The following is a 56631-nucleotide window of genomic DNA, read 5'->3' as shown; positions in this document are numbered from 1 at the left end:
ATGGTTGTAGCCATTTTAACGATTCTAGCATTTATCGGGATGGCTACTTTCTTCTTAATTAACATGCGAGTAAATGGTTAACCGACGATTCCGCAGATGTGTCTAAAGCTTGTCTCTTCCCAATCTCCCGCAACCTTTCCGGTCTCGGTTACGTTTAACGTGACAACAGCGGCTGGCAAAACAGCAGCAGCACGCATTTCGAATTACGCTGTCTGCAACTAAGAGAGAACAAAGGAGACGCAGCATGAAATCGTTGAAATGGATACTGATCTTATCGTTCCTGATATTCCCATTCTCCACCATTACTAGCGAAACGGCATCGGCTCAAGGTGCCTCAGATACGCTTATTTTGCAAATCGGAAGCAAGGTAATGAAGCATAATGGGAAGTCATACCAATCCTCACAGCCGGTTACAGCAATTAAAGATACCACATTTATTCCGTTTAGCTCCATTGCATCCCGTTACGGGTATACTATCTCGTATGATGCGAAGAAGAAGGAATCGATCGCAACCGGCGCTTCGAATGTCCTTCGTTTCAAGCTTGGAAGCTTGTATGCTTATCGCGGCGGAACGCCTGTTAAGCTGACAGGGAAGCCGTTTATTCTGAATGGTTCCCTCATGGTACCGCTTCGTTCATGGGGCGTGCTTACAGACAGCGCGATTGCAGTAGCAGGGAAGCAAATTTCGTTGTCATGGAATACCGTTGTCGTTCCGAAGAAACCTAAAGCGTTCTTCGAGGTACAGCCGACTGAAATTTATGCAGGCCAAACAACGGTAGCGTACATCGATCGTTCGATTAACTACACGGACGCACCCTTCGTCGACGAACGATATGAAGGTCGTATGGATGTGTTCCCGGAAGCGGGGATCTATACCATTACGAGACAGGTACAAGATATTAACGGTTTATGGAGCGATCCATTCTCTGTAACCGTCGAAGTTAAACCGCCGAATCAGGCGCCTGTTGCCGACTTTACGACAGAACGATCCAGCTACCGTATTGGTGAGAATATTACCTATATCGATCAAAGTACGGATGATGAGAACGATATTGTTCGTCGTACATGGACAGGCAATGATAAGGCATTCTTCGACGCCGGCGATAAGCAAGTTACGCTTGAGGTAGAGGATCGTCATGGCATGGTACATTCCGTTACGAAGACGGTTACGGTGACGCCGGAAGTGCTCTACACACGGGATGAATATAATAAGTTGTTTACCAAAATCGGTGATAAATTCAGCATCGACAGCAATTCCGTGCTGAATATTCCGGCATTGACGTATACTTTCCAATCGGAATCGGCTCAGATGGTGCGCAGCAACAGCCCGGAGACGCTGCTTCAAGAGGGGATTGCTTACGAGGCACAGCTAACAGGGCAAGTTCGATTCATGTTCCATAATGTGAACAACATCGGCTATCCGGTCAAGATGTACCTGCTTGCCACAAACAACAACGGGACACCGGTTAATGTAAGCACAAGCTCAATGGGAATCGGCGGACCGGATCCCTATGTAGTCAACACCGGTAAGCTTTCTACCGTGCGTTACTTGAAGTCAATTGGCGAGAATCCTTCTCCACGATGGTTAACGATCAGACCGCATGAAACGAAGGAGATTCTACCTGAGATTTCGAAAACGCCGATGAAAATCATGGAAGTTCTGTCGGCTTATGCAGATATCTATGCCGACCAAGAGCTGACCTTCCAAATCGTCGTCGTAGCTGCAGGCAAGAATCCGATTGCGGAGCTGCCGAATTTGACTATTATGCCACGGGACGGCAAGCATGTCAGAGGTACGTTCTACAATTCAGACCGTGATATTGATCTGAGTGACTCACTGGGTGAAACGCCGCAGCGTATCATGCTTGGCGATAAGAAGCTGGACACGTATTTAGACGGAATCGATGATACAAGCGGTCAATTAGAGTACAACATTGGCAATTTCGGCGTTCTTTATAAACTGCGATTGCCGCATGTAGCGCCTAATACACTGATTGCTCTTAATGCGAGAGGCGGATACTATACCGGAGCCTTTATGGTTAATGGTCAGGTCGTCACCGTCGCGAATGAAACGATTCTTAAAGATAATAAGGAAGCGGTCGTATTGTACCGCACAGGCAATTCGGAAGAATCCGTTGAAATGGTATTCACCTTAGCTGCGGGCAGCAACTTGCCTGTTGCGATGTTGTTCCTGCCGTTGCCGGGATTCCGCAAGTAAGACAAAAGCCTGCAAGCTGGATACACGCTCTGGAGAAGAGCGGGTACCTGGCTTGCAGGCTTTTTTGTCATGCGCAGGCAGCTTATCAGCTTACCAAGGCAATACGATTTCAACTTCGCGCCGCTGCTCTGCGGAACGAATAACACCGTCGATAATCGCTTGTTGAATCATAATTTGCTCGCCCGGGATCGGGGCAGGGCGGCCTTCGCGAATCGCATCCACGAAGTCGCGGACTTTCTCGAAGAACAGGTCTTTATTGTGCTCAATAGCAGGAACAGGAGTAGATGTCTGCTGGCCCATGAAATCATGGTACAGCGTCATGCTGCCGACTTTGCCATCCCAAACGCCGGACCAGTTGCCGGTGCCATGAGGAGTGACTTTGAGGCCGCCATCTGTGCCAAGGAACATCGTGGAGCCGAGTGAGTCCATATGCATCGCCCAAGAGATCTTGAACTGAAGCACGAGATCGTTCTCGAAACGGACCATCGCAACGCCGAAATCTTCCACTTCAAACTTGCTTGCTTCGGGATGATAGAGCGGGTTCGTGCCGAAATGATTGCTTGTAAAAGCCGAAACGGTAAGCGGGCGCGGGTAGCCAAGTGCGTTCAAGGCCATATCAAGCGAGTAGCAGCCGATATCCGCCATTGCGCCTGCACCAGCGAGTGCTTTGCTGATGAATGTGCCGCCAGGCATACCGCGTCTGCGTCCGCCGCCGGTTTCAACGTAATAGACATTGCCGAGCTTGCCGGACTGCACGATGTCCTGTACAAGCTTCATATTAGGGTCATAGCGCGGCTGAAAGCCGATTGTCAGCATGCGATCTGTTTCGCGAGCTGTTTGCACCATGTCAACAGCTTCTGCAAGTGTAACGGACATCGGCTTCTCAAGCAGGACTTGTTTGCCGGCACGAAGGGAATCGACCGTCGTGGCATGATGCGAAACGTTAGGCGTACAAATGCTTACTCCGTCCAGATCCAATTCCAGCATACTGCGGTGACTGTCAAAAGCTTGCGTATCTGTCAATGAGAGCGATTCCGTAAATTGTTTGGCTTTGCCCGGAATGACATCTGCGACGGCAACAATTTCAACGCCCGGTAACTGTTTATATTGCCGAACATGAGCATGTGCGATACCGCCGCTTCCGATAATCCCAATTCGAATAGGCTTCGTTGTGGTCAACTTCGATTCATCTCCTTTAACTTCTCGTCCATTCCGGACGACTTCACCGACGTATGCTGAATGCGGAACTGTCTCGGCGTCATGTTGAACCGCTTCTTGAAGACATAATACAAATAATTGCTGCTGGCAAAACCATGCTCAAGCGCAATATGCTCGATCGGATTCTGACCTTCGATAATCGCGGAGCATACTTGAGAGAGCCGGTAATTTTCTAAATACGCACTAAATGATTCCTCACCTTGCTCGCGGAAGATCCGCTGCAGCTGCCTTGCACTAATTGGAATACGTTCAGCAACTTCTTGAAGGGTTAATGGCTGCGCGTAGTTGTCATGAATAAACTGGGTGGCAATGCGGAACCGGTGTTCATTCATATTCCTTGACGGCGGCTTGAAGGTAGCGTTAGGCACCGACGACATTCGCGATGCGCGAAGCAAGATCTGGATGATCGATTGCTTGATCGAAGAGAAGGCACCAGGCTGTCCTTCTGTCCAAGCTCGGTAAGCCGACAGAAACCAAGACATTGCATTGTACTGGTCGACATGCGGACGCAGCGGCAAATTGTTGAGCGCCTGAATACAATTCTCCGCCTCATGGCGTTCCCAAGGATCTCCCCAGCTTTCCTCGTCATCACTTTCTTGGATCGGCACGATATCGATATGCAGACACAGTTCATCCATCGCTTCGCGGGCATCCGCTTCTTGTTGATGGAGTACATTGGGACCGGTTAAATAAAACAGCCCTTCATGCAGCTGGTGGACGGTGTCTTCCATAATAACTGTGCCTTTACCGCGAGGAATGAAATGAAACTCGTATTCCGAATGCTTATGAAAGCGAACGATTTTGCCCGGAGAGAAGGTAGCGAGATGGCAGCGAAGCACGCGAAAGCCATACCCTCCCCAGCGGAACTGAATGTCCAGCCGATCTATTTCATCACTGCGAGTTGCCATGATGGAGTACGTAAACGGTTTAGCCAAGGCGCTGCCACCTCCTTCTTCGGAATTTTGTTTAGTTTTTCAGCTCGGACAGGGATACCGAACGTTTCTCGTTCTCGGAAATCGTGGAAGCTTCCATGATTTTCGTCAGATCGATCGCAAGCGCGATGTTCTCATCGGCAGTTGTGTCATTCAAGATATGACCTACCCATTGATCGAAAGCAGGGATGCGGTTAGCCGGTTGCTCGATCGTAACCCACTCTTGCGGCGAATCCGATTTAGTGCTGCGTACGCGAACCGCTTCATCCGGGAAGCCGTATAGAAGCGATCCGTCTGTACCGTGGATTTCAAAGCAGAATGGGGAGCACGCGTTAACGAAGCCCGCTTCCGCGATACCGAATGCGCCGTTTGCATAACGCAATGTTGTAACGGTGTTGTCATCGACTTCTTTGCCTGTAACGTGACCGAAAGTCGCATTAACGCTCTCAGGCAAGCCGAGGAACAAACGAGTCAGGTAAACCGGGTGGCAGCCCAGGTCGATCAGAGCGCCGCCGCCGCATTGCTCCAAGTTGTAGAAATGCTCAGGCAGCCAGCCAGCTGTCGCACCGTTGTGGGACAAGCGAACGCGCACTTGAGTCAATTCGCCAAGCAGACCTTTGCTAAGCACTTCTTGTGCAGCAAGTGTGTAAGAATCATTGATGCGCGGAAGGGAAACCGTCAATTTCACGCCTGCTTCATTAACAGCAGCGATAATTTCGTTTACTTCGCTAAGCGTTGGAGCAATAACTTTCTCTGTGAAAATATGTTTGCCGGCGCGTGCAGCTTTCACCATTACGTCGCGGTGCATGTTAGTTGGTGTATCCACAACGACAGCGTCGATATCTGTGCGTGCAAGCAACTCATCCAGGTCAGCAATGAATTGCACGCCGAGTTTGTCCGCATTTTCTTGACCGCGGTTAGGCAGCTCATCCCATACAGCTACGATCTCTGTGTTTGGATTTCCTTGAACTTGTTTGGTGTAATCCCAGGCATGAACATGCCAATAGCTAAGCATTCCTACGCGAATCATTTAGAAATTCCTCCTGTTTATTGCTTGGATTTGGGTAATGATGTCGTGCGATCGCAGTTTTTCTTGCTCTGATTATGCGACATGGTTTAACCCTAACACAATTGAAACCGCTGTTAAATACGTTACTATGACATATTAACTATAAAATTACGACATTGCTAGTGTGGGGTGTGTTTAAGCGCATGTTAAATTGACGTTAAGATGAAATTAGGTCAAAATAGAACAAAAGGAGGCTGCGGCCATGCGAGCGATCATTAAAGCACCGATTCACGTATACCGCCGGTTTATTTCGCCGATCAAGCCGCCGACCTGCCGTTTCTATCCGAGCTGTTCTGCCTATGCGCTGGAAGCGATCGATAAGCATGGTCCGCTTCGCGGAAGCTGGCTGGCAGCCAAACGCATTTGCCGCTGTCACCCGTTTCATCCCGGAGGCATCGATTATGTGCCGCCGACCCGCGAAGAACGAGAGAGGCAGGCTTCTGCCGGCCTTGACAGTGATACGCAAGATTCGGTATAGTTTTCGCAAGAGAATCATTACCAATAGGATGTTCGATGAACGGATAAGTACAAGAGAGATGACCTAACCAGAGAGCCGGGACAGGTGGAAGCCGGCAAGGTGCAGCTTTTGGAAGATGGTCCCGGAGAACTCGTGCTCGAGCGCTCAGCCCCGGATTTAGTGGCTGAAGTAAGGGTGCGGCGACTGACCTCGTTATCGGTTTGAAGACCATCGCTTTGCATGTGCAGGCAGATGGTTCTAATGAAGCTTTCTCCGGAGCAGCATGTCGGGGAGAGAAAATTGGGTGGTACCGCGTTAGCGACAAGCTTTCGTCCCATAGTGGATGGAAGCTTTTTTTGCGTTTATGATTCAGACTAAACCCGAATAAGGAGCGAGAAACAATGAGTGAAACGACGAAACCAACCTTTTATATTACGACACCCATCTATTATCCGAGCGATAAGCTCCATATCGGTCATGCGTATACGACGGTGGCAGGCGATGCGATGGCCCGCTACAAGCGTCTGCGCGGTTATGACGTTTGGTATTTGACGGGTACTGACGAACACGGCCAGAAGATCGAACGCAAAGCGCAGGAGAAAGGGAAAACGCCTCAGCAGTTTGTCGACGATATTGTCGTGACGATTAAAGAGCTTTGGAAGAAGCTTGATATTTCCAACGATGATTTCATTCGTACAACCGAAGATCGCCATAAAACAGTCGTGGAGCAAATCTTCGATCAGCTGCTGCAGCAAGGCGATATCTATAAAGGCAACTACGAAGGCTTGTACTGTACCCCATGCGAATCGTTCTTCCTGGAGCGTCAGCTGGTGAACGGAAACTGTCCGGATTGCGGACGTCCGGTTGAGCTTGTGAAGGAAGAGAGCTATTTCTTCCGGATGAGCAAGTACGCCGATCGTTTGCTGCAGTTCTACGAAGAGAATCCGGAGTTTATTCAGCCGGAATCCCGCAAGAACGAAATGATCAACAACTTCATTAAGCCGGGTCTGGAAGACTTGGCGGTGTCCCGTACGACCTTCGATTGGGGCGTCAAAGTAAAAGGCGATCCGAAACATGTCGTGTATGTATGGATCGATGCGCTGTCGAACTACATTACGGCGATGGGTTATGGGTCAGACAATCAGTCCCGGTACGACAAGTTCTGGCCGGCTGACGTTCATCTGGTCGGCAAAGAAATCGTTCGTTTCCACACGATCTATTGGCCGATCATGCTGATGGCGCTTGATCTGCCGCTTCCGAAGAAAGTCTTCGCACACGGATGGCTTCTAATGAAGGATGGCAAAATGTCGAAGTCCAAAGGCAATGTCGTAGATCCGGTAACGTTGATTGACCGTTACGGTCTTGATGCGCTCCGTTACTACTTGCTGCGCGAAGTGCCGTTTGGTGCGGATGGTACGTTCACACCTGAGAACTTCGTGGAACGAATCAACTTTGACCTTGCGAATGATCTCGGCAACTTGCTAAACCGGACGATTGCGATGATAGACAAGTATTTCGGCGGCGAAGTTCCAGCGTATGACGGCAATGTAACAGCGTTCGATGAGACATTGTCTACTCTGGCGGTCGGTACAGCTGAGCAGGTTGAAGCGGCAATGGAGCGTATGGAGTTCTCCGTAGCCCTGACTGCGATTTGGCAGCTTGTCAGCCGCACGAACAAATATATCGATGAAACCCAGCCTTGGACGCTTGCTAAGAACGAAGAGAAGCGCGGCGAGCTCGCTTCCGTTATGCACCACTTGGCGGAAGCGCTCCGGATCATCTCGATTCTGCTGCAGCCGTTCCTGACGAATGCACCGCTGAAGATCCGCGCTCAGCTTGGACTTACTGAAGGCGCGTTAACGGATTGGAACAGCACGAAGCAATTCGGTCAATTCCCGGGCGGAACGAAAGTCGCGAAAGGCGATCCGATCTTCCCGCGCCTCGACGTAGCGGAGGAAACTTCGTTTATCGCGATATCGATGGGCGGCGGTACTGCGCCGGCGGAAGCCGAGCCGGCAGCTGCTGATACTGCAGCTGCACCAGCTGCTCAGGCCGCTCCATCTGCTTCAGCAGAGGCAGAAGCACCTGCAGCGAAAGAAGAGATCGCCATTGACGAGTTCGCCAAGGTTGAGCTGCGCGTTGCGCAAGTCATAGCTGCCGAGCCGATTCCAAAGGCAGATAAGCTGATGAAGCTGCAGCTGGACCTCGGTTACGAGCAACGCCAAGTTGTTTCCGGGATCGCCAAATTCTACACGCCGGAGCAGCTTGTAGGACGCAAAGTCATTTGCGTGACCAACCTGAAGCCGGTTAAGCTGCGCGGCGAAATGTCGCAAGGCATGATTCTCGCCGCTTCTCACGGAGATCAATTGACACTGGCAACTGTGCCTGAAGATATGCCTAATGGCGCAATTGTGAAATAAGCATGAACGATGAACCGCCGGAGCGCTATGCTCCGGCGGTTGCTTGTTGACAGGGCATATAGGCGTCTATATAATCAAATTGTAATGTTTACGATTATGAGAAGTAGAGGTGCAGTTCGCATGAATTCGAAATTATTCCGTTCCATGGCACTGTCAGCGATTATGCTGGCATTTCTTGCTTTTATACTCGCAGGTTGCGGCTCCGCGTCGAAAGGCAAGCTTGTAGAGGGGAAACTGAATGTGGTAACAAGCTTCTACCCGCTCTACTTCCTCGCTGAGCAAATCGGAGGCAGCGGCACGAATGTCATTAATATGATTCCGGCCGGCGTAGAGCCGCATGATTGGAGTCCGAAGAGCCGTGACTTGGATACGGCCTCGGAAGCCCAGCTGTTTCTGTATAACGGTGCAGGCTTAGAAGGCTGGGTCGATGACTTCTTGGAAGGCCTGCCGAGCGATACGAAGGTGATAACCCTAGAAGCAAGCAAGGATATTGTGAAGATTTCCGGTAATCCGGAGGAGGCAGAGGAAGAAGGTCACGATGACGATGAGCATAGCCATCATGTCGATCCTCATACGTGGGTGAGCCCGAAGTCCATGCTTATTATGGCGAAGACCGTACTGGATAGCTTCGTTGCGGCAGATCAGTCGCACAAGAGTGATTACGAATCCAACTATGCTAAGCTGCAAGCGAAGCTAACGGAGCTGGATAACTCGTATACGAAGGCGCTAAGCGCAGCACCGCATAAAGATATTGTTACGTCGCATCAGGCATTTGGATATTTGGCCCGTGATTATGGACTGAAACAAGTGGCTATAATGGGGTTGTCCCCTGATGCTGAGCCGAAGGCACAGGATTTGCTGCGCATCGCCAAGTATGTGAAGGACAACGGAATCAAGTATATCTTCTTCGAAGAGCTGGTATCCGATGAGTTAGCAAAGACGCTTGCCAGAGAAGCCGACGTCAGCACGATGGTGCTTAACCCGCTTGAAGGGCTTACGCCGGAGCAGGAAGCCAAGGGAGAAGATTACTTCTCTCTAATGAAGGCAAATTTGCAAAATCTAGTTCAAGCCTTACAATAGAAAGAAGGAAACAAGGATGCAGACAAAGCAGCAACAACAGCCATTTGTATGCCATCAGCCGATCATCGAGTTAAACGATGTCTCGTTTGCCTATGAGCAGAAACCGGTCATCGATGATGTCTGTTTTTCGATCCAGGAGCGGGACTTCGTGGGGCTAATCGGCTCGAACGGTGCAGGGAAGACGACACTGTTGCGTATGATCGTAGGTTTGTTGAAACCGACAAACGGGTCGATCAAGCTGTTCGGAGAGCCTGTCGGTCAGTTTAGAGATTGGAACCGAATCGGCTATGTACCGCAGAAGAATTCATTTAATCCGCTCTTCCCGGCCACCGTGCGCGAAGTCGTATTATCCGGTTTATACAGCCGCAACAAGCTGTTTAAGAGGGTGTCGAAGGCGGATGGGATCAAGTGCGACGAGGCACTGCATGCGATGAAGATCGAGGACTTGGCAGGCAAACGAATCGGGCAGCTGTCCGGAGGGCAACAGCAGCGTGCATTTCTGGCGCGCGCACTCATCAACAATCCCGCACTGCTTATTCTGGATGAGCCGACGGTCGGTATTGATTCGGAGACACAGGAAGGGTTCTTCCACCTGATCAAGCATATGCATCAGCACCATAACATTACGTTCCTGATGGTTTCGCATGATATGGAGATGATCCGATCTTATTTGGGTCAGCAGCCTAAGCAGCAATGCGGCAAAATCAAGTTTTACGTGAAGCATTCCCATGATCTGGAGGATTGTGTGGAAACGAATTTGACGCACAGCTTACGAGAGCTGCGTCATTCCATGGAGAGAGGGAAAGTAGGCGTTTAGGTGGATATCGTAACGAGTGAATTTTTTCAGAGGGCGCTGATCGGGGGCGTGCTCATTGGTATCACGGCCCCGCTCATGGGCCTTTTTCTTGTCTTGCGAAGACTCTCCATGATCGGGGATACGTTAGCGCATGTTTCGATAGCGGGGGTTGCGCTTGGATTTCTGATCGGCGTATACCCTGTGGCGATGGGGCTTATATTCGCGCTTGCCGCTACCTTCGCCATTGAGAAGCTGCGCAAAGCGTACAAGACCTATGCAGAGCTGTCAATCGCTATCATTATGTCAGGCGGCGTAGCGCTCGCATCGTTGCTGTTTACAATGGGCAAAGGCTTTAACGTAAGTGTCAGCGGTTATTTGTTCGGCAGCATCTATACGCTTGATTCGGTAGATCTCATATTAATCGGAGTCGTAACCGTCGTTGTTCTACTCGCAGTAGCGCTTCATGCGAAGGAGTTGTTTCTGCTCACCTTCGACGAAGATGCAGCAGCCGTAAGCGGTTTGCCGACGCGTTATTTTAATTTCATGATAAGCGTCCTTACGGCGCTCGTAATCAGCGTGTCGATCAAGATCGTCGGAGCGCTATTAGTATCCGCGCTGCTTACCATTCCGGCGGCTTGCAGCCTGATCATCGCAAGAAGCTTCAGGCAATCGGTAGTCACGGTAGTAGTCATCGCAGAGCTTGCGGTTACGATCGGTCTTCTCGTTGCAGGAGTATGGAACTTGGCGCCGGGCGGTACGATTGTGATGTTGTTAATTGTATTTCTATTGCTGCTTCTTTCCATCAGACGGAAATTTAGCGCAGGATGATGATGATGGAGGTGAGTACATATGTCTGACGTAACGATATGGGCTGCTTTCGGGGCAGGGATCGCTTCCTTTATTTCTCCTTGCTGCCTGCCGTTGTACCCGTCGTATTTGTCCTATATAACCGGCGTATCCGTAAGCGACCTGAAGAGCGAGCATCCCGGCAAGGAAGTTCGAATTCGCACGATGACCCATACTTTTTTCTTCATCTTAGGGTTCTCGGTGGTCTATTATACACTTGGCTATGGCACCAATGCATTCGCAGAGCTATTCTCCGAATATCAAACGTTAATTCGGCAGCTATCTGCCGTACTTATCATTCTGATGGGCCTTATCTTAATGGGACTGATTCAGCCGAAATTATTGCTGCGTGAAATGAAAATCCCGCTCAAAACCAATCGTTCCGGATATTTTGCATCCTTTATCTTCGGCATTGGCTTCTCCGCAGGCTGGTCGCCATGTACAGGTCCGATTCTGGCCAGCATCTTGCTAATGGCGGCTTCCGAGCCGGGAACGTGGTTCCAGCTCACGACCGCTTATGCACTCGGGTTTGCGATCCCCTTCTTCGTACTAGCCTTCTTCATTGGCTCAACCAGATGGATCGTTCGCTACTCCAGCATCATGATGAAGATCGGCGGCGCCGTCATGCTGCTCATGGGCGTCCTGCTCTTCACCGACCGGATGACCAAAATCACAATCTGGCTGAACACGATCACGCCGGATTGGCTGAAGTTCTAAGAGTACTTTCAATTACCGTTTCTAACGGGACGGAAGAAACGAAGGGATTGTGACCGGAGAGTTTACGTGCTGCCTTTGATAGGGGGATATTTATTGAAGTTCCCAGATAACCCCCAATCAACAGCAGCCGCAGGCACATCCCTTCGTTCTGAAGCCTCCCGTTTAAACCATCAAGTAAAGTACTCAATCTTAGCATCTTCAAAATGTTCAAAGATGCGCTCCGAGATAAACATGCGGAGCGCTTCTGCTTGTTCATCGGGGTATACGTATTTGCCTTGTCCCCAGCGGCCCCATTTGTATTTGCGCTTCTCGATGTCCATCTCAAGCTTGGTGCGAGGGTAACGCTTCTCGATGACGTTTTTCGCTGTCTTGGTGAAACGATGCTGAATGAGCTCGAATGTCAAATTTGATGAGGCATCCTTCGGAAGGGCGGCAGCAAGGGAAGAGAGGAGTTCTGCATAGCCCTCTTGCCAGCCTTCATGCCAGATAATCGGTGCAATGATGAAGCCGAGCGGGTAGCCGGCTCTGGCGATTTTGGCAGCTGCTTCGATGCGCTGTTCGAACCTAGAGGTGTTCGGCTCGAAGTTCTTGATGACATAATTGGCATTCACGCTGAAACGAATGCGAGTATGATTATTATGCTTAATATCCAGCAATGAATCTACATAGTGATACTTCGTAACGAAGCGGAGCCTGCCGTACTCTTGTCCGGCCATGAATGTAATGAGCTCACGCAAGCTGCCTGAAATCGGCTCAAGACCGACCGGGTCGGAGGTACAAGCGGCTTCGAACCTCGTGATTTCCGGTATGCGTTCATCGATATAACCCTTGGCAGCTTGTATGATATCATCGGTATTCACGTAAATACGGATATAAGGCTTGGCACCTAATGTCGTTTGAAGATAACAATAATGGCAATGACCCATGCAGCCGGTTGCGATAGGGATGGCGTATTCGGCCGATGGCTTGGATGTATCGAATTTGAGCGTTTTGCGGATGCCGACGACGAGCGTTCTTTTCGCGATTTTATACTGTTCCAGCTCGGTTTCGCCCGGTAAATTGGTAATTCGATTATGAGAGGTCGTCATTTTGTAAGGAATACCGATTGACTTCACCCATTCCATAATCCGCTTACCTTTAGGGTAGTCAAGCGCGGCAGGCTCGAAATAAACAAGCTCCGGAATAAAGGAGTCATGTACACGTATGTTTACGGGTGGTCGTTCAGACACAGTTGTACTCAAGTTGAGTAATGCCTCCTTAGGATTCAAACGAAAGGTAGCATTAGTTTGATGAAATCCGTCACAAAGCAAACATGGAAAGTTAAGTGCGACAGGTTGCGGCGTATATGGCGGGCGGTGTATGATACTAAGAGTGATGCGAGGATGGTCCTATCGTACAGGATGACGGTGAATGGAGGAAAGTGGAATGCCTACTCCGAGTATGGAGGATTATTTAGAACGAATTTATAAATTGATCGACGAGAAAGGGTACGCGAGGGTCTCCGATATTGCGGAGGGACTTGAGGTTCATCCTTCTTCCGTAACGAAGATGATTCAGAAGCTGGATAAAGACAGCTATCTGATCTATGAGAAGTACCGCGGCCTAGTGCTGACCAATAAAGGGAAGAAAATGGGCAAACGTCTCGTGGAGCGGCATCATTTGCTCGAAACGTTCCTGACACTTATAGGGGTACAAGACGAGAACATTTATAAAGATGTGGAAGGGATCGAACATCACTTGAGCTGGGATTCGATCACCTGCATCGAAACGCTGGTCGAATACTTCAGGCGCGACCCATCGCGCATGGAAGCATTCAAGGCCGTGCACGCTGACTTGAATAACGAGTAAAACAAAGGGGCATCTCCAAGCCGTCATGATAGTCATGGCGCTTAGGGATGCCCCTTATAATTGTTGCAGTTAATGATATTTAGGTAAATTGTCATCATCCTTGCCGCCTTCGATCACGCGAAACGGCATATTCTTACGAGTTTTACTCTTGCTTGCCTGCTGCTGGTCCTTTCGCGCTCCGGTCTTGTAACGCGGCTTGACTTTCGCTCTTGCAGCGGCGCCCGGAGGGAATTTGTAGAGCAGGTAGATAGCACCGAATACGACGACCGGGATGATAAGCTGGTAGGGATTGCTTATCGTTTGGCTAATGATACCGATGACGACAAGCGCTAGGATGATGACTGACAGAAGGCTCATTTTACGTGGCATGACCTTCACCCTTCCTTCCCAAATCTTTACTATTAGGCTTGTGTGGTTTTGGCTACCTGGCCGTCCAGCTCCAGCATACGATTGAAGGAAGCGATCGATACAGCCACTTGCTCATCCGTAGGCTCTTTCGTCGTTAGCTTCTGAAGCCATAGCCCGGGGTAACCAAGGAAACGAAGTACAGGCAGATCGCGCAGCGCATTTGTGAATCGAAGCGCTTCGTAAGATGCGCCTAGGACAACCGGCAACAACAGGATGCGAAGATAAATCCGTTCCCATAAGGAATCCCAGTGGAAGAACGAATATACGATCACGCCGACCAATACGGAGAACACGATGAAACTGCTTCCGCAGCGGTAATGCAAGCGTGTGAATCGTTGTACATTGGAAACCGTGAGCTCCGCTCCGGCTTCGTAAGCGCTTATTACTTTATGCTCCGCGCCGTGATACTGGAACAATCGTTTGATGATCGGTGTGAGCGAGATGAAATATAAATAAGAGAGCAGAAGCAGGATTTTGATAAATCCTTCGATAAGGTTGTGTAATATTATATTCTCGAAAGCTCGTTCGAAGAGCAACTGTTCGAGAAGTGCCGGTACAAGAGTGAAGATCAGCTTACCGAACACGAAGGATAAGATCCCCGCAATCGCAACCCCGACAATCATGCTGAGGCTCCAGCCGCTCTTCTCCTTGGTTGCACTTGGTTTGTCGCCGTCTTTCGTTTCTTCCAGTTCATCTTCCGCGTACGATTCCATCGAGAAATTTAAATGCTGTGATCCTTTGGCGCTTGATTCAAGAATTGCGACTACGCCGCGGAGCAACGGTATTTTTTTGAGCTTCTGAATCCATGGTTTTGTCGTGCGTGGTACTTCATAGAAAATGATTTCATTATTCTTGCGACGAACCGCAGTCACGTTTGCATGTCTTCCTGCAAACATAACTCCTTCAATGACGGCTTGTCCGCCATAAATATTTTGCGAGCTTTGAGACAAGGGCGAATCACCATCCTTTAGTTTGACATTTGCGTCTATGAATAATTTCGAATTCTCTCCTTATTGTACTTGATTCACGTGCTGATTGCGAGTAGCATCGATTCCCTGAAATGCCGAATGTTCCGATTTGCGGCAGAAACGATTGCACATACTAACGCCAAACACTCACTTGATCAAGCTATTTTGAAGGAGGCGCATGACAGATGCGTAAAGTAAATACAGAACGCAGAAAGCAAAGCAGTCCAAGCGATTATAACGGCAAGCCGCATACGAATACGTTTCGCTATTGTCTGAAATTAGGGTTCTATGCGGGCATGATGTGGGGCTTGCTGCACTGGCTGCTGTACGCCATTAAATTTACAAAGGTAACGCCTGGGTTTCTCATTGAGCCTTTCTTCCAGCAGACCTTCATCAAGTCAGGGTGGGGGCACTTCACTGGTATAGTGGCATTCACCGTGTTTTCGATTATTGCTACCTTCATCTATAAGGTCCTGCTCGGGAAGCTGGGGGGACCATGGCCAGGGATGTTCTACGGCTTAGTCTGGTGGCTCCTGTTGTTTATGACAATCGGTCCTGCTATGCAGATGATGGATCCCGTTAACAAAATCGGCTACGATACGCTAATTACGGAAGGCTGTTTCTTCACTCTATGGGGCTTGTTTATCGGCTACACGATTGCCTTCGAATTTACCGATGAAGCGTCGAGAGAGCCGGCTGGCGCACTCTAACCGTACACGGGTCCGGAGAGCCCTTCTCAAATGGTGGGTCTTTGTGATAGAATGGCTAATGATCTATGCGCCGGGAGGACTCTCCATGACCAGAATACTTGTACTAAATGGGCCGAATTTGAACATGCTCGGCATCCGGGAACCCGGAGTTTACGGCTCGATGTCGCTGCAAGCAATCGAATCGTTAGTGAAGGAAACTGCAGATACGCTTGGAGCAGAAGTATCGTTCTTTCAGTCGAATCATGAGGGAGCGATCATTGATCGCATTCATGAAGCATTTGGCCAAGCGGATGGAATCGTCATGAATCCGGGAGCTTTTACTCATTACAGCTATGCGATTCGCGATGCAATCAGCAGCGTAGGCTTGCCTGTAGTAGAGGTACATATCTCGAATATTCATAAACGTGAAGCATTCCGCCATGTTTCGGTCATTGCGCCTGTCGCCATCGGTCAAATTGCCGGATTTGGCGCACAGAGCTATGTGCTTGGCTTGAACGCACTGGTTCAACATTTACAGCAGCATAACGAAAAAGGGTGATTCCATGACATCTAAACGATTAGCCGGTTTACGCGATAAACTGCCTGCCCTGCAGGTGGATGCCATTCTCGTAACGAGTGCCGTTAACCGTCGGTACATAAGTGGATTTACAGGCTCATCAGGCGTGCTGCTCATCACCGCTTCAGACAGTTGGCTGTTGACTGATTTCCGTTATATGACACAGGCTCCAGAGCAAGCAACGGACTTTACGGTTGTCGAGCATGGACCGAGGTGGATTGATACGGTAAAGGATCTGGCCGCTTCCGCGGGAGTTCGCAAGCTTGCTTTCGAACAGGATCACGTCGTATTCAGCAGCTACACGGCTTGGAACGAAGCGCTTGGCACTGCAATTGAATTGACGCCGGCTTCCGGTGTCATTGAGGATTTGCGACTGTTCAAGGATGAAGCAGAGCTTGCAGTAATACGCGAATCTTGCGCGCTTGCAGATGAAACGTTCAACCATATTCTTGGCTTTATCAAGCCGGGTCTGCGTGAACGCGAAGTAGCGCTTGAAATGGAGATGTTTATGCGCAGCAGAGGCGCAACATCCTCTTCATTCGATACCATCGTAGCATCAGGGGAACGTTCTGCACTGCCGCATGGTGTTGCAAGTGACCGAGTAATTGGCAATAATGAGTTTGTGAAGCTTGATTTTGGCGCTTTATATAACGGTTATTGCTCCGACCTTACGAGAACGATCGTGGTAGGGAAACCTACTGACCGTCATCGTGAGATCTATGACATTGTATTAGAAGCACAGCTTGCTGCATTGGCAGGCATTAAACCGGGCATGACCGGACGTGAAGCGGACGCATTGGCGCGCGACATTATTACGCGTCATGGCTACGGCGACAAATTCGGACATGGAACGGGTCACGGCTTTGGAATGGAAATTCACGAGTCGCCTCGTTTGTCGGTAGGCGGAACTACCGTTCTGGAACCGGGTATGACCGTTACGGTGGAGCCGGGCATTTACATTCCGGGTTTCGGCGGCGTTCGGATCGAAGACGATATTGTCATCACCGCTGATGGAAATGCGTTATTAACCTCATCCCCGAAGACATTGTTCACTTTGGCGTGAGTTTTATAAAAGAAGAGGTGCGTCAAACACCTTATTACCATTTAAAGTGAGAGTTTGAATCCATCAAACTCCCTATTACAGTACAGGAGGAATTGCAGTGATTTCAGTTAATGATTTTAAAACAGGCCTAACCGTTGAGGTAGAGGGCGATATCTTCACAGTAATTGATTTTCAACACGTTAAACCGGGTAAAGGCGCAGCATTCGTTCGCTCGAAGCTGAAGAACCTCAGAAACGGCAACACCGTGGAAAGAACGTTCCGCGCTGGCGAGAACATCGGTAAAGCAAACATCGAGAACCGTGCGGTTCAATACCTGTACAACTCCGGTGCCGAGTATTCTTTCATGGATAACGAAACTTATGACCAATTCACGCTGGATAAGAAGCAGCTGGAATGGGAAATTAACTTCCTGAAAGAAAACATGACGGTTAACATCTCCAGCTACAATACAGAAATCATCGGTATCCAATTGCCGAACACGGTTGACTTGAAGGTTACTGAAACAGAACCTGGCGTTAAAGGTAACACAGCGCAAGGCGCTACGAAGAACGCAACTTGTGAAACAGGCCTTAACGTTCAAGTTCCTCTCTTCATTAACGAAGGCGATGTACTGCTTATCGATACACGCGATGGCAAATACATCTCCCGCTCTAAAGATCAATAAGAACCAGCAGCAAAGCCGTCCGGACATCGCGCCGAACGGCTTTTTTGTCATATTCAAACTTACGCACATATGATATAATCTTGTTTTATGAAGAACATTAGACTTTACACTTAGAACTGCGTTGGGAGTGGATCAGAAGTGTCGTTGATAGTAATGAAGTTCGGCGGCAGCTCCGTCGGCTCAACAGAGCGGATGCAACGGGTTGCAAGGCGAATCGCCGATTATAAGGAAGCCGGTCATAAGGTTGTAGTAGTCGTCTCCGCTATGGGAGATACAACCGACGATCTAATCGATCAATCCAAGCTGCTAAACGCGAACCCGCCCGCACGTGAAATGGATATGCTGCTGACGGTAGGCGAACAAATATCGGTTGCGCTGCTTTCGATGGCCATTGATGCAATCGGGCATAAGGCAATGTCATTTACAGGCTGGCAAGCAGGGATTGAGACAGAAGCGGTACATGCGAAAGCACGGATTACGGATATTCAGCCGGATCGTATTTTTGCTGCATTGGACAATGGGTACACGGTTATTGTTGCAGGCTTCCAGGGTTCCACTTCTGAAGGCGAAATCACGACACTGGGCCGTGGCGGTTCCGATACAACGGCTGTAGCGCTGGCTGCTGCCATCAAAGCGGATGTTTGCGAAATTTACACGGATGTTGACGGGATCTATTCGACAGATCCGCGGGTAGTCAAATGCGCTCGTAAATTGGATGAGATTTCGTACGACGAAATGCTCGAGCTTGCTAACTTAGGTGCAGCAGTTCTTCATCCGCGAGCAGTAGAATATGCCAAGAATTATAACGTACGTCTTGTAGTTCGTTCTAGCTTTACGCAAAATGAAGGCACGAGTGTGAAGGAGGAAGCGGTCATGGAACAAGGGATGGTCGTTCGCGGCATCGCCTATGACAAAAACGTAGCACGAATCAGTATTCTGGGTGTAGAAGATATTCCGGGCGTACTTGCTAAAGTGTTCGGCGCGCTTGCTTCTAGCGGCATTGACGTCGATATCATCGTTCAAAGCGGCACCCAAGACGGCAAAGCAGACTTTGCATTCACGGTTTCCCTGAACGATAAAGATAGAGCAATCGCAGTCGTAGAAAGCATCCGCAGCGAAGTGCCTTACCGTGAAGTCACCTCCGAAGTTGATCTCGTTAAAGTCTCCATCGTTGGCGCAGGCATGGTAAGCAACCCTGGTGTTGCCGCGAAAATGTTCGCAGCGATCTACGAGCTGGGCATCAGCATCAAGCTGGTTTCGACATCCGAGATTCGTTTATCGGTTGTTATTGCTGCCGATACGGTTCATGATGTTATCCGTGCGCTTCATACGGCATACGGACTTGACACCGCTGAGCAAGTATTTGTTGGCGGACCACAAGACAGACGTTAAGAGTTTAGAGAGATAGCAAAAAGGACAGCAGCGCCATAGAGCGCTGCTGTCCTTTTTGCTGCCGAGCCGGGCTTCTCGCTTAGAAACGATCAGCAATAAAGCTGAATAGCTTAAACAAGATCGCCGTTATTCCGGCGGCCATCAGGGGACCAACCGGTATGCCGCGTAGAAACACAATACCAATTATGGATCCGACCACAAGGCCTACGATAAGCTGAGGATCAAACTTTAGCATTTCAAGGCCTTTACCGTTCACATAGGTGGCGATTGCGCCTCCGGTCAGCGCCAATATGCCGGGCCAAGAGGTGATGACATTCATCATGTCCTTGGAATTGATCCGCTCGGAAGCGAATGGGACGAGAACGCTGAACGTCAGAAATAACAAACCAAGCTCGAGTCCCCGGCGTTCGATCGTAGGGAGAAATCGATCCAAATGGACGAGCTTGACGATCAGCAGCACGCAGGCTGCGGTTGAAATAATCGGCGAACGGCCGATTAAGCCGATTACAATCAGAAGAACAAGAACTACTTCCCCGCTCATGCTTGTAGACTCCTTCAATCCGTATGTCACCGCCTTCGCGCCTCACGCGCAGGCGCCCATACTCCATTGTATGGAACAAGCCTCCCGGTTATGTCAGATCCGCCTTGCTCAGCCCTGGACGAGCATATCGCCTTGCATTCTTGGTACGATCCCGCTGATATTGACTAGGCTGCAGCGCTCAATATCCCGACCGCTGCCGTTCTTGTTCAGCCGTTTCCCTGTCGTGCACGATTGAAGCAGCTCATGAATCTTGCCTCCGGCGCTCCTATAGAGTCCGAGCATCGCAGAGCCGATATCGTTCATCTCAAGCGGAGCAGGGCTGAGCTGCTGTAGCTCGCTAATAAGCAAGCCGGCGCATAAGCCGTCCTCAAGTGCGAATTCATCGTGGCTTCCGGCGCACAGCAGCACAATATCGCGGCGCAGCTCCAGCGCCGTACGCGCACAGGCTGCCGCATTATTGAGGGAACCGACAAGCACATGGTCGGCTCGCATCGCTTTATGAATGGCACGCGTGCCATTCGTTGTCGTTAATACAATTCGGCGGCCGAGTACGTTGTCTGTCGTAAACTCCTCCGGGGAGTTTCCCAGATCAAAGCCGGGAATTTTGCGGCAGAAGCGTTCGCCTGCGATTAAATTGCCGCTGCTTTGCAGCGCTCTCGCTTCGAGAACGGTTTCGACAGGCACAATGCCGGCTGCTCCGGCTTCCAACGCTGCAACGATCGTACTCGTAGCGCGCAGCACATCAATGACGATAGCCGTCCGATGCGTGAAGCGTTCGGATTGCGCTTCGTTGACGTTGGAAATCACTTCGATATGCATACGTGAAACAACATCCTTCCCAAGCTTCCTTAAATCATATAAATAAACGGCTCAACGCGAGCGCCGAAATGAAACGTATCTGAGCGGAGTCCGCGACGCATCGTCTCCAGCGCCATCACTTCCGTAGGTTGAATATTGCCTAAATTCACTTCTGAGCCGAACGTTTGCAGGAGTAGAACTTGCTGCTGCTTCAAAGGCGTTTCCCACATGATGCGAGAAATATCGCCCAGGGAGTGGCTGACAGCTTCCAGCACACTTTGAGAGCAATCGCCGTTACGATCGAATAATCCCACGTCCATCCCCGATTCTCTGGCTTCAATCGTGACCAATGCGGCACCGGCCTGCCAGTCTGCCTCGGCCGTTACAACTAATTCTTGGGCATCCACAAGTGACCCGGACAGTTTCTTGCCGTATTCGGTAACGACATTCAGACCATTGGCAAGACCTTCTTTAATGAGCTCCGTACGGAGCTTGCGGCTGAGCTCGATGGTGCCATCGGAAACCTCGATTCCATTAAATCCGAGTCGGCACACCGTTCGGAAGAAAGCAGGTACAACATCCTGTTGAACGGCCGTCTCAAGCAGCGTTCCACCGGGCATGATCGTAAGTCCGCACCGCTTAGCCAGCTCGATCTTGCTCAGGAGCAGATCGGTTGGATAGAGGGGAGCTGTACCAAAGCCCAGCTTGATGCAATCGATGTAACCCGCTGCTGTTTCGAGCAGATCTGAGAACGCATGACGTCCGAGTCCTTTGTCAATGACCATGGTTTTGCCGCGTCCGGAAGTCCGGTGCGCATTCTTGGCGACCTCACGCTGGCCGCTTGGATCGTGTAAGGCCGAAGGCCAAGTAGCCTGTGTAATAGATCTCATGATATCTCCTCGCAATCGTTTCTTTTCCACAGCAATATATGCAGGGAGCCCAGAGCGTGTGCGAGGGGGAATGTGCCTCTTATTCGTAGTTTGCCAAAGTTGTGAGAATGAAAGAGAGACAGGCATGCATAGGCTGTAGAAGAGCCGGGCGTTCTAGCAATACGTGCTGCGCGCTCATGTTCACTAGGGAAAGAGGCGATAGAGATGCTTAACAAAATCGTGCTTAGTATGGCATCGATCCGCATGTTCTCCGGCTCGCTGGAGATCATGGCCGCACTGCTGATGCTGCGTCTGAACCAAATTGATAAAGCGCTCGTTGTGAACTCATCACTTGCACTTGTAGGGCCGTTCGTGCTTATCTCGACGACAATGATCGGCCTCGTAGGTCTCTCGGATAAAATATCGTTTGCTAAAATGCTCTGGATCGTTTGCGGGGTCGCTTGCATTCTGATCGGTGTGCTCAAGAAATGAAACAAGAAGGATTATGCAGAGGTTCAATATAGCGGGGAATCTAGTCATATTACGCGGCCTTGCGGAATAGAATGGGATACAAAGATGGACAATCACTCATCACTCACTCTATCAATCTAGTAGAAACGAAGAGCCGGGAGGGATGCCGGATGCTCAAAAAAGTGCAGCATTTGCTGCCTTCCGAGCTTACAGAGGTGCTCGGACGAATACCGGAGCGGCTGAAAGATGCCGTAGAAGAGATTCGCATCCGAGAGAACAGACCGCTTGAAATCAGCACTGGACTAGCCTTCTGGTTCGTTACCCCGCAAGGGATCCTGCAGCCGAATCCGGAGAATGCGTACAAACCTTCTTCGGAAACATGCCGCAAGCTGCTCGAACGTGTAACGAATCACTCGCTCTACGCAATGGAAGAAGAACTGCGTCGCGGTTATATCACGGTAGCCGGCGGACATCGAATCGGACTGGCTGGGCGCACGGTGCTGGAGCATGGACAAGTTCGCGGCATCCGCGATATTGCCGCGTTTAATGTGCGGATTGCCAGAGAAGTCATCGGCGCCGCTGCATCGCTGCTGCCGAAGCTGCTGGACCATCAGAGACGCTCGTTGCAGTCAACGCTTGTAATCGCGCCGCCTCAGCAAGGCAAGACGACGCTCGTTCGCGATCTGGCTAGGGCGGTTAGCAGCGGCGCTTGGGGACATCCTTCTGCGATGGACTGGCCCGGACGCAAGGTCGGCATTGTGGATGAGCGCTCCGAAATCGCCGCATGTGTCAGAGGTGTTCCTACCTTTAATGTTGGTCCTCGAACCGATGTGATGGATGCTTGTCCGAAAGCAGAGGGGATGATGATGATGCTTCGCTCCATGTCGCCGGAGATTATGATCGTCGATGAGATCGGCCGCGAAGAGGATGGCGATGCCATTCTGGATGCGAGCCATGCCGGCGTTACGGTGATCGCGACAGCACATGCCAAGGACCTGGAGGACGCAAGAGGCCGGCCGGTTCTTGGCAGATTGCTCGCTGCCGGGGCATTCCAGCAATGCGTAGAGCTTCGGCGCAATGGTGGAAGCCTGATGAGCCGAGTGCTCCCGGCCGCGGCGGCCGGAAGAGCGCCGGCGGCTAGAGAGCCGACTGCGTGGAAGGGAGGCGATCGCCATGGTTAAGCTTATCGGCGCTGCGTTAATCTTGTTCGCCGGCACGATGATCGGCTTCCTCCAAGCGTCGCGCTATGCCGCGCGGCCGATCCAGATCAGGCAGCTCATCTACGCCTTACAACGGCTTGAGACCGAAATCGGGTATGGGTACACGCCGCTCCCGGAGGCCATCAGCCGCTGCGCAGCTTACTTGCCTGAGCCGATCGCGTCATTGCTCCAAGATGTAAACAGGCGGCTGGAGCAGTCAGATGAGCTGACCTTCCGCGAAAGCTGGGAAGGGGCAGCAAACGCGTTTTGGCCGCATACGGCCATGCGGCAGCCGGAGCAAGCTGCATTGATTCGACTCGGCTCTGCGCTTGGGATCAGCGACAGGGAAGATCAGATTAAGAACCTGAAGCTTGCCATGCAGCAGCTGCAGTCGGAGGAAGAAGCGGCACGGCACGATAGTGCGCGGTTTTCGAAAATGTGGAAGAGCCTCGGAGTTCTCACAGCCGCGCTAGTCGTCATTTTGATTTTGTAGCGGGGTGCCGGAAGAATGAACATTGATGTGAGCGCCATCTTTCAAATTGCCGGAATCGGCATTATCACGGCGATGATCCATACCGTACTCAAGCAGATGGGCAAAGAAGATATGGCGCACTGGGTAACGCTGATCGGCTTTGTCGTCGTCCTATTTATGGTCGTGAGCCTCTTGAACGATCTGTTTCAAGAAATCAAAACGATCTTCCTGTTTCAATGACGCTACTCGGGCAAGGCGGGTGAACGAAACATGGAAATCATCCAAATCGTCGGGCTAGGTTTAGTTGCGACGGTGCTCGTCCTCGTCGTACGCGAACAGAAGCCGATGTTCGGTTTCTTGCTGGCAGCCTTTACGGGGCTCTTCATTTTCTTGTTTGTCATCGGCAAGATCGAAGCGGTCATCGCGGTGCTGGAGCAGCTGGCTGATCGTTCCGGCATACCGTCTATCTACTTGAAGACCATTCTGAAAATCATCGGAATTGCCTACATTGCGGAGTTCGGTTCCCAAATTGTACGAGACGCCGGGCAGGAGAGCATCGCTTCGAAGATTGAATTTGCCGGTAAAATACTCATTCTCGTGCTGGCCGTCCCGATCATCAGCGTCATCGTAGAAACAGTACTCGGCCTTCTGCCGGTGGGGAGTTGAAGCATTATGCGGCGGCACTGGACCATCCGATTCGCGGTGCTGCAAGCATTGCTCATGCTGGGGCTGCTGACGATTCTGCCAATTGCCGCATTTGCGGATTCGCAAACGAGCAGTCACAACACGGCTGCCATCGTTGAACCGACAGCTGCACCGGAAGCGGACGACCTCACTTCAAACGACAATGCCGTTTCGGTCAATAAGAATTTGGCCGGTGATCAGGTCAAGGAGATCAATACGGAAGATGTAGAGAAATATTGGAACAAGCTGATGTCTGAATACGGGGGATTCTTCCCCGATAACAACGTGCCAAGCTTTGCCGAAATGATCATGCCCGGCGGCGAAGGATTGAAGCTGACAACGGTGCTTTCGGGACTGCTCAAGTATGCCCTGCACGAAATTTTGTATAACGGTAAGCTGCTGGTCACGATTGTCATTCTAACCGTGTTCAGCATGATGCTCGAGACGATGCAAACCGCCTTCGAACGCAATGCCGTCAGCAAAGTTGCTTACAGTATCACCTACATGGTCATGATCGTCCTAGCCGTAAACAGCTTCAATGTCGCCATCGGCTACGCGAAGGATGCCATCACCGGGATGATCCAGTTCATGCTTGCCATGATGCCGCTGCTGCTCACGCTGTTAGCCACAATGGGCAGCGTTGTAACGGTGTCGGTGCTTCATCCGTTGATCATCTTCATGATTAATGCCGTCGGCACAGTCATTTATACGTTCGTTTTCCCGCTGCTCTTCTTCTCGGCAGTCTTGCATATTGCAAGTGCGGTGTCGGATAAGTTCAAGGTGACTCAGCTGGCGAATGTGCTGCGCAACTTCAGTGTCGGTTTGCTCGGTGTCATGCTGACCGTGTTCCTTGGGGTTATCTCCGTGCAGGGAGCTACCGGTTCGGTGACCGACGGCGTTACGATGCGAACTGCAAAGTTTATTACGGGGAATTTCGTTCCTGTCATTGGTCGAACCTTCTCAGATGCGGCAGACACGGTCATGTCGGCTTCACTGCTTGTGAAGAATGCAATTGGACTTGCAGGTGTGGTCATTATTTTGTTCCTATGTGCGTTTCCTGCCCTCAAAATCATTACACTTGCGCTCATCTACAACGTATCGGCAGCCATCATGCAGCCGCTTGGCGATAGTCCTATCGTGAGCTGTCTGCAAACCATAGGCAAAACGCTGATTTACGTGTTTGCCGCACTAGCTGCTGTCGGACTCATGTTCTTCCTGGCCATCACCATCATACTTACAGCAGGCAATGCAGCAATCATGATTCGGTAAAAGTTAGGCGGTGGAATTCAACATGATGAGCTGGCTGGCGGTTTGGCTGCAGCAAATAATCGCGGTTGTGCTGCTGGCGGGGTTTATCGATCTGCTGCTGCCGAACAAAGCGATGCAGCGTTATGTCAGACTTGTAGCGGGTTTAATCATTCTGCTGACGATCCTTACACCGATCATACGGCTGCTGCAAGGTGATTTTAACGCCAAACTTGATGCGCAGGTAGAGAGTTGGGTCCATAACACGAAGTCTGAGCAATTCCACATGCCAACACTTGAGGATATCCAGCAAAATGCCAAGGACCTGCAGCGCAAGCAGCAGTCAGCAGCAACAGCATTGACCGAGCAGAAGCTGGAGGAAGCGATGAAAGCCGAGCTGGCAGAGAACGCCGGGCTTCATGCAGCGGCTGTCGACGTCAAGCTGGAAATGAATAAAGACGGGCAATCCGCTCAGATTGCCGGTGTTACCGTAACGCTGCTGCCGCCTGAAGAGCAGGCTGCTGCCAATGCTGAGCAGTCTGATGAAGCGAAAGCCGTAGATGAGGTCGAAGCAATTGAGGTTACCGTACAGCCGGAATCAACTTCGGAGGGTGATCGTCAATCCGCATCCGATGATTCGGATACGGCTGAGAAAGAAGCGCCTGGTGCGGTAACGGATGCGGTGAAAGATGTACTTCGATTAGGCTGGGGCGTGGCGCCTCGATTAATCGAGGTGAAGGTACAGCATACAGCTTCAGATGCGGCTTACTAATGAAAGGGGAGAACGACGTTGGCCAATTGGCTGAGCGGGTTGGAGTCAACCATCGGCAAAGGGCAAGGCGGACCTAAGCGGGTTAAGACGCTGCGCTGGCTGCTCATTATCGGCTTAATCGGAATAGGGCTAATGGTGGTCAACTCTTTTCTGTCCTATCAAAAGGTGCCGCCTACAGACCAAGCTGCTTCCGGGACGCCGCCTTCTGAACAAGCTGTCATCGGCAATCATTCATCCGAGCATTCTTCCTTTGACGGCATCGAGCAGCCGCTTGAGGCGAGGCTCAAGGATATTTTGGAGAAAATCGTCGGCGTCGGTATGGTGGATGTACTCGTAACAGTTGATTCGACGGAAGAGGTTACCGTTCATATCGATGAGAAGGAATCACAGCAAATTACGAATGAAATCGATAAGAATGGCGGCAAGCGCAGCATTACTTCCATCACCAAGGAAGGCAAGGTAGTGCTATACAACACGAATGGAGATACGGCTCCGATTATCGTCAAACGTATCCAGCCGAAGGTCCGCGGCGTGCTCATAGTAGCTAAAGGCGCGGAGAACGGAGTGGTCAGACGTTTAATTATAGACGCGGTGGAGAAAGGGCTCAATGTCGCGATTAACCGAATTTCGGTCGTTCCACGCAAGCATCAATAATACCAATTGGACAATGAAAAGGGAGGCTGTTCGTTCATGAACAACAAAAGGCAAACGATTTGGCTGGTATCCATGCTGAGTTTGATGGTCATTTTATCGGCCTATTACTTGTTTACAGAAGATGTAAATCCATCTCAGGTGGCAACAGACGGCACGCAGCAAGAGCAAGTTAAGGGAGATGCGACTGAAGCATCCGGTACAACGACGAATGATGAAGGGATTACCGTTACGGACGTAACGGACGGGACAAGCGCAAATGCAACGGATTCGAATGCAGCTGATTCCACTCCAAATGCTGCGCAGGATCAAGGAACGGCAACGGATCCTGCGGCAACGGCAGCCGCGAATCAGGAAGATCAAGCGGTGCTTGATCAACTCGAGAAAGCCGGCGGATTCAGCGCCAGTGTATTCAGCCAAATGCAAGAGAAACGTGATCAGAAATTATACGATGAGTATAATAAACTGTATGGCACGATCTCAGATACGAAGCAAGACGACAAAGCAGCCGGTTCTGCAGTCGAACAGTTAAATCTGCTTGAAGACAAGAGCTCTAAGATTACAGGTCTTGAGGAAGAATTGGTGAAGCAGTTCAATAACGCCGCAGTTTATCCGGACGGAGATCGCTACAAAGTCGTCGTACAAAGCGACAAACTAGAGAAAAGCCAAGCGGACAGCATCCTTACAATGGTCATTACAGAGCTCGGTGTTTCGCCGGAGCAAGTCACCATTCAGTACGTCAAGTAAGGCAAATGCGGAAGGCCCCGATGCCAAAGTCAGTGGCAATGGGGCTTTTTCCCATCCGAGATGTATAAAAAATGGGTTCGTGTTCCGCGAGGTTTGTGCTATAATGGTTTCGGTATGTGCAGGTTTGGTAAATGTCACCTTTTTGCAGGGTGCTGATAACCTCACAAAGTAGAAGCAGGCTGATGCATGCAGTAAGCAGCAAGCAGCAACGCAATTACGCAGCGTCTCCTTGCATGAGGCGCAAAAACTTATAGGAGTGAAACGATGTTTAAGCTGAGCGAGATTAAAGAATTGATCAAGCTGGTTGATGGGACTTCCGTACACGAACTTGAAATTGAAAACGATGGCGCCCGCCTGATGATCCGCAAGCCCGGCAAAGCGGAAGTGGTGAATGTACAAGCTGCGTCTCTCGTTCCTACATATACGCAGTCTTACCAGCCGCAAGTTCAACCGGCACAAGGTATGCCTGGCGGTGCTCCGGCAGCAGCGGCTCCGCAAGCGCCTGCAGCCAAAGAAGAAAACTATCACCAAATCCTCTCTCCGATGGTCGGTACGTTCTACCGCGCATCGTCGCCTGAGAAGGGTCCTTTTGTCAACGTAGGCGACCGCATTAACGAGAAATCGATTGTATGTATTCTTGAAGCGATGAAGCTGATGAATGAGCTGGAAGCGGAAGTTCGCGGCGAGATCGTAGAAATTCTCGTTGAGAATGGCCAGCTTATTGAGTTCGGGCAGCCATTGTTCCTGGTTAAACCGGAGTAGCAGAACAAAGCTAAGGTGACACCTAGATACAATGCGCACGAGAGGAGCCTTTACCGTGAAATTCAATAAAATTTTGATTGCCAACCGGGGAGAAATTGCCGTTCGAATTATTCGCGCTTGCCGCGAGCTGGGCATTCAAACCGTTGCCGTCTACTCTGAGGCAGACCGTGAATCGCTTCATGTCCGTTTGGCGGACGAGGCTTATTGCATCGGTCCTGTAGCTTCCAAGGACAGCTATCTCAATTTAACTAATATTATGAGCGTTGCAACCTTAACGGATTGCGATGCCATTCATCCCGGCTATGGATTCTTGGCGGAGAATGCGGATTTCGCAGAAATTTGTGAATCCTGCAACGTGACGTTTATTGGTCCTTCTCCTCAAGCCATCAGCAAAATGGGCGATAAAGCAGTAGCGAAGAAAACGATGAAGGAAGCGGATGTGCCGATTATTCCGGGCTCCGACGGACTTGTCGAGGATATGGATGATGCGATTCGCGTTGCACGCGAAATTGGTTATCCGGTCATTATCAAAGCGACAGCGGGCGGCGGCGGCAAAGGCATTCGGATCGCTGAAGATGAGGATACACTTATTTCCCAAATCTCGACTGCACAGAACGAAGCACAGAAAGCCTTCGGTAATGCAGGCGTGTATTTGGAGAAGTATTTGACGGGCATGAAGCACGTCGAAATTCAAATCATGGCCGACAAGCACGGCAATGCGGTTCATTTGTTTGAACGTGATTGTTCGGTGCAGCGTCGTCGACAGAAGCTCGTTGAGGAAGCACCGTGTCCGGTGCTGAGTCCTGCAATGCGTGAACGTATGGGGCAAGCGGCAGTGCGCGCAGCTCTGGCCGTACAATATTCAGGTGCCGGAACGCTCGAGTTCCTGCTAGGTCCGGATGGTAATTTCTACTTCATGGAGATGAACACTCGTATTCAAGTTGAGCATCCGGTAACGGAAATGATTACCGGCGTAGATTTAATCAAAGAGATGATCTCCGTTGCAGAAGGCAATCCGTTGTCGATCAAACAAGAAGAACTGAAGATTAACGGCTGGTCGATCGAATGTCGGATCAATGCCGAGGATTCGGAACGCAACTTTATGCCTTCGCCGGGTCAAATTTCGTTCTACTTGCCACCGGGCGGCTTGGGCGTTCGCGTAGACAGCGGCGCATATCCGGGCTACACAATTTCACCTCATTATGACTCCATGATTGCGAAGCTGATCGTATGGGGAGCTACTCGTGAGGATGCGATTGCAAGAATGAAACGTGCGCTCGCAGAGTTTGCCATCGACGGCATTCGCACGACGATTCCGTTCCACATGAAGTTGCTTAATCATCCAAAGTTTCTCAAAGGAAATTTCGACATCAAGTTCTTAGAGGAAAATGACGTCAACAATCCGGAGGAATAATCGGCTCTAATGGCCGTAAACTCCATCGCAACGGTTTGTCATATTTCCCTCAGAATGCTATAGTATAGGAATAAGAAGCGGATAAGCTATCGGTTTTTCGTTCGGTAGGAAGCTACTTTACGGGAGGTGTAGGATAACCATGAGTACGCTGGCAGCGGACTATGAGAAAACAGACATGGGCACTATTCAAATCGCACCCGAAGTCATTGAAGTGATTGCAGGACTTGCGACAATTGAGGTTCGTGGCGTGGCAGGGATGAGCGGCGGATTTGCCGGAGGCATCGCTGAGCTATTGGGCCGTAAAAATTTGTCCAAAGGCGTTAAGGTTGAGGTAGGTCAACGCGAGGCGGCAGTTGATGTGTCCATCATTGTTGAATATGGTCACAGGATTCCGGAAATTGCGGCAGACATCCAGAACAATGTCAAACGATCGATCGAAATGATGACTGGCTTGCATGTCGTTGAAGTGAATGTTCATATTCATGACGTTCATTTCAAAACGGTTGAGAAGCCGGAAGAAGAAGAGATCCAATTACGAGTCAAATAACGGATCAATCGTGAATGTATGACGACATACCCCCTAGTGGTTGGGCTTGCCGCTCGGCGCTAGGGGGTTTTATCTAGTCCGCCCGAGGAGGAACTCTCGTTGATAAGAGTGTTGGACAAGCTTCTGCTGTTTCTATACAGCATCGCGATTGGCGCTGTAGCCGTTATCGCGTTTAGTGCAGGCGTATATTGGTTTCCTGAAGAATGGCTTAACAACCTGGTACATAATTTGTACGGCGGCGAGTACCGCTGGCTGCAAGCGACGGTTATTATTGTTTCCACGATTGTTTTATTGATCAGTCTTCGTTTCCTTTACTTAGCGCTTCGTCGCAGCAATGCTTCGGCACCTTCGATTGACCAACGGACGGAATTCGGAGATATTCGTATCTCGCTGGAAACGGTGGAGAACTTGGCGCTTAAGGCAGCCAGCCGTCAGAAGGGTGTCAAAGATTTAAAGGCGCGGATCAGAATCAGTGAAGCGGGTATCGAGGTTTCGCTTCGTGCCATTGCAGATGGTGAGAGCTCTATTCCGACATTGACGGAAGAAATACAGCGTGCTGTCAAATCCCATGTGGAAGAGATTACAGGTATTCCTGTAGCAGGCGTGTCCGTATTTGTAGCTAACATCATCCAAACCGCGAACTTCAAAAGTCGCGTAGAATAGGGGTGATGCCGATGTGGAAGGAAATCTGGACAACCTATGGTGGACGGATCGCCGGCGTGTCTGTAGGTATCATTCTCGGACTCCTTTATTTTATCGTTGGATTTTGGGATATGTTGTTTTTCGGCTTGCTGCTTTGGGTCGGTTATACGATCGGGAAACTGAAAGACGAGCAAAGCGGCCCTATTATTCCGTGGCATCGGGTAACCGAATGGCTCATGGAGAGATGGCGGCCGTTCAAATAGTACTATGGTCTCCTCCGTACCCCGGACATTGGCAAGTCGAATGTTCGGGGCAGGGAGGAGATCATATTTTGTAGATCGAATCTGTGCGAAATTGTCAGGAGGCCCCATGAAACGTAGGTTAGCGCGGGAGATTGTGGTACAGAGCTTGTACCAAATGGAAATGAATGAAGAAGCAACTGCAGCGTCAGCTGTTGATATGCTGGTTAGCGAAGTGAATGACGAGAATGAGATTGAGGCCGATGCGGCAGACGTGGAACGGATTGACGAGTATGTCCGTGAAATGGTTCAAGGTGTTATTGAACGCAAGACGGCGATCGATGACATGCTGCAGCATTATTTAACGGGCTGGCAGGTAGATCGTTTATCGCGCGTCGACCGTCAAATATTGCGTCTGGCTTGCTACGAGCTGGTGTTCCGCGATGATGTGCCGCCGAAGGCGATTATCAACGAGGCCATCGAGCTTGCGAAGCATTTTGGAACCGATGAATCCGGTAAGTTTGTCAACGGTGTTCTCGGAAGACTGCTTCAAGCATTGGACGAGCTAAAGCCGAAGGCGTAAGTGAAATTACACGTAGTCGATTAGCTCAATAACGAGTAGTACGAGCCCCTTAGAGCCCTCCATCATGAGGGATTTAAGGGGCTTACAAAAATGTATATTTACAGACAGAATTGGGAGTGATTACATGACTGCACAACGTATTGAGGGAAAAGTGATTTCAGATGCCATTCGTTTGGAAATTAGTGAAGCTGCGGCGAAGCTTGCCGCAATGGATATTAAACCCGGTCTGGCGGTAGTTCTGGTTGGTGAAGATCCGGCTTCCAAAGTGTATGTGGGAAGCAAAGAGAAAGCATGCCAGCAGCTTGGCTTCTACTCGGAAGTACATAGACTGGATGCAGCGACTTCGCAAGAACAGCTGCTCGCCTTAATAGATAAGTTGAACAAACAAACCAGCATTCATGGTATTCTCGTGCAATTGCCGCTTCCTAAGCACATTGATGAGAAGGCAGTCATCGATGCAATCAGCACGGCGAAAGATGTTGACGGTTTCCATCCAGAAAGCGTGGGCAACCTCGTGATTGGTGATGACAGCTTGCTGCCGTGTACACCTGCCGGTGTTATTGAGATGATCAAACGGACAGGACTGCCTATTGCAGGCAAACATGCCGTTGTTATCGGTCGCAGTAATATTGTCGGCAAACCGGTTTCTATGCTGCTGCTTAGAGAACATGCAACAGTGACGATCTGTCATTCCAGAACGGCTAATATGGAAGAGATCGCACGTACTGCAGATATTCTCGTAGTGGCAATCGGAAAAGCCAAAGCAATCGGACGTCAATTCGTTAAGCCTGGTGCCATTGTAATCGATGTCGGCATTAATCGCCTCGAAGACGGAAAACTTGCCGGCGATGTTGATTATGATGATGTACTGGATACAGCAGGTTATATTACCCCGGTTCCGGGCGGCGTTGGCCCAATGACGATTACGATGCTGATGCAAAACACACTTAAAGCGGCAAAACAACAACACGCAATTAAGGAGTGAGTAATCCGAAGATGGCTGAACCGGCGCGTATACTTTCGATTAAAGAAATAAACCGCTATATCGGGATGAAGCTGGAATCGGACGACCTGCTCGGCGATGTTTGGCTGCGCGGGGAAATATCAAATTTTACGCATCATTCCAGCGGACATATGTATTTCACCCTGAAGGACAAAGACAGCAGGTTGAAATGCATTATGTTTGCCTCCTATAATCAGAAACTTCCGTTCATCCCGAAGGAAGGTGCCAAGGTACTGGCACGCGGTAATATTTCCGTCTATGAACGAGATGGCAATTATCAATTTTATTGTACAGCGATGCAGCCGGATGGAATCGGCAGCCTATATCTGGCTTATGAGCAGTTGAAACGGAAGCTTCAAGATGAGGGGCTCTTTGACGGGGCAAGAAAAAGGCCGATTCCTCGTTTCCCGAAAGCGATCGGAATTATTACTTCGCCAACCGGCGCTGCCGTGAGAGACATAATTATTACGCTGCAGCGCCGTCACCCTTCTGTGCCGGTGCTGCTTTTTCCCGTACTGGTTCAAGGGACTGGCGCAGCACCATCGATCGTAAAAGCGATCGAAACAATGAACCGATTAGCCGAAGTTGACGTATTAATAATTGGCCGGGGCGGAGGCTCTTTGGAAGAGCTTTGGGCCTTTAATGAAGAATCTGTGGCAAGAAGCATTGCAAGGTCAGCGATCCCGATTATTTCCGCTGTCGGTCACGAGACGGATTTTACGATAGCTGACTTTGTGGCGGATCTTCGTGCGGCAACGCCTACAGCTGCAGCTGAGCTGGCTGTTACGAGTATGCAAGAGATGAGAACACGACTCGCGCAAGTGGAATCCAGACTCGTACAGAATCTTCGAATGACGCTGCAGAACCGGCAGGATCGACTTACGAGGCTGCGCAAATCACCGCTGTTCTTGAACCCGCGCAAGTATCTGCTTCAGCATGCCGAACGGCTTGACCGCACGGAGGAGAGATTAAAGGCGAGAGCCATTCGTTTCGCGGAGAAACATCGAGAGCGGTACGCAGCACTTAATCGTGCATTGACTCGTGTTCATCCCGGAGCTCAAGCAGTGCTTGCAGCCAAACAGCTGGAACGGCTAACCGCTCGATTAGACATAACCATGCAGCAAGGCTTGAAGGCGCGGCGGGTGCAGCTTCTGTCTTCCATGCGTCAGTTGGATGCACTTAGTCCCCTCAAAGTCATGTCCCGGGGATATAGTTTGGTTTACGATGACAAAGATCAAAAGCTCATTAAATCCGTTTCCGATGTACAGCTTGGCGATTTGCTCCACGTGAAGGTAGCCGATGGTCAGCTGGAATGTCAGGTGTGGGGAATGAAAGGGGAGGCCTAGCAGATGGCAGCAGCAAAAGAACAAGAAGAGATGAGCTTTGAAGCGGCGATGGAGCGTTTGGAGTCGATCGTAGGTAAGCTGGAGAGCGGCGATGTTCCACTGGAAACGGCAATCGAGCTTTTTCAAGAAGGGATGAAGCTCTCTTCATTGTGCGGCTCCAAGCTTGAACAAGTAGAACGTAAGATTGAAGTTCTAATTGAAACCGAAAATGGATTACATAAAAAACCGTTTGCGCAAGCAAACGAAGATAGAGGGGAATAACAGTGAAAACTTCGGTTTCTACTGCAGATTATTTAACACGCTCCGTTCTGGAAATCGAAGAAGCGCTGCAGTCGTCCCTTCCGCTCGGATGGGATATTCCGCCTAAGCTTCGTGAAGCCATGATGTACTCCCTTGAAGCGGGCGGCAAGCGTCTTCGTCCGATTCTTGTGCTTACGGCTGCCGAAGCAGTCGGCCAAGATGCAAAGGCTCGTAAGCAAGCGATGCCAATTGCTTGCGCGATTGAGATGATTCATACGTATTCGCTCGTACATGATGATTTGCCTGCGATGGATAACGATGATTATCGCCGAGGCAAATTGACGAATCATAAAGTATTCGGCGAAGCAATGGCTATTCTGGCCGGTGACGGGTTGCTCACCCATGCTTTCTATGCTGTGACGCAGGCTTCTGCGCTTGGTGCATCGCCGGAGACAGCGCTTGCGATTGTAGCAGACCTTGCTAAGCTTGCGGGGGCAGCGGGGATGGTCGGCGGACAAGTGGCTGATATTCTGGGCGAGCAGGGGGTTACCTCTCTCGAAGAGCTGGAATATATCCATCTACACAAAACAAGCGATTTGATCGTGTTCTCTGTGCTGGCAGGTGCTCGGATCGGGGGAGCCAGCCAGCAGCAGCTGGAATCGTTGCAGCAATTTGCACGAAAGCTCGGTCTGGCGTTTCAAATCCAGGACGATATTCTCGATTTGATCGGTGACGAGTCGAAGCTCGGCAAGCCGGTTCAAAGTGATGTGGAGCAGCAGAAGGTAACCTATCCTTATCTGATTGGGATGGATGAAAGCCTTGCACTCGTAGAGCGGCTGACCCAAGATGCGAAGCAGGCGCTTGCAGAAGCAAAACTTGCAATGCCCGATTATTTGCTCGCAATTGCTGATTATTTAATGCGCAGAGATCATTAAAATAGCGAGATTTGGGATTTTTGCATCGTTCTATGTTATAATTTAGCCACATTTGGAGTTCGTTGGACAACGGGGATTGCCCACCGGGAAAGCGAGGAAATACCGTGTTACTGGAACACATTCATGACCCTAAAGATTTAAAAACTCTCACAGTTGCACAATTAGAGCAGCTCGCAGCTGAAATTCGTGCTTTTCTCATCGAGAAGCTATCGGAGACGGGAGGACATCTTGCGCCGAACTTAGGCGTCGTTGAGCTTACTTTAGCGCTGCATTATTTATTTGACAGCCCCAAGGATAAGTTTCTTTTTGACGTAGGCCATCAATCATACGTTCATAAAATGTTAACGGGTCGTATGGATCAATTCGATACGCTTCGTAAATATAAGGGTCTGTGCGGTTTCATCAAACGCTCTGAAAGCCCGCACGATGTATGGGAAGCAGGACACAGCAGCACATCGCTGTCTGCTGCAATGGGAATGGCGCTCGCGCGTGATTTGAAGGGCGAGAAGAACAAGGTTGTCGCGATTATCGGCGATGGCGCGTTAACCGGCGGTATGGCGCTGGAAGCGCTCAATCATATCGGGCATGAGAAGAAGAATCTCTTGGTTATTCTCAATGACAATGAAATGTCCATTGCGCCTAATGTCGGCGCTCTACATCATTATCTCGGCAAGATCAGAACCGATCGCCATTATCAGAAGGCGAAGGAAGAACTGAATCAACTGCTGAACAAAATCCCGGCAATCGGCGGCAAACTTGCTAAGACCGCGGAGCGATTAAAGGACAGCGTAAAATACTTGCTCATGAGCGGTATTTTGTTTGAACAGTTTGGTTTCACCTACTTCGGGCCGGTCGACGGTCACGATCTGGAGCAATTGACGGAGCTGCTTGAACAGGCGAGCCATGTACCGGGTCCTGTACTGGTACACGTTATTACGACAAAAGGCAAAGGCTATTCGCCGGCGGAAGCCGATTCTCATAAATGGCATGGCATCTCTCCATACAAAATCGAGTCTGGTCAAGTGTTGAAGGCCGTTGGTCCGCCGATGTATACGGAAGTATTCAGCGATGCATTGATGGATCTGGCTGATGAAGATAACCGAATTGTAGCGGTGACGCCAGCGATGCCCGGTGGATCCGGGTTGATCAAATTCGCTGCCAAATATCCGAATCGTATGATCGATGTGGGTATTGCTGAGCAGCATGCGGCAACGATGTGCGCAGCGATGGCACTGGAAGGACTTAAACCGGTTTATGCGGTCTACTCCACCTTCCTGCAACGTGCTTATGACCAAGTCGTTCATGATATTTGCCGCCAGAATACGAATGTTGTATTTGCAATTGACCGTGCGGGTTTCGTTGGCCCGGATGGCGAGACACATCAAGGGGTATATGATATTCCTTTCTTGCGCCACATTCCCAATATGGTGCTGATGATGCCTAAGGACGAGAACGAGCTGCGCCGCATGATGAAGACGGCGATCGATTATAATGAAGGGCCAATTGCGATTCGATATCCTCGAATTAACGGAGTTGGCGTACAAGTTGATAAAGAAATGAAGCCGATTCCTTTTGGTACTTGGGAAACGGTGCGTGAAGGTGATTCAGCTGTCATCGCCGCGATCGGACCAATGGTTCAAGTTGCGGAAGAAGCTGCTGAACTGTTGAAACGCGAAGGCCTCAATGTTCGCGTGGTTAACGCGAGATTTATTAAACCGATGGATGAAGCGATGCTGCTGCAGATCGCAAAAGAAGGTCTGAATATGCTTGTCTTGGAGGAAGGTGCTGTACAAGGCGGCTTAGGCAGTGCAGTGTTGGAATTCTATTCTTTGCATAATGAGCATAATATTTCAGTTCGTATTATGGGCGTTCCGGATCTATTTGTGGAACATGGGTCAATTAAAGAACAGCGGCAGGAAGTCGGCCTTACTGCCGAACATGTGGCGGCTGAACTGAAGACACTGCTGCCGCGACTTCGTAAACGCGTAACCGGACAAGTGTAGAAGAGCAGGAGAAACCGATGACGATTGCGAAAGAACGTATTGATATTTTGTTAGTAGAGCAAGGCTTCTACGACAGCCGCGTGAAGGCGAAGGCGGCACTGATGGCAGGACTTGTCATCGTCGACGGTGAGCGGATCGAGAAGAGCGGCATGAAGGTGCCTAGAACGGCTTCCATCGTTGTTAAAGGAGCGCTGCATCCCTATGTCAGCCGCGGTGGTTTGAAGCTTGAGAAGGCGATCAAACAATTCCAGCTGCAGCTGGGTGGAGTGGTTATGTTGGATATTGGCGCTTCCACCGGCGGATTTACAGATTGTGCACTGCAGAACGGGGCGGCGTATGTATATGCTGTCGATGTCGGCTACAATCAATTGGATTGGTCACTGCGCCAGGATGAACGCGTCAATGTAATGGAGCGTACCAACTTCAGATATACGGTACCGGAAGATCTGAAGGGACCACAGCCGACATTTGCGACAATTGACGTCTCCTTCATCTCACTGAAGCTCATTCTGCCGACGCTTGGCACGCTGCTTAAACAAGGGGCGGGAATTGTAGCGCTCATTAAACCGCAATTCGAGGCCGGCCGTGAGAAGGTGCCTAAATCCGGCGTCGTGCGAGAATCTGCCGTACACCGAGAAGTGCTTGGGCAAGTACTCGGAATGGCGGCTTCAGAAGGTTATGTGCTGGAGCAGCTCACTTACTCACCGATTACCGGCGGAGAAGGCAACATTGAATTTCTGGCTTATTGGCGATGGGAACCGGGTAGTCAATCGGAGCCTCCGGGCGAAGACGCTATTGCGGCCGTCGTGAAAGAAGCTGCTGGGACATTCTCGCAAGAGAGTAAAGTGTAAGGAATGAAAGCCTTTCTTCATGGCTGTAGCCGTGATGAAAGGCTTTTTATGTTTTTTTTAGGCGGCCCCTCTTTGCAGGATGGACATTATTTGGTACACTAGGAACGAAACCAAACAAACGTTCGGTATTGGGCCGAAACCTCTGGCAGATGGAGTCGTCTTGTTAGAGGAAAACCTTCCAATAAAGCGAAATGAATAGGGTATACCTTATCATCATGCTGGAGGGATCCTGATGGGAAACTACGGGGACTGGCTGGTTATGGTCGTCGCTGGCGGGCTGATCTTGTTCTGGCTCTATCGCATGTTTTACCGCTGGCTTCACGAACCGCCGGGAATGAATACGAAGCTTCTAATTAGTGATGCAGAAGATGTACGCGATGATGATATCAACGTACAGTTTCTGGAGAAAGCCGGTTACGAGGTCACGCATGGCAAGTACCGAATCCCGATAGAGATCGACTTAGATGGAACTAAATTGCACAGCCGATTATTTATCGATTTATTTGCAGAGAAAGATGGCAAACATTATATTGTAAAAACAGCGCGTGAACGGATGCCGATAGATTGGACAGGCAGCGGCGTTCGAGATCGATTGCTTGTCTACGCACTGCTATTGCCTGAGTGCGAAGGGGTGCTGTTTGTAGATCATAAGGAGCTTACCATTCGCACCATCACATTTCGATTCGGTTCCTAACAAATGAATGGCGCAAGATCGAATTCGAATTTATGGATTCAATCTTGTGACAACAGGAGGAAATTATGAAGAGTGTCCGTCAAATGAAAATACGCGAGTTAATCACAAGCCAAATCGTAGAGACGCAGGACGAGTTGGTCGATACATTACGTTTAGAAGGCTTACAGGTCACGCAAGCGACGATATCTAGGGACATTAAGGAAATGCAGCTGATCAAGGTTCCGATCGAGGATGGACGCTATAAATACTCACTGCCTCAGGAGACGAGATCCAATTCCATTCACAAGCTGAAGCGGACATTGTCTGATCACTTTCTTCATATCGATTACACGGATAATCTGGTCGTCATGAAGTGCTTGCCGGGTACGGCAAACGCGATTGGAGCCATGATAGACAATATGGAATGGACTGAGGTAATGGGGACAATCTGCGGAGATGACACGATCCTGTTGATTTGCCGGACGAAACAACAGAGCGGGGAAATTGTAGAACGACTACTAGGTCTGATGAATTAACTTGATGTAATACATGCAGCATTTCCAATGGGCGAGGAGAATCTTTAAGGAGGAGAGCAACTATGCTAAGCGAGCTGTCTATACGTAATTTGGCTGTTATTGAGAAGGTTTCGGTGAAATTCCATGATGGGTTTCATGTATTAACGGGTGAAACCGGAGCGGGGAAATCCATTCTGATTGATGCGCTAAGCCTTGTGGTAGGGGGAAGAGGCGCATCAGACATGGTCAGGTACGGTTGCGACAAGGCTGAAATCGAAGCCATGTTCGAGCTGCCGGCTTCGCATCCGGTTTGGTACACGCTGAAGACATTCGGCATTCAAGCTTCGCCGGAAGAAGGACTCGTCATTAGACGGGAGCTCTCCTCTCAAGGCAAGAGCATCAGCCGCGTCAATGGACATATCGTAACCTTGTCGATGCTTCGTGAAACCGGAGAATGCTTAGTCAATATTCATGGTCAGCATGAACACCAGTCATTGCTTCGTACAGAGAAGCATCTGGAATGGCTGGATTTATATGCTGGTGGAGCAGTGGCTGAAACTTTGAATGCTTATCGAGCCGTTTACAGAGAATATGAGAAAGTCCGCATTCAGCTTAAAGATCTGGAAGATACTTCGCGTCAGAATATGCAAATGCTGGACTTGTTCCGATTCCAAATCGATGAGATCGCATCGGCTCGGTTAAAGGCAGGAGAAGACGAAGCATTGGCGGAAGAGAAGCAGAAGCTCATGTATGCGGTCAAACGCAGAGATTCCGCTTCCGAAGCGTACGCACTGCTGCACGGTAACAAAGGGTTGGATGCAATCAGTCGTGCGGTCAGCCGAGTATCCGATATTCGCGAGTATGATTCCGTCATTCTGGAGCCCCTGCTGGAACAGCTGCAATCGGCCTTTTATCAGCTCGAGGATGCGGCATTCCAGCTTAGGGATTACCGTGATTCCGTTGAATCGGATCCGGAGCGGTTAACTTATATTGAAGATCGTCTTGACTTAATTCACAGCTTGAAACGGAAGTACGGGGAAACAATCCCTGATATTTTGTCCTACTTGAGCGGAATCAAGTCGGAAGCTGATAAAATCGAGAATCGTGACGAGCACTTGGCTCGTTTGCAAGCAGAGCAATCCCGTTTGTTCGCAGAAGCTGTTACTCTTGGCAGTAACCTTTCCGTACACCGCAAGGAAGCCGCTGACAAGCTGTCAGGAGCGATCGAGAGCGAGCTGCGCCAACTCCAAATGGAACGCACCACCTTCCACGTTCAGCTGCAGCAAAGTAAAGACGGTGAATCGTACAAGCTGCATCCTAACGGAATTGATGAAGCGGCATTCCTCATCGCACCGAACCCTGGTGAGCCGCTGAAGCCGATCAGCAAGATCGCCTCCGGCGGTGAAATGTCGCGTATTATGCTCGCACTCAAGACCATCTTCGCCTCTATAGATGAAGTGCCTGTACTTATATTCGACGAGGTGGACACAGGTGTCAGCGGCCGCGCTGCTCAAGCCATTGCCGAGAAGATGTCTAGATTGTCGACGCATTGTCAGGTATTCTCCATCACTCATTTGCCTCAGGTTGCTTGTATGGCTGATCATCATTATGAGATCAAGAAAACGATCGTGGCAGAACGGACTTCAACCATGGTCACAGAGCTTAGCTCGCCGACTCGTATTGAGGAACTTGCCCGAATGCTGGGTGGCGTGGAAGTAACGGAAAAGACCCGCCATCATGCACAAGAAATGCTTGACTTGGCAGATAGACAAAAGGGGGCGTAATGGAAGGCAATCAGGGAATGTTTTTGGCGACATAAAACTGTTGGGGCAGGGATACCTTAAAGGTACGCAAATGGCGAACCACCTTTCTCGTCAAGCGATTTTGCAACAGGGAGCGTGAAGTCATTGAATGCCAATCAGCGGAAGCGGTGGCTGGGTTTACTTCTCGTTATCATCGTTTGCATGCTTGGTCTATCCTCTCCAATTCAACATTTCGCCGCATTTCCGAACGAAGTTCGTTTGTTCTCCGGCCAGTTGAAGCAATTAGACTATGGTATGCCTGTACATGCTCAAGTTACCGTTGATCCGCAAATGCTGCAAGTCAACGGTTCATCTGACCGTTCACTGTCCATTAATTTGAACAAACCGCTCTCCATTCAGTCGTCACACAGCGGAAAAACCACGATGAAATTGAAATTATTTGGAAAAATCCCGTTCAAGACTGTAAAAGTGAATGTTGTACCTGATTTACGTGTCATTCCCGGTGGACAAACCATCGGCGTTAAAGTGAAATCAGCCGGTATTATGGTTGTAGGTCATCATCAAGTCACGGATGCTAAAGGCGCTCGGGTATCTCCGGGTGAGCAGGCCAATTTGCAACTAGGCGATCTTATTATCCGAATTAATGGCAAGTACATTAATGAGGTGCATAAAGTGGCTCAGATGGCAGAAGAAGCAGGCGGCGCTAAACAGTCGCTGCAGCTCACCGTTAAACGAGGTACACGATTATTTGAAACGAAGCTTGCACCTGTATTTGACTCGGAGGACCGCGCTTGGCGGTTAGGACTGTACATTCGAGATTCAGCAGCAGGTGTTGGAACCTTAACCTTCTATGCGCCTGATCAAGGCGTTTACGGAGCACTTGGACATGTGATTACCGATATGGATACTCAAACTCCGATTGAAGTTGGTGAAGGTCAGATTTTGCAGTCCAATGTGACGTCCATCAACAAGAGCCAGAATGGCGAACCCGGAGAGAAAAGAGCACATTTCATTAAAGAAAGTAAAGTGCTTGGCAATATAGAGCGCAACACGTCGTTTGGCATCTTTGGCAAGATGAAAGAGCTGCCGTCACACAGCTACAATCAGCAGTCGCTTCCTGTTGCATTTGCGGAAGAAGTAAGGGAAGGTCCGGCACAGCTGCTTACCGTAGTGAATGGTCAGAAGGTCGAACGTTTTAATGTGGAAATCGTTCATGTCACCAAGCAGCAATCCCCGGCAACCAAAGGGATGGTTATCAAAATCACGGACAAGCGTTTACTGGAACAAACAGGGGGTATCGTGCAGGGGATGAGCGGGAGTCCGATCATTCAAGATGGCAAGCTAATCGGCGCTGTTACGCATGTATTTGTTAATGATCCGACATCCGGTTACGGCTGCTTTATTGAATGGATGCTGCAAGATGCAGGTGTTCTTCTCAAACCAGCAAGCTTAAATCTTAAGGCGGCTTAGCCACCTTAAGATTTTTATTTTTTGTCGAATTATTGCGAATCCTGATAGATGGTGTAGTAAATTATCCATTATAAAACAGATCAAATTAATAATAAAGAAAAATATTATTCGACAGAAGGAATTTCATTCATCATGTCGAAAATATTAGTTAGACAAGCAAGATACACACAGAGGGCTTTTAAGCGTTAACTACAATAGAGTGAATTACTAGTCTAAGGAGGACTATACCTTGCAAAGAATTGAAGTGTTGTTGGCTGATGACAATCGGGAATTTACGAATTTGTTGTCCGAGTATATTTCTGAACAAAACGATATGGTCGTTACCGGTGTCGCCTATAACGGCGAGGAAGTGCTTCGCTTATTGGAAGAAACGCGGGAAGTGCCGGACGTTCTGATTTTGGATATTATTATGCCGCATCTTGATGGACTTGGCGTATTGGAACGGCTTCGTGAAATGAATTTGCCTCAAATGCCAAAGATCATCATGCTAACGGCATTTGGTCAAGAGAACATTACTCAAAAGGCTGTACAACTGGGCGCATCCTACTACATATTGAAGCCATTTGACATGGAAATACTCGCGAACCGCATTCGCCAGTTGGTTGGTAATCCAACTGTTATTTCATCCTCTTATTCGTCTTCAGCTTCTTCATCCATTTCGAATAAATCCAATGTCGTACCGATTGCCAAAGGTAAGAATTTGGATGCAAACATTACGAGCATCATTCATGAAATCGGAGTGCCTGCTCACATTAAAGGATATCAATATTTGCGTGAAGCCATAACGATGGTGTACAACAATATTGAAATTCTAGGCGCGATTACAAAAACGCTTTATCCTGCGATTGCCGAGAAATTTAAGACGACGCCTTCGCGTGTTGAACGTGCTATCCGTCATGCGATTGAAGTGGCATGGACGCGCGGCAATATTGACAGCATCAGTCACCTCTTCGGTTATACAATCAATATCAGTAAATCAAAGCCGACAAACAGCGAGTTTATCGCGATGGTAGCCGACAAGCTGCGGATCGAGCATAAGGTTTCCTGAGAGCACCCGAAATGATGGTAAAGATTATGAATACATGATAAGCGCCACTTTCGTGCAAGCTGCGAATGTGGCGTTTTTCTTGGACAGATTTAAACATGTCAGAGAAGTACATTCAGGAGGATTGTTTTGTCACCAATAGAATTAACTGCAGCTCCTTCACGGAAGCGACTTTTTATTTTGCTCTCAGTCACACTCGTCTCGGGTTTTAATCAAGGATTGATTCTGCCGCTGTTGTCCATCTTATTGGATCGGCAGGGGGTATCATCGGATGTAAATGGGATAAATTCCATGGCCTTATACATTGGCACCTTCAGTACGATGTTCTTTATCGAGAAACCGATTCGCAGTATGGGCTATAAGAAAGGCATTATCATCGGCATCATTCTCGCAGCAATTGGAACGCTGCTGTTTCCCTTCCTCACATCGATTTGGGTATGGTTTGTACTTCGCATTATCGTTGGCGTTGGCGACAGTGCCCTTCATTATTGCACGCAGCTCTGGATTGTGAGCAGCAGTCCCGCAGAGAGCAGAGGTCGTTATATTTCGCTCTACGGCATGGCTTACGGGATCGGGTTTAGCTTAGGGCCTACCGGAATCAATTTATTGTCTATTGGGGACTGGGTTCCTTTCTGTTTAAATACGGCTTTATTCGTACTCATTCTTCTGTTTGTCAGAACGCTGTATCCGGAATATCCGGAGCATTCGGCGAAGCTTGCTTCAGCCACTTCGAACCGATACGCCAGGGTGTATCGCATTGCCTGGTTTGCGCTTCTGCCGGCAATCCTGTATGGATTAATGGAGGCGACGATGAATAGTAATTTCCCGCTGTACGGACTGCGCATTCATCTAAGTCAAGCTTCTATCTCGCTGCTGCTTCCGGCTCTAGGCGTAGGCAGCTTGCTGCTCATGTTCCCGCTTGGTATGCTTAGCGACCGAATCGGACGAAAGCCCGTTCTGATGGGATGTGCGGGTATTGCTGGCTTGATGTTTCTGGCTGTTCCGATGGCAGGAGACAATATAATCGTATTATTTATTCTGCTGGCGATGATTGGTGGATTTATCGGTTCCTTCTTCTCGCTTGGTCTTGCCTACGCGGCAGACTTGCTGCCTCGTGAATTGCTGCCGTCAGCGAATGTAACGGCATCTATTCACTTCAGCATCGGCAGCTTGCTCGGTCCCGGCATCAGTGGATTCGGCATACAATATGTATCAACGAATAGTATGTTTATCATGCTCGGCAGCGCGTTTACATTGTTTGCGCTCATCGGACTATTCACTCGAGAGGCGCGGCATCGTCAATTGCAATCCGATCTATAATTATTTATAAACAGCGCGTATCTTTTTGACACGTTCATTCGTTTACGTCATGAATCTACGCTAACAGATGAGGAGGTGCCACAATGACAATCCAACCAACTGTTGATGAAATGCGGATTACCCTTTACCGCTACTGCCTTTCGCTCACTCGTTCCACATGGGATGCAGACGATTTGGTTCAGGAAACCTGTTTACGAGCGCTGCCGGTCATGAACGGCGCGCTTGTACATCCTAATCCGACTGCCTATTTGCTGCGCATTGCGAAGAATATATCAGTCGATCAAGCACGTCGAATGAAGCGATCCAGACGTGTTCTGGAACAGCAGGAAGCGGTGCTCGACCGTTTGTTCGGGGAATCGCATGAGCTTGAATATGCGCTGAGACTGCTGATTTATCAATTATCGCCGCTGCAGCGGACGGTGTTCCTACTCAAAGAGGTTTTTGGCTATAAAGGCCACGACGTAGCCGCTAAGCTTACCATGTCTGAAGGAGCTGTGAAGGCTGCGCTGCACAGAGCAAGAGTTGCTATAGCAAAGCTCAAAGAGCATTCGGATCTTGCACAAATCTCGAAGCTGGCGGAGCGTAAAGTGAAGGATAATCAGCTTTATGCCTATGTTCATGCCGTTCGCGCAGGCGATGCTCAGGCGTTAGTTCTACTCGCTAACGTGGAGGAGCAGCTTATGGATCCGGTACAGGCAATTGGACAGCTTCATGCGTCACAAGGCAACCGCTCATCCGTTAGCATGATGTATGCAGCCTAACGGCAGCGAATGAGGAGGTTTCCGGCTATGAGTTTAGTGCCTTATATTGTGGAATCAACGAATCGGGGCGAGCGCAGCTACGATATTTATTCGAGGCTGCTCAAAGACCGCATCGTCATGGTAAGCGGAGAAATTGAAGATCAAATGGCCAATGCGGTTGTGGCCCAGCTGCTCTTCCTCGCTGCAGATGATCCGGATAAAGACATTCAGCTGTATATTAACAGCCCCGGAGGTTCAGTCACGGCTGGTTTCTCGATCTTCGATACGATGCAATTTATTAAACCGGAGGTTTCGACGATTTGTACAGGATTTGCGGCGAGCTTCGGCGCAATTCTGTTAGCAGGTGGAGCCAAAGGGAAACGATACGTTCTTCCCAACAGCGAAGTGATGATTCACCAGCCTCTCGGCGGTGCGAGAGGGCAGGCTTCCGATATTCAGATTCATGCCAGCTGGATCTTGAAGACGCGCGAGAAAATAAACACTTTGCTTGCGCTGCACACGGGGCAGTCGAAAGAACAGATCGAACGAGATTCCGACAGAGATCGCTTCATGAGTGCCGAAGAAGCGGTGGCTTACGGGATTGTAGATAAGGTTTTGTAACAAAAAGGCGAGCATCTCCACCACTGGAGGGCTCGCCCTTTTTACTTTACGTTGCAGTTTGACTCCAATTAAACGCCAGGCCGAGGCGGACGAGGCCGCTTCTCGCGAAAGCGGGATGAGACATAATTGCGTTTGCGGTCGCGGAAGAAGGTCCAACCTCCGATAAAGCCGACTCCAAGCAGGAACAGTACCATGCCAAGAATAAAGGTCCACCATTCAAAATTATGGACAGCGGCATCGTTGCCGAAGGATGAGAAATAATGAAAGATTGCATCCTTCATAAGAAGAAATCCATAAGTTGCGGCGATTCCCGGAATAACGAGCAATAAAACGGCAATAAAACGAATAGTAACTTGCTTCATGCGAATAAATCCTCCTGTACAGAAACAACGACAATAATGCTTTAATCATACCTTTTTCAAAGGAGGCTGTCCATTTCATCCCTTGTGGCAGTTTCAAGGAGCTTTGAAAAAAGGTACAATAGTCATATGTAACGGCTTTATGATCTGGAGAGGAGCAACAAGTATGACGATTCAATGCGATTTGGCCATAATCGGCGGTGGCATTGCAGGATATACAGCAGCAATCCGAGCAGCACAAGCGGGGAAGAAAGTGATCGTGGTGGAGAGAGAGAAGCTGGGCGGAACCTGTTTACATAAAGGTTGTATTCCAAGTAAGGCGCTGCTTCGCAGTGCCGAAGTGTACGCTACGATGCGTAAGGCAGATACATATGGCATTCATGTGGCTGAGGGAGCTATCTCACTCGATTTCCCTAAAGTACAGCGGCGCAAAGAAAACACAGTCGAAGGACTGTACAAAGGGCTTCAATATTTGATGCGCAAGCATAACATTACTGTCATGCAAGGCAGCGGCAGAGTAATCGGTCCTTCCATCTTCTCACCGAAGAGCGGAAGTGTTGCGGTTGAACTCCCGGATGGTGAAATGGAAACCGTCGTTCCGACGAATTTGATTATCGCAACGGGATCACGTCCGCGTTCGCTGCCGGGTCTGGAACCGAAACAAGGCGAGATCATGTCAAGCAATGAAGCATTGACAATGGACGAGCTTCCGCAATCCATCTTGATCGTTGGCGGCGGCGTCATTGGCGTGGAGTGGGCATCCATGCTCATCGACTTCGGCGTTGAGGTTACTTTGATCGAAGCGGCATCACGGCTGCTGCCAGGTGAAGATGTTGAAGCATCTGCAGAGCTTACGAAGCAGTTGCGCCGCAGAGGCGTACGTATATTGACAGGTATTCAATTGAAGCTTGATACGTATACCTATAAGGACGGACAAGCCACCGTCACAGCAGATACAGCTGATGGCCCCGTGATTCTGAATGCAGAACGGTTGCTTGTTTCCGTTGGCCGTCAAGCGAACGTAGAGGAGATCGGTCTCGAAAATACAGACGTACGCGTGGAGAAAGGCGTTATCCGCGTCAACGGTTATTTTCAAACGAATGAACCTCATATTTACGCCATCGGCGATGTGAACGGCGGCTTACAGCTGGCGCATGCGGCAGCCCATGAAGCCATTGTGGCTGTAGACCATATGCTTGGCGGCAAGGAGCAAGCGCCTGATCACTCCCGCGTGCCAAGAGCGATTTACTCCAAGCCGGAGCTGGCTTCCATCGGACTGACGGAAGACGAAGCACGCAAACAAGGGCATGATATCAAAGTCGGCAAAGTCCCGTTCCAAGCCATTGGCAAGGCACATGTGCTGGGTGAGACAGATGGATTCGCGAAAGTCATTGCAGATGCCAAAACCAATGACGTGTTAGGCGTGCATCTAATCGGACCTCATGCAACGGATCTATTGTCTGAAGCGTCGCTCGCTATGCTTCTTAATGCGACCCCTTGGGAAGTGGGACAAGTCATTCATCCACATCCAACGCTATCCGAAGTGCTCGGCGAAGCAATGCTGGCAGTTCATGGGAATTCATTGGCATTTTAGGTCGGAGCTGCATCTTTATATAGTAAGCAACAACGCATTTCGCAGCAGTGGACGGAGCATTTCTTTTTCGGTAAAAGTCGGTTATAATGGGTATAGGCAAGTCTTAGTACCTGGTTATAATAGCAGCTAAAAGGAGGGCATCCCTCATGACACAATCCGAATCTGCCGTGCAGCAAACCAAACATGCCGCACTTGGGCTATCGGACGATCAAGCCATTGAAATGTACACGCTAATGACAACCGCTCGTCGGTATGATGAGCGCTGTCTGCTGCTTCAACGGGCAGGCAAAATCAAATTCCACGTATCCGGTATCGGTCAAGAAGCCGCACAGGTAGGCGCAGCTTTTGCACTCGATCGGAATCAAGATTACTATTTGCCTTATTATCGCGACTACGCATTTGTGCTTGCAGTAGGTATGACATTGCGCGAGCTTATGCTTTCCCTATTCTCCAAAGCGGCTGATCCTAACAGCGGCGGTCGCCAAATGCCGGGACACTTCGGTTCGAAGCGTCTGCGCATCGTGACGGGCTCAAGTCCTGTTACAACGCAAGTCCCTCATGCAGTCGGTTTTGCACTGGCAGCCAAGATGAAGAAGAAAGATTTCGTATCCTTCGTTACCTTTGGAGACGGCTCCAGCAATCAAGGAGATTTCCACGAGGGTGCCAACTTTGCCGGAGTGCATAAGCTGCCGGTTATTTTCATGTGCGAGAACAATCAATATGCGATTTCGGTTCCGATTCATAAACAAATAGGCGGAAAAATCGCTGACCGTGCCCTTGGATACGGTTTTCCTGGTTATAGCGTAGACGGCAACGACCCGCTTGAAGTGTACCGTGTCGTTAAAGAAGCACGTGAGCGTGCGGCTAATGGCGAAGGTCCAACACTGGTCGAGGCCGTAATGTATCGCTTATCGCCGCATTCCACATCGGATGAGGATCTTGCTTACCGGACGAAGGAAGAAGTCGATTCGCATCGCGACAAAGACGGCTTGCCGAAGTTCAAGCAGTATTTGATCGACAGCGGAATTTGGGATGAAGAGCGCGATGCAGCTTTGATGCAGCAGATTAAAGCGGCTCTGGATGATGCGACCTCCTATGGAGATCAAGCAGCCTTCCCGGAACCTGAAGATATATTGAAACATGTGTACGCCGAAGATCATGGCGAAGGAGGACGCTAACATGCCGAAAATGGACTATATTGATGCGATCCGCTTGGCCATGAAAGAAGAAATGGAACGCGATGAGGATGTATTCGTGCTCGGCGAGGATGTTGGCCACAAAGGCGGCGTGTTCACGACGACGAAAGGGCTTATCGGCCAGTTCGGCGAAGAGCGCGTGTTGGATACGCCGCTTGCGGAATCCGCAATTGTCGGCGCTGCTATCGGTGCGGCTATGTACGGCATGAGGCCTATTGCTGAAATGCAATATTCGGACTTTATGTTCCCGGCTACGAATCAAATTATTAGCGAAGCGGCCAAGATCCGTTATCGCTCCAATAATGACTGGACATGCCCGCTTGTCATCCGTGCGCCAATCGGCGGCGGAATCTTCGGCGGCTTGTATCACTCCCAATGTCCGGAGTCGGTGTTCTTCGGAACACCCGGTCTTAAGATTGTAGCGCCTTACACGGCGTACGATGCAAAAGGTCTTCTGAAAGCAGCTGTTCGCGATCCGGACCCGGTTATCTATTTTGAAAACAAGAAATGCTATAAGCTAGTAAACGGTGATGTTCCGGAGGGCGATTATATCGTTCCGATCGGAGAGTCCAATGTCCTTCGCGAAGGCGATGACATTACGGTCATTAGCTACAGTCTTCCGCTTCACTTCGTGCTCGAAGCAGCCGAGGAGCTTGCAGAAGAAGGCGTCTCCACTCATGTACTCGACTTGCGTACACTCCAGCCGCTTGATAAAGAAGGCGTTCTGGAAGCTGCCCGTCGTACCGGTAAAGTGCTCATTATTCATGAAGATAACAAATTCGGAGGCATTGGCGCAGAAGTATCGGCTATCATCGCAGAAGAAATGCTGTATGAGCTGGATGCTCCGATTATGCGTTTATGTGGTCCGGACGTTCCGGCAATGCCGATTAATCCACCGGGCGAGAAATTCTTTATGCTGAATAAAGATAAAGTGAAAGAAGCGATGAAGAAGCTGGCATTATTCTAAAATCGAAGTCGCTTCGCAAAACATTTAGGAGTGGTCGGAATGAAGAAATTGACGGAAGTCGTCATGCCACAGCTCGCAGAATCGCTTGTCTCCGCAACGATCGACAAATGGCTTAAGCAGCCTGGCGATTCAATCGAGATGTATGAGCCGATCTGTGAAATTCTTACGGACAAAGTAAATGCTGAACTACCCGCGACCATTCAAGGGACGCTGATTCGAATATTAGTCGGTGCAGGCGAAACCGTACCTGTGGGCACGCCACTTTGCCTGATCGAGGTTGATGAAGAGGGAGCGGGTACTGCTGCCCCAACTGCTTCACCTAACGGAGGCAGCGTAAGTACCTCTGCTGCTTCTAACGCTCCTGCCCGAAACAACGATCGTGCCGCTGTTCGTGCTCAAGGCGCGGCGGCTGAAGCCGATGGCAATGATCATATGCGCTATCGTTACTCCCCTGCGGTTCAATCACTTGCGGCTGAACATAACGTGAACCTGTCTGCGATTGAAGGAACGGGGCTTGGTGGACGGATCACACGCAAAGATGTGCTTACTTTCGTGGAGTCCGGACGCGGTACCAGAGCGGCTGGAACATCAGCCGGAAATGCAGGCAGCACTCAACAAACACAGCAGTCGAATAAGAGCGGCGGGGAGCAGGTTCGTTCCTCCGGCCTTCATTTGTCTGAAACGCCGCGTATTCCCGGTGTTGAAGTGCAAGGGCAGCAAGTGCCGGGCAGAAGCGAATATTTTATCGATGTTACGCCTGTTCGTAATGCCATTGCGCGTAACATGCGCCAGAGCGTCACGGAAATTCCGCATGCTTGGATGATGATGGAAGTGGATGTGACCAACCTCGTCTCCCTGCGCAACAAGTTGAAGGATGACTTCAAGAAGCGCGAAGGTGTGAACCTTACTTATCTCGCATTCTGGGTGAAAGCCGTCGTTAACGCGATCAAAGATTTCCCGATCATGAATTCGGTATGGGCCGTTGACAAAATCATCGTGAAGCGCGATATTCATATCGGCCTTGCGGTGGGTACAGAGGATGCGGTTAAAGTACCTGTCATTAAGAATGCCGATCAGAAAAATATCGCCGGCCTCGCCCGGGAAATTGAAGATCTGGCTCGCAAAACCCGTGAAGGCAAGCTGACGCTTGCAGATATGGAAGGCGGAACGTTTACCGTTAATAATACGGGGTCGTTCGGCTCGATCTTGTCCTACCCGATCATTAACTATCCGCAAGCCGCAATCGTTACCTGCGAATCCATCGTGAAGCGTCCTGTCGTAATCAACGATATGATTGCGGTTCGTTCGATGGCGAATATTTGTTTGTCGCTGGATCATCGGATCTTGGACGGCGTCATTTGCGGACGTTTCTTGCAGCGGGTGAAAGAAAATTTGGAAAGCTTCAATTTAGATACGAAGCTGTATTGAAACGGGGCTTACATGTTATGACAACGAACGTGAAAGCGATCGATATTCACTATACGCCCATGCTCGGCTACGCCGAAGCATGGGATTTACAGAAGGCATACGTCAAACAAATCGATAAGGAGGAGCGACGCGAAACGCTGCTCCTTCTTCAGCATCCGCCGACCTATACGATCGGCTCGCAGCGTCATCCGGAGCATTTGCTCTATTCGGAAGAAGAATTGGCTGCTCGCGGCATCGGCGTGTTTCAAATTGATCGCGGCGGGGATATTACGTATCATGGGCCGGGTCAGCTTGTTGGTTACCCGCTGCTTTATCTCGACGGAGCAGGCCTTGATCTGCACGGTTATTTGCGACAGCTGGAGCAGGCAATCATGGACTGGCTCGCAGGTTATGGAATTGAAACGAATCGGAAGTCGGAATATACCGGTGTTTGGGTAGGGGATGCCAAAATCGCGGCAATCGGCGTGAAGTTTAACAAAGCAAGAACTCGCCGCGGATTCGTGACGAGTCATGGCTTTGCGCTGAATATTAAAGCAGGCATTGCGCAGGATGGATTTCGAGGCATCATTCCTTGCGGCATTCAGGAATATGCGGTTACTTCCTTCGCTGATGTAACAGGCATTAACCTAAGTGTGGAACAAGCGGCACGCGAACTGCTGCCGCATTTCTGCAAACAGTTTGGTTGTGAAGTAGAAGAAGAAACCGGACTATTCGAAGATCCAGCCGATGCTAATCAGTAAAGTAGAGATCAGCATTGAAGCGATGAGCAGCCAGATGAATATTTTCATCAATCGGTTGGGACGCACGCGAGCATGCTCCTTTCGTATGGGAGATGTACAAGTCTGAGTCTATTGTAAACGAAATCAATGAACGGAGGAAAGCCGATGATTAATAACCAACGAATAATCGATGAATTTATGGCGCTTGTCCAGGTAGACAGCGAAACGAAATATGAACGTGAAATTTGTGACGTGCTTACAGGAAAGCTGAAAGAGCTTGGCTTCTTTGTTGAAGAAGACGATGCGGCAAGCATCACCGGACACGGAGCAGGCAATTTGTTCGCGATGCTTGAAGCAAACGGCATTGAGCAGGCACCGACGATTTTCTTTACCTCCCACATGGATACGGTAGTGCCGGGCAAAGGCATTAAACCGCGTCTTGACGCAGACGGCTACATAAGAAGTGATGGAACGACGATTCTCGGAGCAGATGATAAGGCAGGACTTGCCGCAATGTTCGAAGCGATTCGTGTCATTAAGGAACAGAATCTTCCTCATGGTCCTATTCAGCTTGTTATTACGGTTGGAGAAGAGAGCGGACTTGTAGGCGCGGCTGCAATCGACAGCAAGAGGCTGAAAGCGAAGTTCGGCTATGCGCTGGATTCCAATGGTCCGATTGGCGATATTGCCGTTGCTGCGCCGTCACAAGCGAAGATCACGATCAAGATTCACGGTAAATCGGCACATGCCGGCGTTAATCCAGAGGATGGCATCAGTGCGATCCAAGTGGCGGGTAAAGCGATTTCGCGCATGTCCCTTGGTAGAATTGATCACGAAACAACGGCGAACATCGGACGGTTTGAAGGCGGCGGCGCAACGAATATCGTCTGTGATTTCGTGAAGCTGGACGCGGAAGCGCGCAGCATTGTGCAGGATAAACTCGACAAGCAGGTTGAAGCGATGCGTGAAACCGTTCTGGCGGTAGCGAGTGAGTTCGGCGCGAAAGCGGAGTTTGAAAGCAAGCTGATCTATCCGGCATTTAACTTCACGGACGGAGATCCGGTCGTGGAGCTTGCGAAGGCGGCAATTGAGAAGATCGGCAGAACACCGAAGCTGTTTCACTCCGGCGGCGGAAGCGATGCGAATATTTTCAACGGACATGGCGTGCCGACTGTGAATCTTGCAATCGGGTATGAGCATATCCATACGACGAATGAGCAAATTAAGGCAGAAGATTTAGTGAAAACGGCTGAGCTGGTTGTTGCGATTATCGAACAGGCCGCGGAGCTGAAGGAATAAGCTTTGCCAATAGGAATAAGGGTTGCCGGCTGTAGAGTAATCTACGGCGGCAACCCTTTCTATTGTTCCGAACATGATATTCTGTCCTGTATTAACGGGTCGATTGCAAATACTCAACGAGCGTTCGTCCGGATTTACCACTGCCGTTATTCGAACCTGATTTCGAACTCGCATTGGCAAGCAGCTTCAGCTGGTGACGGATTTCCCAGGCTTTGCCGATAAGTGTCATTGAGCTTTTTACCGTGTATTGTTTCATGATTGATCTCCCCTTTTGCTATACTGATAGATAGATATGAGAGAGTTAGAGAACATATGCCTGCCGACTGGCCGAAATACAGAATTACCTAAATATCGAATTGCATTAAAGGAGCCGATGACAGATGTTAGAGAAAACCGATCAATTCCGCGAGAAAACAATCAAGACTGAACCGATTTTCGATGGGAAAATCATTTCGCTGCAGGTCGATACGATAGAGCTGCCTGACGGCAAAACGGCCACACGCGAAATTGTCAGACATCCCGGTGCGGCCGCCGTTCTGGCGCTAATCGATGATAAAATGCTCGTCGTCGAGCAATATCGCAAGCCGATGGAGAAGTTCCAAATCGAGATTCCGGCGGGCAAGCTGGATGCCGGTGAAGATCCGATGGTTGCGGCAGCGCGTGAGCTGGAAGAGGAAACGGGGTATCGCGCAGGCAAGCTTCGCCCACTGAGTGCGTTCTATACGTCGCCGGGATTTGCCGATGAGAAGCTGTATGTATATCTCGCAGAGGATCTTGTCAAAGGGGATAGCGCGCCTGACGAGGATGAGTTTCTGGCGGTAGAAGCAATTACGTTCGAGCAGGCGCAGCAGTATATGAAAGAAGAGCGGATCAGTGATGCGAAGACGATTCTAGCCGTCTATGCATGGCATATCTACAGGCTTACAGGAGAGATTTAGAGGTGACCACTATGAAAGCGGCTGGACAAGAAGGGAAGCTGAGCCGCGTATTTGCCGATCTTCACCTGCATATCGGGCGGACGGAGCGGGGAGAGCCGGTTAAGATAAGCGGAAGTAAGGATCTAACCTTTCGTAACATTGCCTATGAGGCGGCGGTTCGCAAAGGCATCGGACTGCTCGGTGTGATCGACTGCCACTCTCCCGGCGTTCAGCGTGATATCGAGTCCTTGCTCGATTCCGGGGAAATGACCCAAGTTAGCGGTGGAGGCATTCGCTACCGGGATACGACCATTCTCCTTGGATCCGAAATCGAGGTTCGCGATGCCGGCTTCGGCACTGCTCATCATTTGATCTATCTGCCGGACTTTGCAGAAATGCAATCGTTCACGAAGTGGGTGTCCCGCTCGATGCGCAATGTGCAGCTCAGCTCCCAGCGATTATATGTGCCATCCCGAGAGCTGCAAGCCGAGGTAAAGGGACGGGGCGGGCTGTTCATTCCTGCTCATATTTTCACGCCTCATAAGAGCTTGTTCGGCAGCTGCTCGGATCAGCTTCAAGATACTCTCGATCCGAAGCTTGTAGATGCCGTTGAGCTCGGATTAAGCTCAGACAGCGAGATGGCCGGGCTCATTCCCGAGCTCGATACACTCCCATTCCTGACGAATTCAGATGCACATTCCTTATCCAAGATCGGCCGCGAATATAATGAGTTCCATCTTCAAGAGCCGTCCTTTCAGGAGCTGAAGCTTGCGCTAGAAGGCGCTGAAGGGCGGGCAATTACGGCCAATTATGGGCTGAATCCCGTCCTCGGCAAATACCATCGCACGTATTGTAAGAACTGCGGTTCCCTCGCCGAGGATACGCAGGATGCAGAGCGCTGCTTGCAATGCGGGAGTGTGAAGCAAGTACGAGGTGTATGGGATCGGATCATGGAGCTCGGGGCAAAGGCGGGTCGAAGTGAGCCGGTCGTGCCTGAAGACCGACCTCGCTATATCTACCAAGTGCCGCTGGAATTTATCCCGGGCATCGGTCCGAAGACATTGTCCAAACTGCTGGATCAGTTTGCTACGGAAATGAACATTCTTCATGATGCACCAATAGAGGCGATTGCAGGGATTGCAGGCGAATCGGCGGCAGCGATTATCGCAGAAGCTCGCAATGGCTCATTGAAGCTGCAAGCAGGCGGTGGAGGGAACTACGGCAAAGTCGCAAACCGTATGCACTAAGCAGATCGTCATAGCGGCGGAGGCTTGGACATACACTGAACCATCTGGGTTTAGGGGGATATGCCATGCGATCATCCGTGCTTCAGCCGAATATGAAGGATCAGCTGACTCTTTATGTGTTCGTGTCTGTATTATTTGTCGTAGGGGTCGTGTTCGGCGCTCTGCTCGTAAATGCGTTGACATTGGATCAACAGCAGAATTTAGCAGGGGATGTGCAGCAATTCATCCATCATATTCAAGAAGGCGTCTTACAGAGCGGAAATGAGTCGTTCTGGGACCGGGCATGGTTCCATGCCAAGTGGATGATACTCATCTGGGTGCTCGGGCTGACCGTCGTAGGGATGCCGCTTGTGCTGGCGCTTGATTTTCTAAAAGGCGTGTT

62 protein-coding genes and 1 pseudogene (2 of these 63 running past the window's edge) are annotated in these 56631 nt (G+C 49.9%); 52 read left to right on the top strand and 11 right to left on the bottom strand.

What is annotated here, in order from left to right:
• Positions 1-81: the 3' portion of a hypothetical protein gene (locus AC0YN4_RS07560; protein WP_475779291.1), read on the top strand. It extends 138 nt beyond the left edge of the window; the window shows 81 of its 219 coding nt (coding positions 139-219); its start codon lies off the left edge, out of view; the stop codon is at positions 79-81.
• 163 nt (positions 82-244) lie between these two features.
• On the top strand, positions 245-2218 hold the full coding sequence (locus AC0YN4_RS07555) for a stalk domain-containing protein (RefSeq protein WP_475779292.1): 1974 nt from the start codon (positions 245-247) through the stop codon (positions 2216-2218).
• Between the two features lie 90 nt (positions 2219-2308).
• Here AC0YN4_RS07555 and AC0YN4_RS07550 read toward each other — a convergent pair whose 3' ends face one another.
• Genes AC0YN4_RS07550 through AC0YN4_RS07540 form a run of 3 tightly spaced genes read right to left on the bottom strand, consistent with a single transcriptional unit; the run spans position 2309 to position 5398 of the window.
• Complete coding sequence (locus AC0YN4_RS07550) at positions 2309-3397, bottom strand: Gfo/Idh/MocA family protein (RefSeq protein WP_090976961.1); 1089 nt, start codon at positions 3395-3397, stop codon at positions 2309-2311.
• Positions 3394-4371 (bottom strand): AraC family transcriptional regulator, encoded by a 978-nt coding sequence (locus tag AC0YN4_RS07545; RefSeq protein WP_256208365.1) that lies wholly within the window; start codon positions 4369-4371, stop codon positions 3394-3396. Before AC0YN4_RS07545 ends, AC0YN4_RS07550 begins: the two co-directional genes overlap by 4 nt.
• Before the next feature lie 31 nt (positions 4372-4402).
• Complete coding sequence (locus AC0YN4_RS07540) at positions 4403-5398, bottom strand: Gfo/Idh/MocA family protein (RefSeq protein WP_090976959.1); 996 nt, start codon at positions 5396-5398, stop codon at positions 4403-4405.
• A gap of 241 nt (positions 5399-5639) precedes the next feature.
• On the opposite strand from AC0YN4_RS07540, the gene yidD reads away from it, so the two are divergent.
• The 6 genes from yidD to AC0YN4_RS07510 all read left to right on the top strand — a co-directional run bounded on the left by yidD (position 5640) and on the right by AC0YN4_RS07510 (position 11753).
• The gene (gene yidD / locus AC0YN4_RS07535; protein WP_475779293.1) at positions 5640-5915 is read left to right on the top strand and encodes a membrane protein insertion efficiency factor YidD; all 276 of its coding nucleotides are present in this window, start codon (positions 5640-5642) and stop codon (positions 5913-5915) included.
• Positions 5916-6295: 380 nt separating this feature from the next.
• Positions 6296-8314, top strand: a complete 2019-nt coding sequence (gene metG / locus AC0YN4_RS07530; protein ID WP_475835470.1) for a methionine--tRNA ligase — start codon at positions 6296-6298, stop codon at positions 8312-8314.
• Positions 8315-8434: 120 nt separating this feature from the next.
• Positions 8435-9394, top strand: a complete 960-nt coding sequence (locus tag AC0YN4_RS07525; RefSeq protein ID WP_475835469.1) for a metal ABC transporter solute-binding protein, Zn/Mn family — start codon at positions 8435-8437, stop codon at positions 9392-9394.
• 16 nt (positions 9395-9410) lie between these two features.
• On the top strand, positions 9411-10211 hold the full coding sequence (locus AC0YN4_RS07520) for a metal ABC transporter ATP-binding protein (protein WP_475779296.1): 801 nt from the start codon (positions 9411-9413) through the stop codon (positions 10209-10211).
• Complete coding sequence (locus tag AC0YN4_RS07515; protein WP_090976949.1) at positions 10212-11018, top strand: metal ABC transporter permease; 807 nt, start codon at positions 10212-10214, stop codon at positions 11016-11018. It abuts the gene before it with no gap.
• 21 nt (positions 11019-11039) lie between these two features.
• Entirely contained in the window at positions 11040-11753 is a 714-nt protein-coding gene (locus AC0YN4_RS07510; protein ID WP_475835468.1) for a cytochrome c biogenesis CcdA family protein, read from the top strand.
• Positions 11754-11923: 170 nt separating this feature from the next.
• Here the strand turns inward: AC0YN4_RS07510 and splB are convergent, their stop codons facing one another.
• Complete coding sequence (splB, locus tag AC0YN4_RS07505) at positions 11924-12994, bottom strand: spore photoproduct lyase (RefSeq protein ID WP_475835467.1); 1071 nt, start codon at positions 12992-12994, stop codon at positions 11924-11926.
• Positions 12995-13178: 184 nt separating this feature from the next.
• Between splB and mntR the strand changes: the two genes are divergently transcribed.
• Positions 13179-13601: a transcriptional regulator MntR gene (mntR, locus tag AC0YN4_RS07500; protein WP_090976945.1), complete on the top strand. Its 423-nt coding sequence runs from the start codon at positions 13179-13181 to the stop codon at positions 13599-13601.
• 69 nt (positions 13602-13670) lie between these two features.
• Here the strand turns inward: mntR and AC0YN4_RS07495 are convergent, their stop codons facing one another.
• Both AC0YN4_RS07495 and AC0YN4_RS07490 read right to left on the bottom strand, forming a co-directional pair.
• Positions 13671-13970 carry a hypothetical protein gene (locus AC0YN4_RS07495; protein ID WP_475779299.1) on the bottom strand — a complete coding sequence of 100 codons (300 nt, stop codon included), beginning with the start codon at positions 13968-13970 and terminating at the stop codon, positions 13671-13673.
• Positions 13971-14002: 32 nt separating this feature from the next.
• Entirely contained in the window at positions 14003-14905 is a 903-nt protein-coding gene (locus AC0YN4_RS07490) for a DUF1385 domain-containing protein (protein ID WP_475780076.1), read from the bottom strand.
• Positions 14906-15162: 257 nt separating this feature from the next.
• Here AC0YN4_RS07490 and AC0YN4_RS07485 point away from each other — a divergent pair, with 257 nt between their 5' ends.
• From AC0YN4_RS07485 to AC0YN4_RS07465, 5 genes are all read left to right on the top strand, one after another.
• Positions 15163-15687: a YqhR family membrane protein gene (locus AC0YN4_RS07485; RefSeq protein ID WP_475779300.1), complete on the top strand. Its 525-nt coding sequence runs from the start codon at positions 15163-15165 to the stop codon at positions 15685-15687.
• Between the two features lie 85 nt (positions 15688-15772).
• On the top strand, positions 15773-16225 hold the full coding sequence (gene aroQ, locus AC0YN4_RS07480; RefSeq protein ID WP_475779301.1) for a type II 3-dehydroquinate dehydratase: 453 nt from the start codon (positions 15773-15775) through the stop codon (positions 16223-16225).
• 4 nt (positions 16226-16229) lie between these two features.
• Positions 16230-17306, top strand: coding sequence for a M24 family metallopeptidase (locus tag AC0YN4_RS07475; protein WP_475779302.1), 1077 nt, complete (start codon positions 16230-16232; stop codon positions 17304-17306).
• 97 nt (positions 17307-17403) lie between these two features.
• Positions 17404-17970, top strand: coding sequence for an elongation factor P (efp, locus tag AC0YN4_RS07470; protein ID WP_475779303.1), 567 nt, complete (start codon positions 17404-17406; stop codon positions 17968-17970).
• Between the two features lie 138 nt (positions 17971-18108).
• A complete protein-coding gene (locus tag AC0YN4_RS07465) occupies positions 18109-19362 on the top strand; it encodes an aspartate kinase (RefSeq protein WP_475835466.1) in 1254 nt (417 codons plus the stop codon).
• 79 nt (positions 19363-19441) lie between these two features.
• Here the strand turns inward: AC0YN4_RS07465 and AC0YN4_RS07460 are convergent, their stop codons facing one another.
• The 3 genes from AC0YN4_RS07460 to comA form a co-directional block, all read right to left on the bottom strand.
• On the bottom strand, positions 19442-19903 hold the full coding sequence (locus AC0YN4_RS07460) for a DUF441 domain-containing protein (protein WP_090976930.1): 462 nt from the start codon (positions 19901-19903) through the stop codon (positions 19442-19444).
• A 108-nt stretch (positions 19904-20011) separates the two neighbouring features.
• Positions 20012-20722 (bottom strand): 2-phosphosulfolactate phosphatase, encoded by a 711-nt coding sequence (locus AC0YN4_RS07455; RefSeq protein ID WP_475779305.1) that lies wholly within the window; start codon positions 20720-20722, stop codon positions 20012-20014.
• Between the two features lie 29 nt (positions 20723-20751).
• A complete protein-coding gene (gene comA, locus AC0YN4_RS07450) occupies positions 20752-21591 on the bottom strand; it encodes a phosphosulfolactate synthase (protein WP_475779306.1) in 840 nt (279 codons plus the stop codon).
• Between the two features lie 204 nt (positions 21592-21795).
• Here comA and AC0YN4_RS07445 point away from each other — a divergent pair, with 204 nt between their 5' ends.
• The 29 genes from AC0YN4_RS07445 (at position 21796) to clpP (ending at position 46523) form a co-directional block, all read left to right on the top strand.
• Positions 21796-22062, top strand: a complete 267-nt coding sequence (locus AC0YN4_RS07445; RefSeq protein ID WP_090976922.1) for a YqhV family protein — start codon at positions 21796-21798, stop codon at positions 22060-22062.
• 149 nt (positions 22063-22211) lie between these two features.
• On the top strand, positions 22212-23222 hold the full coding sequence (spoIIIAA, locus tag AC0YN4_RS07440) for a stage III sporulation protein AA (protein ID WP_475835465.1): 1011 nt from the start codon (positions 22212-22214) through the stop codon (positions 23220-23222).
• On the top strand, positions 23215-23733 hold the full coding sequence (spoIIIAB, locus tag AC0YN4_RS07435) for a stage III sporulation protein SpoIIIAB (protein WP_475779308.1): 519 nt from the start codon (positions 23215-23217) through the stop codon (positions 23731-23733). The genes spoIIIAA and spoIIIAB overlap by 8 nt, the downstream gene beginning before the upstream one ends.
• A gap of 15 nt (positions 23734-23748) precedes the next feature.
• Complete coding sequence (spoIIIAC, locus tag AC0YN4_RS07430) at positions 23749-23952, top strand: stage III sporulation protein AC (RefSeq protein ID WP_090976915.1); 204 nt, start codon at positions 23749-23751, stop codon at positions 23950-23952.
• 30 nt (positions 23953-23982) lie between these two features.
• Positions 23983-24378 (top strand): stage III sporulation protein AD, encoded by a 396-nt coding sequence (spoIIIAD, locus tag AC0YN4_RS07425; RefSeq protein WP_090976913.1) that lies wholly within the window; start codon positions 23983-23985, stop codon positions 24376-24378.
• A gap of 6 nt (positions 24379-24384) precedes the next feature.
• On the top strand, positions 24385-25665 hold the full coding sequence (gene spoIIIAE / locus AC0YN4_RS07420) for a stage III sporulation protein AE (RefSeq protein ID WP_475835464.1): 1281 nt from the start codon (positions 24385-24387) through the stop codon (positions 25663-25665).
• Between the two features lie 22 nt (positions 25666-25687).
• The gene (spoIIIAF, locus tag AC0YN4_RS07415; protein ID WP_475835463.1) at positions 25688-26413 is read left to right on the top strand and encodes a stage III sporulation protein AF; all 726 of its coding nucleotides are present in this window, start codon (positions 25688-25690) and stop codon (positions 26411-26413) included.
• Positions 26414-26431: 18 nt separating this feature from the next.
• Complete coding sequence (gene spoIIIAG / locus AC0YN4_RS07410) at positions 26432-27067, top strand: stage III sporulation protein AG (protein ID WP_475779311.1); 636 nt, start codon at positions 26432-26434, stop codon at positions 27065-27067.
• 36 nt (positions 27068-27103) lie between these two features.
• Positions 27104-27811 (top strand): SpoIIIAH-like family protein, encoded by a 708-nt coding sequence (locus AC0YN4_RS07405; RefSeq protein WP_475779312.1) that lies wholly within the window; start codon positions 27104-27106, stop codon positions 27809-27811.
• A gap of 264 nt (positions 27812-28075) precedes the next feature.
• Complete coding sequence (accB, locus tag AC0YN4_RS07400) at positions 28076-28573, top strand: acetyl-CoA carboxylase biotin carboxyl carrier protein (RefSeq protein WP_475779313.1); 498 nt, start codon at positions 28076-28078, stop codon at positions 28571-28573.
• A 55-nt stretch (positions 28574-28628) separates the two neighbouring features.
• The gene (gene accC, locus AC0YN4_RS07395; RefSeq protein ID WP_475779314.1) at positions 28629-29987 is read left to right on the top strand and encodes an acetyl-CoA carboxylase biotin carboxylase subunit; all 1359 of its coding nucleotides are present in this window, start codon (positions 28629-28631) and stop codon (positions 29985-29987) included.
• A 139-nt stretch (positions 29988-30126) separates the two neighbouring features.
• On the top strand, positions 30127-30534 hold the full coding sequence (locus AC0YN4_RS07390; RefSeq protein ID WP_090976899.1) for an Asp23/Gls24 family envelope stress response protein: 408 nt from the start codon (positions 30127-30129) through the stop codon (positions 30532-30534).
• Between the two features lie 99 nt (positions 30535-30633).
• Positions 30634-31197, top strand: a complete 564-nt coding sequence (gene amaP / locus AC0YN4_RS07385) for an alkaline shock response membrane anchor protein AmaP (protein WP_090976897.1) — start codon at positions 30634-30636, stop codon at positions 31195-31197.
• Positions 31198-31208: 11 nt separating this feature from the next.
• A complete protein-coding gene (locus AC0YN4_RS07380) occupies positions 31209-31439 on the top strand; it encodes a DUF2273 domain-containing protein (RefSeq protein ID WP_475779315.1) in 231 nt (76 codons plus the stop codon).
• A gap of 106 nt (positions 31440-31545) precedes the next feature.
• Positions 31546-31998: a transcription antitermination factor NusB gene (nusB, locus tag AC0YN4_RS07375; protein ID WP_090976893.1), complete on the top strand. Its 453-nt coding sequence runs from the start codon at positions 31546-31548 to the stop codon at positions 31996-31998.
• Between the two features lie 124 nt (positions 31999-32122).
• The gene (gene folD / locus AC0YN4_RS07370; RefSeq protein ID WP_475835462.1) at positions 32123-32983 is read left to right on the top strand and encodes a bifunctional methylenetetrahydrofolate dehydrogenase/methenyltetrahydrofolate cyclohydrolase FolD; all 861 of its coding nucleotides are present in this window, start codon (positions 32123-32125) and stop codon (positions 32981-32983) included.
• A gap of 11 nt (positions 32984-32994) precedes the next feature.
• Positions 32995-34347, top strand: a complete 1353-nt coding sequence (gene xseA, locus AC0YN4_RS07365) for an exodeoxyribonuclease VII large subunit (protein ID WP_475835461.1) — start codon at positions 32995-32997, stop codon at positions 34345-34347.
• Between the two features lie 3 nt (positions 34348-34350).
• Positions 34351-34608, top strand: coding sequence for an exodeoxyribonuclease VII small subunit (xseB, locus tag AC0YN4_RS07360; protein WP_475779318.1), 258 nt, complete (start codon positions 34351-34353; stop codon positions 34606-34608).
• 2 nt (positions 34609-34610) lie between these two features.
• Positions 34611-35522, top strand: a complete 912-nt coding sequence (locus AC0YN4_RS07355) for a polyprenyl synthetase family protein (protein ID WP_475779319.1) — start codon at positions 34611-34613, stop codon at positions 35520-35522.
• Between the two features lie 104 nt (positions 35523-35626).
• Entirely contained in the window at positions 35627-37525 is a 1899-nt protein-coding gene (dxs, locus tag AC0YN4_RS07350) for a 1-deoxy-D-xylulose-5-phosphate synthase (protein ID WP_475779320.1), read from the top strand.
• A 17-nt stretch (positions 37526-37542) separates the two neighbouring features.
• A complete protein-coding gene (locus AC0YN4_RS07345; protein WP_475835460.1) occupies positions 37543-38376 on the top strand; it encodes a TlyA family RNA methyltransferase in 834 nt (277 codons plus the stop codon).
• A gap of 232 nt (positions 38377-38608) precedes the next feature.
• On the top strand, positions 38609-39070 hold the full coding sequence (locus AC0YN4_RS07340; protein WP_475779322.1) for a hypothetical protein: 462 nt from the start codon (positions 38609-38611) through the stop codon (positions 39068-39070).
• 65 nt (positions 39071-39135) lie between these two features.
• Complete coding sequence (ahrC, locus tag AC0YN4_RS07335; protein WP_475779323.1) at positions 39136-39585, top strand: transcriptional regulator AhrC/ArgR; 450 nt, start codon at positions 39136-39138, stop codon at positions 39583-39585.
• 62 nt (positions 39586-39647) lie between these two features.
• Complete coding sequence (gene recN, locus AC0YN4_RS07330) at positions 39648-41348, top strand: DNA repair protein RecN (RefSeq protein ID WP_475835459.1); 1701 nt, start codon at positions 39648-39650, stop codon at positions 41346-41348.
• Positions 41349-41471: 123 nt separating this feature from the next.
• On the top strand, positions 41472-42797 hold the full coding sequence (spoIVB, locus tag AC0YN4_RS07325; protein WP_475779325.1) for a SpoIVB peptidase: 1326 nt from the start codon (positions 41472-41474) through the stop codon (positions 42795-42797).
• Between the two features lie 229 nt (positions 42798-43026).
• Complete coding sequence (spo0A, locus tag AC0YN4_RS07320; protein ID WP_475779326.1) at positions 43027-43845, top strand: sporulation transcription factor Spo0A; 819 nt, start codon at positions 43027-43029, stop codon at positions 43843-43845.
• Between the two features lie 126 nt (positions 43846-43971).
• Complete coding sequence (locus AC0YN4_RS07315; RefSeq protein WP_475835458.1) at positions 43972-45162, top strand: MFS transporter; 1191 nt, start codon at positions 43972-43974, stop codon at positions 45160-45162.
• 83 nt (positions 45163-45245) lie between these two features.
• Positions 45246-45923: an RNA polymerase sigma factor gene (locus AC0YN4_RS07310; protein WP_475835457.1), complete on the top strand. Its 678-nt coding sequence runs from the start codon at positions 45246-45248 to the stop codon at positions 45921-45923.
• 27 nt (positions 45924-45950) lie between these two features.
• The gene (clpP, locus tag AC0YN4_RS07305) at positions 45951-46523 is read left to right on the top strand and encodes an ATP-dependent Clp endopeptidase proteolytic subunit ClpP (protein ID WP_475835456.1); all 573 of its coding nucleotides are present in this window, start codon (positions 45951-45953) and stop codon (positions 46521-46523) included.
• 68 nt (positions 46524-46591) lie between these two features.
• On the opposite strand, the gene AC0YN4_RS07300 is transcribed toward clpP, so the two are convergent.
• Positions 46592-46885 (bottom strand): DUF2627 domain-containing protein, encoded by a 294-nt coding sequence (locus AC0YN4_RS07300; protein WP_210659648.1) that lies wholly within the window; start codon positions 46883-46885, stop codon positions 46592-46594.
• 163 nt (positions 46886-47048) lie between these two features.
• Between AC0YN4_RS07300 and lpdA the strand changes: the two genes are divergently transcribed.
• The 6 genes from lpdA to AC0YN4_RS07270 all read left to right on the top strand — a co-directional run bounded on the left by lpdA (position 47049) and on the right by AC0YN4_RS07270 (position 54085).
• Positions 47049-48476 (top strand): dihydrolipoyl dehydrogenase, encoded by a 1428-nt coding sequence (gene lpdA, locus AC0YN4_RS07295; RefSeq protein ID WP_475835455.1) that lies wholly within the window; start codon positions 47049-47051, stop codon positions 48474-48476.
• A gap of 146 nt (positions 48477-48622) precedes the next feature.
• Complete coding sequence (locus AC0YN4_RS07290) at positions 48623-49654, top strand: thiamine pyrophosphate-dependent dehydrogenase E1 component subunit alpha (RefSeq protein WP_475779331.1); 1032 nt, start codon at positions 48623-48625, stop codon at positions 49652-49654.
• 1 nt (position 49655) lies between these two features.
• Positions 49656-50639 carry an alpha-ketoacid dehydrogenase subunit beta gene (locus tag AC0YN4_RS07285; RefSeq protein WP_475779332.1) on the top strand — a complete coding sequence of 328 codons (984 nt, stop codon included), beginning with the start codon at positions 49656-49658 and terminating at the stop codon, positions 50637-50639.
• A gap of 39 nt (positions 50640-50678) precedes the next feature.
• Entirely contained in the window at positions 50679-52067 is a 1389-nt protein-coding gene (locus AC0YN4_RS07280) for a dihydrolipoamide acetyltransferase family protein (RefSeq protein WP_475835454.1), read from the top strand.
• Between the two features lie 17 nt (positions 52068-52084).
• Positions 52085-52807 (top strand): lipoyl(octanoyl) transferase LipB, encoded by a 723-nt coding sequence (gene lipB / locus AC0YN4_RS07275; protein ID WP_475779334.1) that lies wholly within the window; start codon positions 52085-52087, stop codon positions 52805-52807.
• A gap of 144 nt (positions 52808-52951) precedes the next feature.
• Positions 52952-54085, top strand: a complete 1134-nt coding sequence (locus AC0YN4_RS07270) for a M20/M25/M40 family metallo-hydrolase (protein WP_475835453.1) — start codon at positions 52952-52954, stop codon at positions 54083-54085.
• A gap of 184 nt (positions 54086-54269) precedes the next feature.
• Here the strand turns inward: AC0YN4_RS07270 and mciZ are convergent.
• Positions 54270-54341 (bottom strand): annotated as a pseudogene (mciZ, locus tag AC0YN4_RS07265) (Z-ring formation inhibitor MciZ); the annotation flags it as partial.
• A 124-nt stretch (positions 54342-54465) separates the two neighbouring features.
• On the opposite strand from mciZ, the gene AC0YN4_RS07260 reads away from it, so the two are divergent.
• From AC0YN4_RS07260 to spoIIM, 3 genes are all read left to right on the top strand, one after another.
• Positions 54466-55023 carry an NUDIX hydrolase gene (locus tag AC0YN4_RS07260; protein ID WP_475779336.1) on the top strand — a complete coding sequence of 186 codons (558 nt, stop codon included), beginning with the start codon at positions 54466-54468 and terminating at the stop codon, positions 55021-55023.
• A gap of 11 nt (positions 55024-55034) precedes the next feature.
• Positions 55035-56249 carry an endonuclease Q family protein gene (locus AC0YN4_RS07255; protein ID WP_475835585.1) on the top strand — a complete coding sequence of 405 codons (1215 nt, stop codon included), beginning with the start codon at positions 55035-55037 and terminating at the stop codon, positions 56247-56249.
• A gap of 65 nt (positions 56250-56314) precedes the next feature.
• A protein-coding gene (spoIIM, locus tag AC0YN4_RS07250; protein WP_475779337.1) for a stage II sporulation protein M crosses the window boundary here: on the top strand, positions 56315-56631 show its beginning. Its footprint extends 328 nt past the window's final position; the window shows 317 of its 645 coding nt (coding positions 1-317); its start codon is at positions 56315-56317; its stop codon lies beyond the right edge, outside the window.

Source organism: Paenibacillus sp. J22R3, from assembly GCF_056269305.1.
The sequence above is the reverse complement of the archived record's forward strand: the minus strand, read 5'-3'. Positions and strand labels throughout refer to the sequence as shown.

Excerpts from the sequence above, each read along its gene's own strand:
- AC0YN4_RS07555 (WP_475779292.1), top strand. The coding sequence starts at position 245 with ATGAAATCGTTGAAATGGATACTGATCTTATCGTTCCTGATATTCCCA.
- AC0YN4_RS07540 (WP_090976959.1), bottom strand. The coding sequence starts at position 5,398 with ATGATTCGCGTAGGAATGCTTAGCTATTGGCATGTTCATGCCTGGGAT.
- yidD (WP_475779293.1), top strand. The coding sequence starts at position 5,640 with ATGCGAGCGATCATTAAAGCACCGATTCACGTATACCGCCGGTTTATT.
- metG (WP_475835470.1), top strand. The coding sequence starts at position 6,296 with ATGAGTGAAACGACGAAACCAACCTTTTATATTACGACACCCATCTAT.
- AC0YN4_RS07525 (WP_475835469.1), top strand. The coding sequence starts at position 8,435 with ATGAATTCGAAATTATTCCGTTCCATGGCACTGTCAGCGATTATGCTG.
- AC0YN4_RS07520 (WP_475779296.1), top strand. The coding sequence starts at position 9,411 with ATGCAGACAAAGCAGCAACAACAGCCATTTGTATGCCATCAGCCGATC.
- AC0YN4_RS07510 (WP_475835468.1), top strand. The coding sequence starts at position 11,040 with ATGTCTGACGTAACGATATGGGCTGCTTTCGGGGCAGGGATCGCTTCC.
- mntR (WP_090976945.1), top strand. The coding sequence starts at position 13,179 with ATGCCTACTCCGAGTATGGAGGATTATTTAGAACGAATTTATAAATTG.
- AC0YN4_RS07495 (WP_475779299.1), bottom strand. The coding sequence starts at position 13,970 with ATGCCACGTAAAATGAGCCTTCTGTCAGTCATCATCCTAGCGCTTGTC.
- AC0YN4_RS07490 (WP_475780076.1), bottom strand. The coding sequence starts at position 14,905 with ATGTTTGCAGGAAGACATGCAAACGTGACTGCGGTTCGTCGCAAGAAT.
- AC0YN4_RS07485 (WP_475779300.1), top strand. The coding sequence starts at position 15,163 with ATGCGTAAAGTAAATACAGAACGCAGAAAGCAAAGCAGTCCAAGCGAT.
- aroQ (WP_475779301.1), top strand. The coding sequence starts at position 15,773 with ATGACCAGAATACTTGTACTAAATGGGCCGAATTTGAACATGCTCGGC.
- AC0YN4_RS07475 (WP_475779302.1), top strand. The coding sequence starts at position 16,230 with ATGACATCTAAACGATTAGCCGGTTTACGCGATAAACTGCCTGCCCTG.
- AC0YN4_RS07460 (WP_090976930.1), bottom strand. The coding sequence starts at position 19,903 with ATGAGCGGGGAAGTAGTTCTTGTTCTTCTGATTGTAATCGGCTTAATC.
- AC0YN4_RS07455 (WP_475779305.1), bottom strand. The coding sequence starts at position 20,722 with ATGCATATCGAAGTGATTTCCAACGTCAACGAAGCGCAATCCGAACGC.
- comA (WP_475779306.1), bottom strand. The coding sequence starts at position 21,591 with ATGAGATCTATTACACAGGCTACTTGGCCTTCGGCCTTACACGATCCA.
- AC0YN4_RS07445 (WP_090976922.1), top strand. The coding sequence starts at position 21,796 with ATGCTTAACAAAATCGTGCTTAGTATGGCATCGATCCGCATGTTCTCC.
- spoIIIAA (WP_475835465.1), top strand. The coding sequence starts at position 22,212 with ATGCTCAAAAAAGTGCAGCATTTGCTGCCTTCCGAGCTTACAGAGGTG.
- spoIIIAB (WP_475779308.1), top strand. The coding sequence starts at position 23,215 with ATGGTTAAGCTTATCGGCGCTGCGTTAATCTTGTTCGCCGGCACGATG.
- spoIIIAC (WP_090976915.1), top strand. The coding sequence starts at position 23,749 with ATGAACATTGATGTGAGCGCCATCTTTCAAATTGCCGGAATCGGCATT.
- spoIIIAD (WP_090976913.1), top strand. The coding sequence starts at position 23,983 with ATGGAAATCATCCAAATCGTCGGGCTAGGTTTAGTTGCGACGGTGCTC.
- spoIIIAE (WP_475835464.1), top strand. The coding sequence starts at position 24,385 with ATGCGGCGGCACTGGACCATCCGATTCGCGGTGCTGCAAGCATTGCTC.
- spoIIIAF (WP_475835463.1), top strand. The coding sequence starts at position 25,688 with ATGATGAGCTGGCTGGCGGTTTGGCTGCAGCAAATAATCGCGGTTGTG.
- AC0YN4_RS07405 (WP_475779312.1), top strand. The coding sequence starts at position 27,104 with ATGAACAACAAAAGGCAAACGATTTGGCTGGTATCCATGCTGAGTTTG.
- accB (WP_475779313.1), top strand. The coding sequence starts at position 28,076 with ATGTTTAAGCTGAGCGAGATTAAAGAATTGATCAAGCTGGTTGATGGG.
- AC0YN4_RS07390 (WP_090976899.1), top strand. The coding sequence starts at position 30,127 with ATGAGTACGCTGGCAGCGGACTATGAGAAAACAGACATGGGCACTATT.
- AC0YN4_RS07380 (WP_475779315.1), top strand. The coding sequence starts at position 31,209 with ATGTGGAAGGAAATCTGGACAACCTATGGTGGACGGATCGCCGGCGTG.
- nusB (WP_090976893.1), top strand. The coding sequence starts at position 31,546 with ATGAAACGTAGGTTAGCGCGGGAGATTGTGGTACAGAGCTTGTACCAA.
- folD (WP_475835462.1), top strand. The coding sequence starts at position 32,123 with ATGACTGCACAACGTATTGAGGGAAAAGTGATTTCAGATGCCATTCGT.
- xseA (WP_475835461.1), top strand. The coding sequence starts at position 32,995 with ATGGCTGAACCGGCGCGTATACTTTCGATTAAAGAAATAAACCGCTAT.
- xseB (WP_475779318.1), top strand. The coding sequence starts at position 34,351 with ATGGCAGCAGCAAAAGAACAAGAAGAGATGAGCTTTGAAGCGGCGATG.
- AC0YN4_RS07345 (WP_475835460.1), top strand. The coding sequence starts at position 37,543 with ATGACGATTGCGAAAGAACGTATTGATATTTTGTTAGTAGAGCAAGGC.
- AC0YN4_RS07340 (WP_475779322.1), top strand. The coding sequence starts at position 38,609 with ATGGGAAACTACGGGGACTGGCTGGTTATGGTCGTCGCTGGCGGGCTG.
- ahrC (WP_475779323.1), top strand. The coding sequence starts at position 39,136 with ATGAAGAGTGTCCGTCAAATGAAAATACGCGAGTTAATCACAAGCCAA.
- recN (WP_475835459.1), top strand. The coding sequence starts at position 39,648 with ATGCTAAGCGAGCTGTCTATACGTAATTTGGCTGTTATTGAGAAGGTT.
- AC0YN4_RS07310 (WP_475835457.1), top strand. The coding sequence starts at position 45,246 with ATGACAATCCAACCAACTGTTGATGAAATGCGGATTACCCTTTACCGC.
- clpP (WP_475835456.1), top strand. The coding sequence starts at position 45,951 with ATGAGTTTAGTGCCTTATATTGTGGAATCAACGAATCGGGGCGAGCGC.
- AC0YN4_RS07300 (WP_210659648.1), bottom strand. The coding sequence starts at position 46,885 with ATGAAGCAAGTTACTATTCGTTTTATTGCCGTTTTATTGCTCGTTATT.
- lpdA (WP_475835455.1), top strand. The coding sequence starts at position 47,049 with ATGACGATTCAATGCGATTTGGCCATAATCGGCGGTGGCATTGCAGGA.
- AC0YN4_RS07290 (WP_475779331.1), top strand. The coding sequence starts at position 48,623 with ATGACACAATCCGAATCTGCCGTGCAGCAAACCAAACATGCCGCACTT.
- AC0YN4_RS07285 (WP_475779332.1), top strand. The coding sequence starts at position 49,656 with ATGCCGAAAATGGACTATATTGATGCGATCCGCTTGGCCATGAAAGAA.
- AC0YN4_RS07280 (WP_475835454.1), top strand. The coding sequence starts at position 50,679 with ATGAAGAAATTGACGGAAGTCGTCATGCCACAGCTCGCAGAATCGCTT.
- lipB (WP_475779334.1), top strand. The coding sequence starts at position 52,085 with ATGACAACGAACGTGAAAGCGATCGATATTCACTATACGCCCATGCTC.
- AC0YN4_RS07270 (WP_475835453.1), top strand. The coding sequence starts at position 52,952 with ATGATTAATAACCAACGAATAATCGATGAATTTATGGCGCTTGTCCAG.
- AC0YN4_RS07260 (WP_475779336.1), top strand. The coding sequence starts at position 54,466 with ATGTTAGAGAAAACCGATCAATTCCGCGAGAAAACAATCAAGACTGAA.
- AC0YN4_RS07255 (WP_475835585.1), top strand. The coding sequence starts at position 55,035 with ATGAAAGCGGCTGGACAAGAAGGGAAGCTGAGCCGCGTATTTGCCGAT.